Origin of the sequence: Pseudomonas sp. GM25 (assembly GCF_000282255.1) — a bacterium.
GTDB classification, from domain to species: Bacteria; Pseudomonadota; Gammaproteobacteria; order Pseudomonadales; family Pseudomonadaceae; genus Aquipseudomonas; species Aquipseudomonas aphyarum.
Window position 1 is genome coordinate 1 of the sequence record NZ_AKJQ01000009.1, and the last position, 57,671, is coordinate 57,671.

Genomic DNA, 57,671 nt, shown 5'->3' on the forward strand with positions numbered 1-57,671 from the left:
CAGCTGAGCTACGAGTGCATTTGTTGCGCCGCATTATAGCCCGTCTAATCTCTATTCCAACCACTTTTTCTATAAATTTCAACAACTTACAGAAAAAGCCAGATTACAACGTACTAAGCAAATAATGGCGGAGAACGGGGGATTCGAACCCCCGACACCCTTTTGAGGTGTACTCCCTTAGCAGGGGAGCGCCTTCGGCCACTCGGCCAGCTCTCCGCAACACGGGGCGTATATTAACCACCTTCTTCCCCGTTTGCAAACATAAAAATCGATAAAAATTAATGGCTTGGTTCTTCGTCCTTCTCTTTCTTTATACGCAGATAGATTTCTTCACGGTGCACGGCCACCTCTTTCGGGGCGTTGACGCCGATACGCACTTGATTTCCTTTAACGCCGAGCACGGTCACGGTGATTTCGCCATCACCGATAATCAGGCTTTCTGCGCACCGACGAGTCAGAATCAGCATACCTTTCTCCTCACGCGAATCATTTCAGGGACAACAGTCTGCAAAAAAAAGGCACCCGACCTACAACCGGAGCGATCGTAGCCCTACATGCCTGAGTATTGACCAGCGCGAGCAAAAGAACAGTTCAGGGCTCACGCCATTCAAAAAATAAAGGGCGCGGTCAGACCGCGCCCTTCATTGACCAGGATTACTCGCCCTGACGGGCCGGAGCGTCCAGTTCGAAAGCCGTGTGCAGGGCGCGCACGGCCAGTTCCAGGTACTTCTCTTCGATCACCACGGAAACCTTGATTTCCGAGGTCGAGATCATCTGGATGTTGATGCTTTCTTTTGCCAGGGATTCGAACATGCGGCTGGCCACGCCTGCGTGGGAACGCATGCCGACGCCGACGATCGAGACCTTGGCAATCTTGGTGTCGCCAACCACTTCACGGGCACCGATCTCGCGAGCGGTGTTTTCCAGCACGGTTTGCGCGGACTGGTAGTCGTTGCGGTGCACGGTGAAGGTGAAGTCGGTGGTGTTATCGTGCGCGACGTTCTGCACGATCATGTCGACTTCGATGTTCGCGGCACTGATCGGGCCGAGAATCTTGAACGCCACGCCCGGGGTGTCTGGCACGCCACGGATGGTCAGCTTGGCTTCATCGCGGTTGAAAGCGATGCCGGAAATGATCGGCTGTTCCATGGTTTCCTCTTCATCAATAGTAATGAGGGTGCCCGGACCCTCCTTGAAGCTGTGCAGTACGCGCAGCGGAACGTTGTACTTGCCGGCGAACTCCACGGCGCGGATCTGCAGCACCTTGGAACCGAGGCTGGCCATTTCCAGCATCTCTTCGAAGGTGATCTTGTCCAGACGCTGAGCAACCGATACCACACGCGGGTCAGTGGTGTAGACACCATCGACGTCGGTGTAGATCTGGCATTCGTCAGCCTTCAGCGCAGCGGCCAGCGCCACACCGGTGGTGTCGGAACCGCCACGACCCAGGGTCGTGATGTTGCCGTGCTCGTCGACGCCCTGGAAACCGGCGACCACCACCACGCGACCTGCTTTCAGGTCACCGCGAATCTTCTGGTCATCAATTTGCAAGATACGCGCTTTATTGTGCGCGCTGTCCGTCAGGATCCGCACCTGGTTGCCGGTGTACGACACCGCCGGCACACCGCGCTTGATCAGCGCCATGGCCAACAGGGCGATCGTCACCTGCTCACCAGTGGAAACGATCACGTCCAGTTCACGAGGAACCGGTTGATCTTCGCCACTGATTTGCTTGGCCAGATCGATCAGACGGTTGGTTTCGCCGCTCATTGCAGACAGCACAACCACCAGGTCATCGCCGGCATCGCGGAATTTCTTAACCTTGTCGGCGACCTGCTCGATTCTCTCGACAGTGCCGACCGAGGTGCCTCCAAATTTCTGTACGATCAAAGCCATTTCAAAGCCGCCTCTGCCCATGAAGGGCGCCCAATAATCACTCGAACAGCCGCCGGGCCCGCCACTAGACTGCGGGCCCGACGGGCCGTCTTATAAACCCTGCTCGACGAATGGAACGGTCAGCGCCAGTGCGCCATCCAGTGCGCCGGCGTCGACACCGCCGCCCTGCGCCATGTCCGGACGACCACCGCCCTTCCCGCCCACTGCCGCAGCAGCCTGTTTCATCAAATCACCGGCTTTGAGTTGGCCAGTCAGGTCCTTGGTTACGCCTGCAACCAATACGACCTTTTCCTCATGGACACTGCCGAGCAGGATCACTGCGCGGCCGAGTTTGTTTTTCAGCTGATCGACCAGCGCCAGCAGCGCCTTGCCGTCCTGACCATCCAGACGCACGGCCAGCACTTTCACGCCCTTGACGTCCACGGCCGAGACCGACAGATCGTCGCCGGCAGCGGCGGCAGCCTTGGCCTGCAACTGCTCGAGCTGTTTTTCAAGCGCACGGTTGCGCTCCAGCACAGCCGACAGCTTGTCGATCAGGTTGTCGCGGCTGCCCTTGACCAGGCTGGCCGCTTCCTTGAGTTGTTCTTCAGCAGCGTTCAAGTAAGCCAGCGCCGCAGCGCCGGTGACCGCTTCGATACGACGCACGCCCGATGCCACACCGCCTTCGCTGATGATTTTCAGCAGGCCGATGTCGCCGGTACGGTTGGCGTGGATACCGCCGCACAACTCGACGGAGAAATCACCGCCCATGCTCAGCACGCGCACGTTGTCGCCGTACTTCTCGCCGAACAGCGCCATCGCGCCTTTCTGCTTGGCGGTTTCGATGTCGGTTTCTTCGGTTTCAACAGCGGAGTTCTTGCGAATCTCGGCGTTGACGATGTCTTCCAGCGCCTTGATCTGCTCCGGCTTGATCGCTTCAAAGTGGCTGAAGTCGAAACGCAGGCGCTGACTGTCGACCAACGAACCTTTCTGCTGAACGTGCTCGCCCAATACCTGACGCAGCGCAGCGTGCAGCAAGTGGGTGGCCGAGTGATTCAACGAAGTCGCATGACGCACTTCAGCATCGACATGCGTTTCAACCGGTGCAGCGATAGTCAGGCTGCCGGACGCCAGCACGCCGTGGTGCAGGAACGCGCCGCCGGTCTTGGTGGTGTCGCGCACATCAAAACGGCTGTTGCCGGCCTGCAGGTAACCGCAATCGCCCACCTGGCCGCCGGATTCAGCGTAGAACGGCGTCTGATTCAGAACGATCACCGCCTCTTCGCCTTCATTCAAGACGTCGACCGACTGGCCATCTTTATAGATAGCGACAATTTTCGCCGAACCGCTGGTGTCGGTGTAACCGGTGAACTCGGTGGCCACATCAACCTTGACCAGCGTGTTGTAGTCCAGACCGAACGAACTGGCCGAACGTGCACGAACACGCTGGGCTTCCATCTCGCGTTCGAAACCGACTTCGTCGATGGTCAGACTGCGCTCGCGAGCGATGTCCGCGGTCAGGTCCATCGGGAAACCGTAGGTGTCGTAGAGTTTGAACACCACGTCACCCGGCACCACGGTGCCTTTGAGTTCCAGCAGATCCTGCTCGAGGATCTTCAAGCCGTGATCCAGGGTCTTCGAGAACTGCTCTTCTTCGGCCTTTAGCACGCGCTCGATGTTGGATTGCTGCTTCTTCAGTTCCGGGAACGCTTCGCCCATCTCGGCGACCAGTGCCGCAACGATCTTGTAGAAGAAGCTGCCGGTGGCGCCCAGCTTGTTACCGTGACGGCAGGCACGACGGATGATCCGGCGCAGCACGTAGCCACGGCCTTCGTTGGACGGCAGCACGCCGTCGGCGATCAGGAAACCGCACGAACGGATGTGGTCGGAAACAACCTTGAGCGACGACTGATCGCCATTTTCGCAACCGATTGCCTCAGCCGAAGCTTTCAGCAGGTTCTTGAACAGATCGATGTCATAGTTGGAGTTGACGTGCTGCATCACCGCACTGATCCGCTCCAGGCCCATGCCGGTATCCACCGACGGCGCTGGCAACGGATGCAACACGCCGTCGGCGGTGCGGTTGAACTGCATGAACACGTTGTTCCAGATCTCAATGTAACGGTCGCCGTCTTCTTCCGGCGAACCCGGAGGGCCGCCCCAGATGTGGTCGCCGTGATCGTAGAAAATCTCGGTGCATGGGCCGCACGGGCCGGTATCGCCCATGGTCCAGAAGTTGTCGGACGCGTAAGGCGCGCCTTTGTTGTCGCCGATGCGGATCATGCGCTCGACCGGCACACCGACTTGCTGGGTCCAGATGTCATACGCTTCGTCGTCGGAGGCGTAGACGGTGACCCAGAGTTTTTCCTTCGGCAGTTTCAGAACGCCGGTCAGGAATGTCCAGGCGAAGGTAATCGCGTCGTGCTTGAAATAGTCCCCGAAGCTGAAGTTGCCCAGCATTTCGAAGAAAGTGTGGTGACGGGCGGTATAACCGACGTTTTCCAGGTCGCTGTTCTTGCCACCGGCACGCACGCATTTCTGGCTGCTGGTCGCACGGGTATACGCGCGCTTTTCCTGGCCCAGGAAGCAGTCCTTGAACTGGTTCATCCCCGCGTTGGTGAACAGCAGGGTTGGGTCGTTGCCCGGAATCAAAGAGCTGGAGGCTACACGGGTGTGGCCTTGCTCTTCGAAGAAGCGAAGGAAGGCTTCACGGATTTCTGCGCTTTTCATTAGGTTCTTCCACGGAGGCTGCGGCCAAAGGCCTGTACGAAACGTCAACAGACGAAACGACGGCAAAGGGCCGCATTATATCGGCCCTGCGCGCGGGGTACAGCGTGTTTATACGATAGAAACGGTCAATTGGGTGGCTAACGCTGTCACTTGCGCGAAAACTCGACGAATGTCGCGATCACTTGCTCGATTTGCGAGCGATTGACGTCCATGTGCGTGACCATCCGCAACCGCGAGGCGGCACTCAATTTGATCCCGCGCTCGGCAGCGAATGCCTTGATCGCCTCGGCACGGTCGCCCATCTGCACGTAAACCATGTTGGTCTGCACCGGTTCGACGCTGAAACCGGCCTCGCGCAGGCCTTCGGCCAGCAACTGCGCGTTGGCATGGTCATCCGCAAGACGCTCAACGTGGTGATCCAACGCATACAGCCCCGCCGCCGCCAGCAATCCGGCCTGGCGCATACCGCCACCGACCATTTTGCGAAGGCGCCGGGCCTTTGCAATCAACGCCGACGAACCGCACAGCACCGAGCCGACCGGCGCGCCGAGGCCTTTGGACAGGCACACCGAGACCGAATCGAAATATTGGGTGATTTCCCGGGCATCGACCCCTAGCTTGACCGCCGCGTTGTACAGCCGCGCGCCGTCCAGATGCAGCTGCAGGCCATTGTCCTGAGTGAACTGACGGGCCCGGGCCAGATAGTCCAGCGGCAGCACTTTGCCCTGCATGGTGTTTTCCAGCGCCAGCAGGCGGGTGCGGGCGAAGTGGAAGTCATCAGGCTTGATCGCCGCTGCCACCTGATCCAGGTCCAGCGAACCATCGGCCTGCACTTCCAGCGGCTGCGGCTGGATCGAACCGAGCACCGCTGCGCCGCCGCCCTCGTACTTATAGGTGTGCGCCTGTTGACCGACGATGTACTCGTCACCGCGCTCGCAGTGCGCCATCAGGCCCAGCAGGTTGCTCATGGTGCCGGTCGGAACGAACAGCGCGGCGGCGAAACCCAGCCGTTTCGCCAGTTCGCCTTCCAGACGATTGACCGTCGGATCTTCGCCATACACGTCATCGCCGGTGTCGGCGCGGGTCATCGCGTCGAGCATGGCGGGAGTCGGTTGAGTGACGGTGTCGCTGCGAAGATCGATAACGCTCATGAACCTGGCCTCAAGTCAGTAGGGGAAATCCCTTTACGAAGAGGAATTACTGCGGGCATGGCGCGGATTAATCAACCCTTGCGCAAGGAAAAGTCGTTTCCTGCGCTTCGAAAAATCCGATGACAATCATCACAAAGGCGCAATGCACAGTCCGGCAATCTGTGTTAAAAACGCTGCGCCGCCCGATAAAGGGCGGCGAAACGTTCTCAGGGCGGGGTGCAATTCCCCACCGGCGGTAATTGCGCGCAATGCGCATAGCCCGCGAGCGCTTGGTGACGGACACGGCAAAAACCGTGAGCGGCGGCAAGGTCAGCAGACCCGGTGTGATTCCGGGGCCGACGGTCATAGTCCGGATGAAGAGAGAACGGGATTGACGCCAAAGGGCCGTCCGCCGTGTTCGCGCGAGCGTGCGTACCCTTGAATCCCTTTCGATTCATAACGCCCTGTTTTTCACACAAACAGGAGTCAGAACATGCAACCCACCGCTATCGACAGCAAAAGCAAACACACTCACGGCGAGCGCGTCGCGTTCATCCAGGCCTGCTGGCACAAGGAAATCGTCGACCAGAGCCGTAAAGGCTTCCTCGCCGAAATGATCGCTCAGGGTTATCAGGAATCGGACATCGATTTCTTCGAAGTCGGCGGCGCCTTTGAAATGCCTCTGCACGCCAAGCTGCTGGCCAAGACCGGTCGTTATGCCGGTATCGTTGCCGCCGCCCTGGTGGTGGACGGTGGAATCTACCGTCACGAGTTCGTCGCCCAGTCGGTGGTCAGCGGCCTGATGCAGGTTCAGCTGGAAACCGAAGTGCCAGTGTTCTCGGTATCGCTGACCCCGCACCACTTCCATGCCGGCGAAGAACACCTGAAGTTCTTCTTCGAGCATTTCGTGCACAAGGGTCAGGAAGCGGCGAAGACCTGCGCCGATACGCTGCAGAAAGTGCGTGCGTTGCGCCGCACCGAGCCGCGCGCCGTAGCGGTCTGATGCAATAACGATCTCCCCCGCGCGCTGCGCGGGGGAGATTCAGTTTCAGGCAAGATTTTCGTCAGTGGTCGGCACGATCAGAATGCCCGCCCGCAGGCCGTTCTTGACCTTGGGGTTGGGGAAGATGATCCGCGCGCCCTGCTCTTCGATAATCCAGCGGGTATTGGCCAGATCTTCGGCCAGCACATAACCCACATCCAGTTCCGAAAAGTTTTCGATGTCCGCCGGCAGGTTCAGACGGAACGCATCGCTGTGCTTGATGATTTCCCGTGCCACGCTGAACAGTTGCAGACCGTCCAGGCCCTGCTCTGCCATTTCCGGCTCAGTGCCTTCGATGATCTGCTTCAGGCGGGTTTCCAGCAGTGACACATTGACCCCGGCGTTCTGCCCGAACGGCCGCGCCTTGCCCAGTTCCAGCGTGAAGGACTCGGCCCCCAGCTTGTCGTAGGTGTAGGAGCTGAACACGATCGACGGCTTGTTCTGCAACAGCACCGCTTCCATGCCGGCGGCGCGCAGGCGGGCCAGCTCAAGACGGGAATGCTGGCGACCTTCCTTCCACGGATATAAAGCGAACTGCTCGATCTTCGAACCACGAATCGCGGTGTGCAGGTCGTAGTGCAGGCGCTGACGATCAGGAAGACTGAAGAAACTCGCCGCCAGGCGTTCCAGCTCGCAGGCGCGCAGGGCTTCGGAACCGCTGCTTTGTTCGTGACGGCCGTTGAACAGCCGATTGACGTCCTGCTCGACGAAACGCTCGCCCTTGCGAATCGCTTCCGGGTTGCCGAACAGGAACAGAATGCGTGCGCGCGGCTTCAGATCGCCGCGAGCGATGTCATGCAGCAACCGGTCGAGCAATTCGATCGGTGCCGTTTCGTTGCCGTGGATTCCTGCCGACAGCAGCAGGTCCAGGCCATTGTCGCGCGCTTCGGGTGGCCGGACTTCCAGCGCACCTTCGCTCAGCCAGCGCATGCGCACGCCTTCGACAGTCAGTTGAGTCTTCTCCGCCGGTTCGCGGCCGGCGAGGGTCAGTTCAAGCAGTTTGCCGAGGGCGAGCATAGAGCGGTTTCCTTAATGGTCGTGATTGCAATCCGGGCCGTGCACGTGGCCGTCATCGTCGCCGAGATCAGCCGGTTCCATCTCCAGTTGCAGACTTACCAGATTAGTCGCCAATGGGCGCAACAGCAGGTTGGCGTACTCTTCGTCGCCCTCTTCGACATCCACGCCGATCAACAGTTGGCCGCGGGGGTCCTGCTGGATCCACAGCTCTTTGCCTTGCCACTTGACCGCGAAGCGGTTGCAGGAAATGTCCGTTTGCTTGCCGTCAGTGTCTTCAAGGATCAGCTGCATGGAATCGCTCATGTCTTTTTTTACGCTCTGTTGGGGAGACAAGCCGCGCGCCGCGTTCAGGCGGCGCGCCGGCCATCAATTGATCTGGAATGGATAAACCGCGCCCAGTTTAAGGATTTGCGTCAGTTCATCCAGTGCCGTCCGGCATTCAAGCAGCAATTGCGGATCCGCCAGATCACTTTCGGTCAGGCGGTCGCGGTAGTGCTTTTCAACCCATGCGGTCAACGAACCGTACAACGGGGCGGTCATGATAACCCCTGGGTTGACGGCCGCCAGCTCGGTTTCGTTGAGCGCGACGCGCAGACGCAGGCAAGCCGGGCCACCGCCGTTCTGCATGCTTTGCTTGAGATCGAAGACTTTTACTTCGCGGATCAGGCCGCCGGAGCTGGTCAGGCCTTGCAGGTAATTCCACACGCGCTCGTTGCCACGGCACTCTTCCGGCACGATCAGCAGCATCGAACCGTCAGGGCGCGACAGCAGCTGGCTGTTGAACAGATAGGAACGCACCGCGTCGTCCACGGTGACCGCCGAACGCGGTACGCAGACCGACTGGAAGTTGCCGCCGACCTTGGCCAGTTTGGCTTGCAGTTCGGCCAGCATCTGATCGGTGTCGAGGAACGCGTCCTCGTGATAGAACAGCACCTCGCCGTTGCCCACCGCGATCACGTCGTTGTGGAACACGCCCTGATCGATCACCGCAGGATTCTGTTGCGCGTAGACCACGCCGTCGTCACGCAGGCCGTGCAAACGAGCGACTGCTTGCGACGCTTCGAGGGTCTGGCGCGCCGGGTATTTCTGCGGCGCCGGGTAACGGGTGTCGAACGCACTGCGACCGAACACGAAGAACTCGACGCCGGCCTCGCCGTACTCACGGCAGAAACGCGTGTGGTTCGCCGCGCCTTCGTCGCCGAACTGCGCCACTGCCGGCAATGCGGCGTGATGAGCGAAGTGCTGCTGGTTGGCGAACATCGCGCCCAGCACGCGACTGGTGGTCGGGTGCTCGATGCTGCGGTGGTATTTGCAGTTCAGGTTGGCGGCGGTGAAGTGCACGCGACCGTCAGCGGTGTCGGCGCTCGGGCTGACCGTGGCGGCGTTGGCCACCCACATGCTCGACGCCGAGCAGCTGGCAACCAGCAACGGCATCGCTTCTTTGGCGGCGCGCTCGATCACCTGAGCATCGGTGCCGCTGAAACCCAGACGGCGCAGAGCAGTCACGTCCGGACGCTCCTGCGGTGCGAGAACGCCCTGCTGAAAGCCCATTTCCATCAGCGCTTTCATTTTCGCCAGACCTTGCAGCGCCGCTTCCTTCGGGTTCGAAGACTGCTGGCTGTTGCTCTGGGACGCAACGTTGCCGTAGGACAGACCACCGTAGTTATGGGTCGGCCCCACTAGACCGTCAAAATTGACTTCATAGGATTTCATCAGCGAGGCTCCACGAGAATCTGTTGTTATAGGCTTCAGTAACTATTCTTTGAGACCGCGGCGCGGCCATCGCTGGCAAGCCAGCTCCCACAGGAATCTCATCGTCCTTGTGGGAGCTGGCTTGCCAGCGATGGGCATCACGCCATCTTCACGCCAGGCGTCAGGGCCGCCGGCATCACCAGGCTCGGGGTTTCCAGCGAGGCCACCGGGTACGCGCAGTAATCCGCCGCGTAGTAGGCACTGGCGCGGTGGTTGCCCGAAGCGCCGACACCGCCGAACGGCGCGCTGCTCGCAGCACCCGTCAGCTGTTTGTTCCAGTTGACGATACCGGCACGGCTTTCCAGCCAGAACTGCTGGTAGCGCTCTTCGGAATCCGACAGCAGGCCAGCGGCCAGACCAAACGCGGTGTCGTTGGCTTCGGCAATCGCCGCCGCGAAATCGGCGTAGCGGATCACTTGCAGCAACGGGCCGAACAGTTCTTCATCGGAGCGATCGGCAACCGCCGTCACATCAACGATGCCCGGGGTCAGCAGCGCCGACTTCGCCTGTGGTTGAGTCATCGCCAGCAGCGAAACCGCGCCATTGGCCAGCAAATGCGCCTGGGCATCCATCAGCGCTTTTGCCGCGCCGAGGGAAACCACCGAGCCCATGAACGGCGCCGGCTGCTGGTCGAATGCACCGACTTCGATGGTCGAGCTGACTTCCACCAGACGCTTGAGCAGGCTGTCGCCCCACGCGCCTTCCGGCACCAGCAGACGACGGGCGCAGGTGCAACGCTGACCGGCAGAAATGAATGCCGACTGAATAATCGTGTACACCGCCGCATCAAGATCAGCGACCTGATCGACCACCAGCGGGTTGTTGCCGCCCATTTCCAGCGCGAGGATCTTGTCCGGACGACCGGCGAACTGCTGGTGCAGGTGATTGCCGGTACGGCTCGAACCGGTGAAGAACAGACCGTCGATGCCCGGGTTCGCCGCCAGAGCGATCCCGGTTTCACGGGCGCCTTGCAGCAGGTTCAGCACGCCGGCCGGCAGACCGGCTTCGATCCAGCACTTGACCGTCAGCTCGGCGACTTTCGGAGTCAGCTCGCTCGGTTTGAACAGCACGCTGTTACCGGCCAGCAGCGCCGGCACGATGTGGCCGTTCGGCAAATGGCCAGGGAAGTTGTAAGGGCCGAACACCGCGACCACGCCGTGCGGCTTGTGGCGCAATACGGCGGTGGCGTCGCCCAACGGGCCGCTCTTCTCGCCGGTGCGTTCGCGGTAGCTCTGCACCGAGATCGCGATCTTGTTGACCATGCTGGTGACTTCGGTCGCGGCTTCCCACAGCGGTTTGCCGGTTTCCTCACCGATGGTGCGGGCCAGCTCATCAGCGTGGTTTTTCAGCGCGGCGGCGAACGCTTCGAGCACGCTGATGCGATCTTCCAGGGTACGACGGGCCCAGCCCGGGAACGCCTGACGCGCAGCCTGCACGGCCGACTCGACCTGAGCGGCGGTGGCGCCCTCCCCCGACCACAGCACTTGCTGGGTCACCGGGTTCAGCGATTGAAAGGCCTCGCCCTGACCGGCCAGCCACTCACCTGCGATGTATAGCGAATTCATTATTTCGACTCCCGAGCAGCAGACAACGCCACGGCGCGAACCTGATCGCCAGCGTTGAGTTGAAGACGTTTGGCGGTCAGCGGATCGACCACCAGAGTGCCGGCAGCCAGACGGGCCGGCGCAGCCGTGATGCGGCAGTCTTCGCGTTTGCGGTTATGGATGATGAACGGCGTGGCGTCGTCGCCCGGCGTGCCGATGGCCAGCACCAGCGCTTCGCTGTCACGCACCGCGCGGATCTTGCTGGTCTCGCACTCGATGGCTGGACCTGCGTCGAAGATATCGACGTAACCCTGATAGCTGAAGCCTTCGCTCTTGAGCATCGCCAGCGCCGGCTCGGTGTCCGGGTGCACCTGACCGATGACGTTGCGCGCGTCCGGCGACAGGAAGCAGGTGTACAGCGGGAATTTCGGCATCAGTTCAGCGATGAACGCCTTGTTGCCGACACCGGTCAGGTAATCGGCCTGGCTGAATTCCATCTTGAAGAAGTGACGGCCCAGGCTTTCCCAGAACGGCGAACGGCCAGCATCATCCGACACACCGCGCATCTCGGCGATGATCTTGTTGCCGAACAGTTGCGGGAATTCGGCGATGAACAGCATCCGCGCCTTGGACAGCATGCGGCCATTGAGGCCGGTGCGGTAATCGGCGTGCAGGAACAGCGAGCACAGTTCGGAGTTGCCGGTCAGGTCGTTGGCCAGGAACAGCGTCGGGATCTCGCGATAGATGTTCAGTTCCTGCGAGGCGCTGACGGTCAGGCCGACGCGGAAGTTGTACCAAGGCTCGCGCAGACCGACGGCGCCGGCGATGGCGGAAATCCCCACCACGCGACCGTCATCGTCTTCGAGCACGAACAGGTAGTCCGCGTCGCCACGGCCGGCTTCACCGCGAAAGGTCTTCTCGGCCCAGCCGACCCGATGGGTCAGGCGCTCTTCGTTGGCCGGCAAGGTGGTCAGGCCGGTGCCGGTGCTGCGGGCCAGGTCGATCAGAGCGGACAAATCGCTGCTGCGTACGGGACGAACAATCATGCTATCTCCTCAAACGGGCCGCCGTGGCCACCCGTGAAACTCGCTAAGGCGTTAAACCGCCACCAGGCGCACGCTGGCACCTTCACCGACGCCCAGGGCTTCGGCCGCTTCCAGATCCAGGGTCACCGGTTTGCCCGGCGCGTAATCCAGTTCAAGCAATACCGCGCGGTAATCCTGCAACTGGGCATTGGCCACCAGATACTGGCGACCGGCACCTTTGACCGGCTCGCCGATCTTCACCGGCACCACGCGGCTCTGGGCGATCGAACGGATCCCCGAAACGCGCGCGTGCAGGGTCGGGCCACCGTCGAAGATGTCGATGTAGTGATCGGTCTCGAAGCCTTCGCGCATCAGGATGTCGAAGGTGATCTGCGCACGCGGGTGCACCTGGCCCATCGCCTCTTGAGCGGAGTCTGGCAGCAGCGGCACGTAGATCGGGTAATGCGGCATCAGCTCGGCGAGGAATGTACGGCTTTTCAGGCCACACAGACGCTCGGCCTCGGCGTAGTTCAGGTCGAAGAAGTTGCGACCGATGGCGTCCCAGAACGGCGAGTCGCCGTTCTCGTCGCTGTAACCGACGATCTCGGTCACCACCGAATCGGCGAACCGCTCCGGGTGGCTGGCAACGAACAGCAGACGGCCACGGGAGTTGAGTTCAGACCACGGCGAACCCACCAGCTCGCGCTGCACGTAGAAACTGGTCAGCAAGCTGTTGCCGGTCAGGTCGTGGCATTGCGAAAGCACGTGGATCTTGTTGTGGATCTTCAGCTCGCGGGAAGCGTGCACGAAGGTCTCGTTGCGAAAGCTGTAGAACGGCTCGGAATAACCGGCCGACGCAACGATTGCCGAGCAGCCCACCAGTTTGCCGGTGGCAGTGTCTTCGAGGACGAAGAAGTAACTCTCTTCGCCGTTGAAGCTCACTTCGGCGGCAAACGAGGCTTCGCTCGCAGCGATCTTGTCGCTCAGGCGTTCAACGTCATCCGGCAAGGAAGTGACACCAATCGGGCTGTCCGCAGCCAGACGCTGTACCTCGCCCAGATCAGCCATTTGCGCGGGGCGCATCACCAGCATGGTGTCACTCCTTTATCTACTTCAGGTCGGCGAAAGCGCCGACTCGGGAAAAAAATGCCGGGCAGGCCCGGCACAGGAAAATGGTCCCGGCGCCTGTCGATGACGACAGACGCCGGGCGGTCTTGCATGAATCAGGCTTGGGTCAGTTTCGCAGCAGCACGTTCGAAGCGATCCAGACCGGCGTCGATGTCCGCGTCTTCAACCACCAGGCTCGGGGCGAAACGGATCACGTCCGGGCCAGCTTGCAGAATCATCAGGCCTTCTTGTTCAGCGGCGTTGAAGATGTCCTTGGCCTTGCCTTTCCAGGCATCGCTCAGCACGCAACCGATCAGCAGACCGAGACCACGCACCTGGGTGAACAGGCCGTATTTCTCGCCGATCTGTTGGAGGCGGGTCTTGAACTTGTCGTGCTTGGCGTTGACGCCGTTCAGCACCTCAGGGGTGTTGATCACGTCGATCACCGCTTCGGCCACGGCGCACGCCAGCGGGTTGCCGCCGTAAGTGGTGCCGTGAGTGCCGACGACCAGGTGTTTGGCCAGCGCTTCGGTGGTCAGCATCGCGGCGATCGGGAAACCGCCGCCCAGGCTCTTGGCGCTGGTCAGGATGTCCGGAACCACACCGAAATGCTGGTAGGCGAACAGGTTGCCGGTGCGGCCCATGCCGGTCTGCACTTCGTCGAACACCAGCAGCGCGTTGTTTGCGTCGCACAGTTCACGGGCGCCTTGCAGGTAAGCCAGCTCGGCCGGCAGCACGCCGCCTTCGCCCTGGATCGGCTCCAGAACGACCGCGCAGGTCTTGTCCGAAACAGCGGCTTTCAGCGCCGCCAGATCGTTGTACGGCACGTGGGTGATGCCGGTGATTTTCGGGCCGAAACCGTCGGAATACTTCGACTGGCCACCGACGTTCACGGTGAACAGAGTACGGCCGTGGAAGCTGTTGAGCGCAGCGATGATTTCGTACTTCTCGGTGCCGAAACGGTCGAACGCGACACGACGGGCCAGCTTGAAGGCGGCCTCGTTGGCTTCGGCGCCGGAGTTGCAGAAGAACACGCGTTCGGCAAAGGTGGCGTCGATCAGCTTGTGCGCCAGGCGCAGGGCCGGCTCGTTGGTGAACACGTTGGACACGTGCCACAGCTTGTTCGCTTGCTCGGTCAAGGCACCGACCAGCGCCGGATGCGCATGGCCCAATACGTTGACGGCGATGCCGCCGGCGAAGTCGATCAGCTCGCGGCCGGACTGGTCCCAGACGCGGGAACCGGCGCCACGCACAGGAATGAAAGCGGCAGGCGCGTAGTTGGGAACCATAACCTGGTCGAAATCGGCGCGTTGTACCGCAGCGTGCTCAACGGACATCGGAGTCTCCTGATGAGGGCCACCCGCCTGAAACTGGCGAGCGATGGGGGGATTGTAAGGACAGTTTTCAGCCCGGCCTTGTCGCCAAGCGACAACTTCTTATAGCGCAAACCCCGGATTTTCCCGGGTTTACGGCAATGCGACATATAGCGTCGCAAAGGCGCAGTTTAAACTGCCGCCAGCCATTTCAGCAGTCCTGCGAGCCTATCAATTACGAAGGGCTGACCTGTCATACATATGTACCACCTGACGCGGGATGCATTTTGCTCTGCTTGAGCTCTTTTTCGACGCTCAAGGAACCCAACGATGCCTTCCACCACCGGGCAACCGCCCGCCAGTTCGCCCACGCCCGGTGCGACCGCGCAAAACCCCGCTTCCCACTATGAACCGCTGGTGAACGCGATCCCCGAATGGCTGGGCAAGGCGTCACCCGCCCGGCGCGCGGCCTTGAAGAACAGCCATCGCGCCCTCCCCGATCCGATCAGGTCAGCACCCGCAGATCAACATCAAGCGCTCAGAAGCGCTATAACACGGCACATGACCGCGCAGAATGCCGTCGATCAGATGCTCGAACGGGTACAGAACGCCAGCAGCTTCGCCGAGCCGATTCTGACCGAGGCGCTGAAATCGCGTTTCGACCTGGACCTGAACGTCAACGACACCTTTCTGCAGTTGTACATCCCGGTGAAGGCAGCAGGCATCACCACCGGCACCCGGACGTGGACGGTGTCACTGCTGGATGCAGCCCTGCATAACTTCGAGGCTGGCGAAACAGAAGCAGATGCCTACACCAGCGGCTCCTCGTTCATCACCCGGCCGTCGGCGACAGGGCAATTCGAAACGCTGGTACCGCTGAACGCAAAACCCGGTATCCCGGCTTTCTCCCATCTTTGCCGGGAGCTGGATATCGGCGCTCGCTACAAGGTTTATCTCGAAGAAAATCTCGCCATCTCCAGCCCGGTAGCGGCTGCGGTCCTGCGGCACAGAGTCAATACAGCGCAAAAAACCGCATTGCGCGCGGCGCTGAAGATGGCGCGCATGCAGGGCGATATCGGACATGCGAATCGGCATTCGATTGAACGATTGCTGGATGGTGCGTCTACCGTATTGATGAACGGTCAGCCAATGCACTGCCACGACTTGACGATGATGTCGGTCGCCCTGACCGGAGTCGTGATATTTGCACCCGACCTCGAACGCGCAAAAACCGCAGTCACGGTGGTGGCTTACTTTCCGGATGATCCTGAACATCCGATAAAGGAATACCGCTCCACCGCAGACCTTGCCAAGGAACTGACCCGGCAATTGCGCGATACGGAGTACCAACGATTCTTCAGCCGCTTCGTCGCTCACGAACAGCGTGGACAATTTTTCGGCCAGCTCAGGCAACGACTGAGCGAAACCAAATGGCACCCACCACAGGCCGACAGCCAATTGCCGCCCTGGCGCGACACCCCCATCGAAAAGCCTGACCTGCAATTGGTAGTCACGCCCTTCGTCGGCCATTTTTTGGAACACCTTTACCAAGGCAAGTTGAACAAGATTCTCAACGATGCCGCAGTGATCGCAGTTCCCACTGCCATGGTCGATCGCAACGCACGCTGGAAACGCTGGGATTCGTTTGTCAGTGTCGCGGCGTCGGTCCTGGAAACCGCCGCGTTCGTCGTCCTGCCGTTCATCCCGTTTCTGGGTGAAATGATGATGGCGTACATCACTTACCAACTGCTCGACGAGGTTTTCGAATCGGTCGTCGAATGGGCTGAAGGCCAGACAACCGAAGCCAGCGAACATTTCTTCGCTGCGCTCGAATCACTGATCCAGCTCGGCGCTTTCGGCGGTGGCACCGGCATTGCCATGGCCGAGCTGCCCAAGGTGTTGCCGGCCGAAGTCGTGGCGTTCATGGACAGCTTCCGGCCGGTGAAACTGCGCAACGGCAAAACCCTGTACTGGAAGCCGGATCTGCAAAACTATGCCCGCGACACCGTGCCAGGGGCAGATTCCACACCCGACGCACAGGGCCTGCACCGGCACGAAGGTAAAAAACTGCTACCGCTGGATCAGGCGCATTACGTCGTCAGCGATCTCGAAATACCCGGCAAGTGGCGCATCGAACACCCTGCACGCACCGACGCCTATGAACCCGTGGTGTGGCATAACGGCGAGGGGGCGTTTCACACCGAGCTGGAAAACCCGCTGCAGTGGGACAGCACCACTACGTTGCAGCGAATCGGCCACAGCGTGGAGTCGTTTACCCCGACGCAGCGCGAACGCATTCTGAAAGTCAGCGGTTACACCGAAGACGGTTTGCGCAAAATGCACGTGAATCAGGAGCGCATACCGCCGCTGCTGGCCGACACCCTCGAGCGTTTCAGGATCGATCAGGATTTGCAGACGTTCATCGAGCAGATGAGCAGCGACGATCCAGCGACTTATCGAAAGGCCGATCCGCTGATCCAGCTTCAGTTACTCCACGAACAGGACTTGTGGCCGGACTCACGGCGTCTGCGCCTGATCGATGCCGGGGGCAAAAGGGTCTGGCAGTCCTCCGGCGATGCGCAGCCCACACTGACCGAGATTCACGCTGACCGACTGGTAGACGGCGACTTGCTCAAGACCCTGTTGCTGACCCTCGACGAGGGCGAAATCAACACCCTGCTCAATGAAGACTTCGGGCAAAAAATCGCCCTCGATGTGCGCACTCGCCAACTCCGGATCCGGCTCGCGCAGATTGCCGAACAACAGCGACCGGCCCTGTTCGAACAACGTTATGCGTCACGCCAGCCGCGCAATATCCAACTCGAACAACAGGTAGCCAGATACGCACCAGAGCTGCCTGCCCGAATCATCGAAGAACTCGTTCACACCGCCACTGGCACGGAGCTGCTACAACTGGGCGAAGGGCAAATTCCAGAGCGTCAGCAGCAGCTTTGCGAAACCGCCCTGCACGAACTGCGCATCACCCGCGCCTATGAAGGACTGGAAATCGATTCGGTGCGCAACCCGGATTCCGAAACCCTGGCACTGCACAGCCTGCCGCTACTGTCGGGTTGGTCAGATGCTGTGAGTCTGGAAGTACGCGACCAGTCGTTTACAGGGAAAAGAGTCGACACCACCGGCCCCGTGGGTGCGGCCATCGAGAAAATTCTGGTACGCCGGGCCGATGGCACATGGCAGCCGTTTGATCAGACCGGACTGGAATTGCACGGCCCGACGGATTTCTACACCAGCGTGCTGCAAGCCTTGCCTGATGCCCAACGCCAGGCCCTGAACCTGCAGATCGGCGAAGGACCAAAACTCCGGCAACTGATTCGCGACAATCCCCTGCCCCGCGCCAATCTGCGCCTCACTCTGGCAGTCGAAAGCGCTCCCGCCAGTGAGGTCGACACCTTGCGTCTGGTAGGCGCTGAAGGTTACTCACGCAATGTGTCACACGACGATTCTCCGCCCACTCTGGAAGCGCGGGTGCGCGATGTTTTTCCCGGCATCACCGAGGACGGGCAGCGGGCGATGGTGCAGCATCTGCAAAGCCATCTGGAGAACCCGATTGCCGAGCTGTCGCGCCTGCGCCTCGAATACGCACGTCTGGAGATCGACCTTGATCAGTGGCGACTGAGAGACGTGCTGGTCGATCCTGTAACCGGCCAGGAACTGTCTCTAGCCCGGCGAGCAGCGGCCGCACGCGATCGACAGCTTTTCTCCCGAACCCTGCTCAGTTGCTGGCGTCGGGAAACCCCGCAGCGCTTTGGCTACCGCATGCGTTTTATCGAACCGTTGCTGGGCGATCTGCCGGAGCTGACGGCAGACTTCAGTCACGTCGTCAGCCTGGAGCTCTGCGGCAGTGGAACATCGGCGGACATCGAGAACTTTATTGGTCGCTTCCCTCGACTGACCCGTCTGGATCTACAGCACTTCGACCTGCACAACCTGCCGCAAGGCCTCTCGACCATGCCGACCCTGCGCCAATTGCGCCTGCGTCAATGTGGAATCGTTCTGACCCCGGAAAACCAGGCGCTGCTGACGTCACTCGACGAGCTGGTTGAGCTGGATCTCAAGGACAATCCGCTGGGGACGAGCTTTGACGTGACCTTCATGCCATCGCTGACCTACCTCAACCTGTCCCGCACCGGGATTTCCGAAACCCCACCCGGTTTGATCGACCATCCGCAGATCAGAAGCGCCTGGCTGACCGACAACCGGATCAGCACGCTGCCGCCAGCGCTGTTCGAGTTCTCGCCCGCTGCCGGCGCCGGATACGACTTCTCCGGCAATCCACTCTCCGCTGTCACACGCGAGCAAGTGAAGACCTATTTCACAGGCACCGGCGTCAATTTCGGTGTGCGCGCCGAACAAGCCGATATCACCCGCACCAGGGCGCTTTTTCCGGATATCGACGAAGGCCAGGCCAGCAACCTGATTTATCGCTTGCCCGGTTCACTGATCCAGGGTCGCTTGCAACTGACCGCGTGGGAAACCGAGCTGGCCACATTGAACGCGGACCTGAACGTTTGGGCACGGGATACCCCCGACCGCCACCCGGTAAGTGGCGCAATGCTTGAGGCCAACGAGCGCTTCACGGAGCAGGACGCACGCGAGACTTTCGCCGGCAAGTTGCTGCGCCTGTGGCGTCACCGCTCGAAAATCCATCCGCACGCCAGGGCCGATGTCTTCACGGCCGATGCCACGTTCATCGGTGACCTGCCGGAGCTGAGCGCCGACTTCAGCCACATCACCGCACTGACCCTCAACGGCAACAAAGGCCTGCGCGGTGACGCGCCGTTCCTGCGCAGTTTCTCTCGGCTGAAGCGCTTGATTCTGCGTAACGGCGAACTGGATCAACTGACCCGGACGCTCAATAGCCTGCCGATGCTGGAGGTATTGGTGCTGGATAATTGCGGCGTGAGCTTCACTGCCGAATCACTGACAGCACTGGCCGCGATGCCCAGACTCGAATCACTGGAACTGCCGGGCAATCCGCTGAATCTGGTGCCCGACCTGCAAACCCTGATCACCCTGACCTACCTTGATCTGTCACGTACAGGCTTGTTGGAAGTCCCGCCCGGCCTCCTCGACCACCCGAAAATCAAGACCGCCATCCTCAGCGAGAACCAGATCACCGAGTTGCCCGAAGCCCTGTTTGAGCTATCGGCCCAGGCCGGCGATAGCTACGACCTTTCAAACAATCCGCTGAGCACCGGCACTCGCGAGCGGATCAAGCAGTACTGCCGCGAAACCGGCCAGGACTTCGCCGTACTCGCCGACGCGGCGGATATCGAAACCACCCAGCAGCTGTTTCCCGACCTCGACACACAGGACGCCAGCGACGTGTTCTACAGTTTGCCGGGCTCGCTCGAACTCGGCCGCAGCCAACTGCGGCACTGGCAGGCCGAAATCCGTCAGCTGAATGCCGACCTCGCGCAATGGGCTGTTGCCGGGCCCAGTGTTCATCCGACCACGGGGCTATTGCTCAATCCACGACAAATCTTTGTGACGCAAACGAACAGGCGATTGTTCGCTCAGCGGATCGAAGAACTATGGCGCTTCCGGTTTGCCGAAAAGCCCACAGAACGAGGCAACGTCCTGATCGCGGAGCTGCCCTTCATTGGCGAGCTACCCGCGCTGTCGGCAGACTTCAGCCACATCGCCGAACTGACCCTCGATGGCAATCCGACCCTGAGCGGCGTCGACGCTTTCCTATCGTCCTTCACCGGTCTTCGCCATCTGGAACTTCACGAGTTCAAACTGGAGCAACTGCCCGAAGCCTGCGAACGCATGCCGTTGCTGGAGCGTCTGGTACTTGAGTACTGCGAGCTGACCCTGACACCGCCAACCCCGTCCCGCCTGTCCTCCATGACCCGGTTGCAGATGCTCAACCTGAGCCACAACCCGTTGGGCGCCGCACCGGATTTGCAGGCATTGCCGGCACTGACTCACGTGCGCTTGATCGACACCGGTATCACTCACCTGCCCGAAGGCCTGGTCGAACATCCGACTCTGATCATGGCCAACTTCGAGTACAACCGGATCAGCGAATTGCCTGACAGCCTGTTCGACCTGCCCGTGCTCTCGCCCAATCAATTCATTCTCGGGGAAAACCCGCTGTCCCTCGCCACTCGCGAACGGATCAAGTCCAGTTACCAGCGCACCCGACAGAATTTCGGCGTATCGATGCCACAGACCGATATCAGGCGCGTGCTCGCCCTGTTTCCAGAACTGGATGCCGAGCAAGCGAGCCGCCTGTTGTATCTGTTACCGGGAACACTCGATCACGGTCGACTTCAAATCGGCCACTGGGAATCGGAATGGCAACAGCTGGAGACCACGCTCAACCGCTGGGTCGGGGAGATTCCCGAGCGACATCCGTCAACCGGCACCCTGCTCACTGAAGAGGACAACGTCGTCGAACGCTCCGGCCGTGATCAATACCGCCGGGATCTGCAAGCATTCTGGCGTGCACGCTCGACCGCCCAGCCCGAATTGCGGTCAGACAGGCTGGTGCTCAACCTCCCTTTCATGGGTGAGCTGCCAGCACTGGACGCTGACTTCAGCCACGTCACCACCTTGTCCATTACGGGTAACGCCCAACTGCGCGCCGGCGATGATTTCTTCGGCGCGTTTACAGGGCTGAAAACCCTGGAGCTGCGCGATCTCGGTTTGCAGCAAATGCCGGCCTCGCTCAAACGCATGCCCACCCTGGAAAATCTGGTGCTTAGCAATTGCGCGGTGGTGCTGGATTCACAAGGGCGCGCCATTCTCGCTACCCTCACACGCCTGAAGAAACTCGACCTGTACAACAATCCGCTGGGACTGGCGCCAGACATCCGCACCCTGCCGGCACTGGACTTTCTCGACCTGGCCGGCACTGCCATCAGCGAAGTTCCCGACGGCGTCATCAACCATCCGGAGCTGGAAATCGTCATCCTCAACAACAATCGCATAAGCGAAATTCCCGAGGAAATCTTCAACTTGCCGGCGGATATCGGCAATGGCTACGACTTCGGCAACAACCCCCTGAGCCCCGCGATACGCGAGCGGGTCAAGGACTACTTCCGGCGCACCGGCGGTGATCTCGGCGTGCTTGCCGATGAGGCAGATCGGGCAAGGGTACAGACGCTATATCCCGCGATGGACAATGAGCAGGCCAGCACTTTTATCTATCGCCTGAGCGGGACATTGGCCGACGGTCGCAACGAAGTGGCTCGGCGGGAAATGGCGCTGAGCGATCTCACCCGCAGCCTCGCGCAGTGGAGCGGCGACATCCCCGTGAATCCACTCAACGGCCAACCACTGCCCGAAACCGCGCGCCTGCGACAGGAGCAACTGCGCTCACAGTTCGCCGAAGCGCTGCTGACCTGCTGGCGCAAGATTCCGATGGAGGATTCAAGTCTCGACAGCTACGGGTTCAGCCACACTGTGAGCTTCCTCGGCGAACTGCCTACACTCGGCGCCCGGTTCCCCTATGTGCCGGACCTGTTCCTGGTGGGTGACGGCCACTCGTCACGGCTCGGGCGCTTCCTCGAAGCCTTTCCCGGCCTGGACAGCCTGGCCATTCGCGAATGCAATCTGGGCGATATTCCCAAGGACATTTTCACCATGAGTCAACTGACGGCGCTGAGCCTGCCGGACTGCGAAATCAGCCTGACGCCAGAATCGGTAGCAGCACTGGCGGGCATGGACAAACTCGAGGTGCTTAACCTGCGCGACAACCCGCTGGGGCTGACGCCCGACATCAGCAATCTGCACAGCCTCACCGACCTCGACCTGAGCGATACCGAAATCACCGAAATCCCCAAAGGTACACTGGAGAACCTGCACTGGAACGAGCTCGACCTGTCCGGCAATGCGATCACGGACGTGCCGGAAGAAATCATGGATGTGCCCGCGTCAGTCGGCGACCGCTACGACTTGCGCAACAACCCGCTGTCGCCGCAAAGCCTGGCACGCGTCCGGGCCTACTATCAGGAAACGGGCAACAACCTGAACGTCAACGGCATCGACGGCATGCCGCGCCCACCGGAAATGAGGCCTGATCTGGAAATCGAAGACTGACTGGTGCAGCGCCATGGCAGCCAATGCCATGGCATGACTGGCGAAGGATCAACCGCGCTCTGGCGGCACCGACGACAGTTCGAACGGACTGCTGCTGCGCCGCTGGTTGCGGTCTTCTCGCGGCGTGGCGCCGAAGAAGTTGCGATAGGCGCTGGAGAAATGCGGCCCCGAGGAGAAACCGCACGACAGGCCGATCTGGATGATCGACTTGCTGGTCTGCATCAACATCTGCCGGGCCTTGTTCAGGCGCAGTTCCAGGTAGTACTGGCTCGGCACGCGGTTGAGGTATTGCTTGAAGATCCGCTCCAGCTGGCGACGGGACACGCACACGTGCTGGGCGATTTCGTCGGTGGTCAGCGGCTCTTCGATGTTGGCTTCCATCAGCAGCACCGCCTGGGTGAGCTTCGGATGGCTGGAGCCGAGACGATTCTGCAATGGAATGCGCTGACGCTCGCCGCCTTCGCGGATGCGCTCGACCACCAGTTCTTCGGAAACCGCACCGGCCAGTTCCGCACCGTGATCGCGGGCCAGTACGGCCAGCAGCAAATCGAGTACCGACATGCCGCCGCACGCGGTCAGGCGATCGCGATCCCAATCGAACAAATGACTGGTGGCGATGACTTTCGGAAAGCGCTCGGCGAAATCGTCCTGCCAACGCCAGTGCACCGCCGCGCGGTAACCGTCGAGCAGACCGAGTTGCGCCAGCGGATACACACCGGCCGACAGACCGCCGATCACACAACCGGCACGCACCAGTTGTTTCAGCGCGCTGCTGAGTGCCGGCGCCAAATTGGTCGGTGGCTCGTCAGCGAGCAGGAACAGTTTCTGGAAGTTTTCGAGTTTGCCGGCCCAGGGTTCGCCGGGCAGTTGCCATTCACCTTCGGTCGGTGCTTCGGCCTGCAGGAACGACAACTCGTAAACCACGTCCGGATGCACACGCTGGGCAACACGCAAGGCCTCCTCCGCCAGCGCCAAAGTCAGAGCTTTAGTGCTGGGCCAAATCAGGAAACCAATTCGATGGGCAGTCATGGCGGGCGATCCGAAACGTAAACAGAGGGAAAAACCGAAATCGGCTGCAACCAAATTAGACCATCTGGCGCGCTGCGCAGCATGACCTAATTTGGTGCATAACGGGAGCGATTACTTGAGGCTGCCCGAGAGGAATTGTTGCAAACGTTCCGATTGCGGATTGACCAGCACTTCACGCGGGTTGCCGCTTTCTTCGACGACGCCTTTGTGCAGGAACACCAGCTGGTTCGACACTTCACGGGCGAAGCCCATTTCGTGAGTTACCACCACCATGGTCCGGCCTTCCTGAGCGAGGGCCTGCATGACTTTCAGCACGTCGCCGACCAGTTCCGGGTCGAGGGCCGAAGTCGGTTCGTCGAACAGCATCACTTCCGGTTCCATCGCCAGCGCACGGGCGATTGCCACACGCTGCTGCTCACCACCGGACATGTGCCCCGGGAACGCGTCTTTACGATGAGCCACGCCCACCTTGTTCAGGTAGTGCTCGGCTTTCTCGCGGGCTTCGGCCTTGGATACGCCCAGCACGTGAACCGGCGCTTCCATGATGTTTTCCAGCGCGGTCATGTGCGACCACAGGTTGAAGTGCTGGAACACCATCGACAGGCGCGAACGCATGCGTTGCAGCTGTTTCGGATCAGCGGCTTTCAGCGCGCCGTCCTTGTTCGCCACCAGTTTCAGCTCTTCGTTGTTGAGCAGGATCTTGCCCGCGTGCGGCTGCTCGAGCAGGTTGATGCAGCGCAGGAAAGTACTTTTGCCGGAGCCACTGGAGCCGATGATGCTGATCACATCGCCGGCGGCCGCTTTCAGGGAAACGCCCTTGAGCACTTCGTGACTGCCATAGCGTTTATGCAGGTCTTGGACTTCAAGTTTGTACATGCGGTCGGTTCTCACAAAAACAGTCAGTCGTTGAGCAAAGGGCCGTCGCGCAGCGCATCGCGCCCCGCCACTTTGGCCAGCCAGAAACCGGGTTGGGCGTAACGCAGCCGCTCAATGGCAAACAGCACCCCGGACGTACCAGCACACACCGTGCTGACCCGATCCGACAGCGGATCGATCACTTCGAAAATCTTGTCACCGGCTTCAACCCACTCGCCGGGCTTGCGCAGAAAACTCACCACGCCGGGATGCGGCGGCAGGAGCAATTCAGTGCCCTCGAACGGCATGCCTTCGCACGGTTCGTGCGCCGCACTCGGCCATTCGCCACGGATCAGGCCCTGCTCGGCAAGGAACGCCAGAATGCCTGCTGCCCAGGCTTCGGCCTGCGCCGGCGTGGTGTCAGCCTGACCGCCGAGTTCGACGGTGGTCGCCAGGCACGCCAGTGGAATCTGCGCGTCCGGAAACAGGCGCGACAGACGCAGCCACGGCAACGAGCAAGCCTCGTCGAACGAACTGCCGCCGGAGTCTTCCGCCAGCAGACCGACTTTCACATCCAGGTGCGCGGCGAGCGAACGCCACTGCGGCCAGTGCTGCGGCAAGGCGTACATGTGCAGCGCGGCTTCGCAGTCGCAATGCAGATCCAGCACCACATCGGCGGTGGCGGCATGTTGCAGCAGAATGCGCTGCATGCCTTGCAACTGGCTGCTTGCCTCGGGCAATGCGGCCAGGTGATCGGCCATTGCCTGACGGATCAGGCGGATGTTGGCGCGCGGATCATCACCGAGTTGTCCTTCCAGCTTGGCGGCCACCGGGGCGCTGAGCTCGACGAAATCACGGTTGAAATTCTTGCCGCTGCCGGCCTCGAAACGCCCCTGATGGTTGCCTTGCAGCAACTGGCCAAGACCCAGCGGGTTGGCCACGGGCACCAGTTCGATGACGCCGTTGAGCAGGCCCTTGGCTTCGAGTTCGCCGAGGCGTTTTTTCAGTTCCCAGGCGGTGCGCATGCCGGGCAGTTCGTCAGCGTGGAGGCTGGCCTGGATGTAGGCCTTGCGCTCGCCGCTACCGAAGCGAAAGACCGAAATCCGGCGCTCGCTGCCCAGGTGGCTCCACGGCAGAACGTGGTCGATGCGTTCCATATCAGTGCTTCCTCGGGGCCAGGTAGCTCAGCCAGCGACGCTCGGCCAGCTTGAACAGGCGCACCAGAATGAAGGTCAGGCACAGGTAGAACACGCCGGCGGTGATGTACGCCTCGAACGGCAGATAGAACTGCGCGTTGACGGTACGGGCCGCGCCGGTGATGTCGATCAGGGTCACGATGGACGCCAGACTGGTGGTCTGCAGCATCATGATCACTTCGTTGCTGTACTGCGGCAGCGCCCGGCGCAGGGCCGAAGGCAGCAGGATGCGCTTGTACATCTTGAAGCGCGACATGCCCATGGCCTTGGCCGCTTCGATCTCGCCGTTCGGCGTGGCTTTGAGGCTGCCGGCGATGATTTCGGCGGTGTAGGCGCTGGTGTTGATCGCGAACGCCAGGCACGCACAGAACGTTGCGCTGGACAGCCACGGCCAGAGGAAACTTTCACGCACCGCTTCGAACTGCGCCAGACCGTAGTAGATCAGGAACAGCTGAACCAGCATCGGCGTGCCGCGAATCACGTAGGTGTAGAGCCAGGCCGCGCCGTTGACCACGGCGTTCTTGGACACACGCATCAGCCCCAGCGGCAGGGCCGCGAGCAGACCGAAGAACAGCGACAGCGCGAGCAACTTGAGGGTGGTGACCAGACCGCCGAGGTACAGCGGCAGGGCCTCCCAAATGACGTTGTAGTCGAAGATCATAGATCAGCCGCCCTTACGCCTACCGAGTAGCGCTTCTCAAGGTGACGCAGCGCCAGCAACGAGACACTGGTGATCACCAGGTACATCGCCGCCACTGCGAGGAAGAAGGTGAAAGGCTCGCGGGTGGCGTCGGCCGCCTGCTTGGCCTTGAACATCATGTCTTGCAGACCGACCACGGAAATCAACGCGGTGGCCTTGGTCAACACCAGCCAGTTGTTGGTGAAGCCCGGAATCGCCAGACGAATCATCTGCGGCACCAGCACCCGGAAAAAAACCTGGAAGCTGCTCATGCCGTACGCCATGCCGGCTTCGGCCTGACCTTTGGGGATTGCCATGAACGCGCCGCGGAAGGTTTCCGACAGGTACGCACCGAAGATGAAACCGAGGGTGCCGATACCGGCGGCCAGCGGGTTCAGGTCGATGTAGTCGTCATAGCCGAGCATCGGCGCGACGCGGTTGAGCAGGTCCTGACCGCCGTAGAAGATCAGCAGGATCAGCACCAGGTCGGGAATCCCGCGAATCACCGTGGAATACAGATCGCCCAGCCACGCCAGCCAGCGCACCGGCGACAGGCGCAATGCGACGCCGATCAGCCCGAGAACGATGGCCAGGGCCATGGACGACAAGGCGAGCTGAAGCGTCAGCCAAGCGCCATCGAGGATGACAGCCCCGTAGCCTTTCAACATGATTCAGGTCCTCGAAAGTTGGGATGAAAAAATGGCGCAAACCGCAGAGATCCTGTTGCTTGCGCCATTTCGGACGGGTCGAGCGACGTCTTTACTTGCCGTAAATGTCGAAGTCGAAGTACTTGTCCTGGATTGCCTTGTACTTGCCGTTCTCGCGGATGGCCGCGATGGCGGTGTTGATCTTGTCTTTCAGGGCGTCGCCCTTGCGTACCGCGATGCCTACGCCGTCGCCGAAGTATTTGACGTCGGTGAACGCCGGGCCCACGAACGCGAAGCCTTTGCCGGCGTCGGTTTTCAGGAAGCCGTCATTCAACAGCGTAGCGTCCGCCACGGTGCCGTCGAGGCGGCCGGCGGCCACGTCGAGGTAGATTTCGTTCTGCGAGCCGTACGGCTTGATCTCGGCACCCAGCGGGGCCAGGACTTCGCGGGCGAAGCGCTCGTGGATCGAACCACGCTGCACGCCGATGTTCTTGCCTTTCAGCTCGGTCAGGCCTTCGCTGACAGCGGTGCCTTCTTTCATGACCAGGCGAGCCGGGGTGTTGTAGTACTTGTTGGTGAAGTCCACGGACTTCTTGCGGTCGTCAGTGATGGACATGGACGACAGGATCGCGTCGATCTTGCGCACTTTCAGTGCTGGGATCAGACCGTCGAACTCTTGCTCGACCCACTGGCACTTGACCTTCATTTCTTCGCACAGCGCGTTGCCGATGTCGTAGTCGAAACCGACGATGCTGCCGTCCGGCGCTTTGGAGGCGAATGGAGGGTAAGCCGCTTCGATACCGATTTTCAGAGGCTTTTCATCGGCGAATGTCGGCAGGGACAGCACGGACAGTGCCAGGGCGCCAAGCAGCACAAGTTTCTTCATCTTGGGACTCCATCGGTAAAGGGCAAAAACGGCAGAGTGAGCGACAGCCCAATATGCGAATGGGTGAAACAGAAAAGCGATGCTGCATCCGTGGGAAATTTCCCATTGAAACCGTCAGCGATTTCAACACGAGCCACGACGAGCGAGTGATCGGCATTCTAACGACAGGCCCGAAGCCGATATTTCTTCAATGCGACAACTAATTACAGATGCACCGAGAAACCCGCTTGAGCACATTGACAGCCCTGCAATTTCATGCAAGAGCGAAAGGCAGTGAACCGATCTATGCTGCAAATTGCGGGCCTATTATTCGCAAACCCTTCTAATCCGGCAAGCGCGGGGTTGTGTCTTATTTTTCACCGTGGGTTTTGAGGCCCGAAAACGGGGCAATGCGTTTCCGGATGCCCCGTTGCGGAGCAGGCGGTTACACATTCAGTTACTTGAAGGCGAACGGGTAACAGTGGGAATTGCCTGACGGAGCAATTCGATAATTATTGGAAAACAAAAAGCCCCGCCCGGCGCAATGCCGGACGGGGCTTTTCAGCCTTCAGACCCGCCGCTTACGCGACGTTCATGGTCTTGTGCGTATCGATCAGATGCTGCACCACACCCGGATCGGCCAGAGTGGAGATGTCGCCCAGGCCTTCGTATTCGGCCGTGGCGATCTTGCGCAGGATGCGGCGCATGATCTTGCCCGAACGGGTCTTCGGCAGCCCCGGCGCCCACTGGATCACGTCCGGCGAAGCGATTGGCCCAATCTCTTTGCGCACCCAGTTCTTCAGCTCCAGACGCAGTTGCTCGCTCGGTTCTTCGCCGTTTTTCAGGGTGACGTAGACATAAATGCCCTGCCCCTTGATGTCGTGCGGCACACCGACCACCGCCGCTTCGGCGACTTTCGGGTGAGCGACCATTGCGCTTTCGATCTCGGCGGTGCCCATGCGGTGGCCGGACACGTTGAGCACGTCGTCCACGCGACCGGTGATCCAGTAGTAACCATCGGCATCGCGACGGGCGCCGTCACCGGTGAAGTACATGCCACGGAAGGTCTTGAAGTAAGTGTCGACGAAACGGTCGTGGTCGCCGTACAGAGTGCGCGCCTGACCCGGCCACGAATCGAGAATCACCAGATTCCCCTCGGCCTCGCCCTCGATGATGTTGCCGAGGTTGTCCACCAGCGCCGGCACCACACCGAAGAACGGACGTGCGGCCGAACCCGGTTTCAGCGCATGGGCGCCCGGCAGCGGGCTCATCATGTTGCCGCCGGTTTCGGTCTGCCACCAGGTGTCGACGATCGGGCAACGGGACTTGCCGACATTCTTGTAGTACCAGTCCCAGGCTTCCGGGTTGATCGGCTCGCCGACCGAACCGAGCAGACGCAGACTGCTGCCGTCCGCGCCTTCAACAGCGGCGGTGCCGGAGGCCATCATCGCGCGGATCGCGGTCGGCGCGGTGTAGAGGATGTTGACCTTGTGCTTGTCGACGATCTTCGCCACCCGGGTGATGTCCGGATAGTTCGGCACGCCTTCGAACAGCAGCGTGGTCGCGCCATTGGCCAGCGGGCCGTAGACGATGTAGGAGTGACCAGTGACCCAGCCGACGTCGGCGGTGCACCAGTAGATTTCGCCCGGGCGGTAGTCGAACACGCGCTCGTGAGTCATCGCCGCATACAACAGATAACCGCCAGTGGTGTGCTGCACGCCCTTCGGCTTGCCGGTGGAACCGGAGGTATAAAGGATGAACAGCGCTTCTTCGGCGCCCATCTCTTTCGGCGCGCAGACAGTGCCCGCCACTTTCATCAGGTCTTCGTACCAGATGTCGCGATGCTGGTTCCACTTGATGTCGCCGCCGGTGCGCTTGCACACGATGACTTTCTGGATGCTGCTGGTTTCCGGGTTGGTCAGGGCGTCGTCGACGTTGGCCTTGAGGGAAATCTTCTTGCCGGCACGGATGCCTTCGTCAGCGGTGATCACCACTTTCGAGCGGCAGTCGATGATGCGACCGGCCAGGGCTTCCGGCGAGAAACCGCCAAACACCACCGAGTGAATCGCGCCGATCCGGGTGCAGGCCAGCATGGCGACCACGGCTTCGGGAATCATCGGCATATAAATGGTCACCACGTCGCCGCGGTGTACGTCCTGGCCACGCAGGGCGTTGGCGAGTTTGCACACTTGTTCGTGCAGTTCGCGGTAGGTGATGTTGCGGCTTTCGGAAGGATCGTCGCCTTCCCAGATGATGGCGACCTGATCGCCGCGCTCGGCCAGATGGCGGTCGAGGCAGTTGTAGGAAACGTTCAGGGTGCCGTCGGCAAACCACTTGATGTCGACATGGTGATCGTCGAACGAAGTCTGTTTCACCGTGGTGAAAGGCTTGATCCAGTCGAGGCGCTTGGCTTGTTCGCGCCAGAAGCCGTCAGGGTTGACGACCGACTGTTGGTACATGGCTTTGTAGGTCGCCTCGTCGGTCAGCGTATTGGCCAGAACCTCGGGACGAACGGGATACAGGGAAGCCGCACTCATCTTTCCTACCTCGGTGTAATAGTTGTTTTTGTATGACCCTGTTGTAGCCGGGGCGCCCGTATAGAACCATTCGACGATGGTAGTAACAAGCCCCTACAAAATGTGGCGATTGCCCCGAGCCCCGTTGGCCACGGCCTTTTAGCCATTGGCCCGGGCCGGGATATTTTGGTTTTTGGGGGATTGTTACCAAATCTGCCAAAGGTGTTTATCAAAACCGGGTCTGTTTACCCCTACCCCGCCTCCCTAAAATTCACCTCGCCGACAAGGCAAAGCGATTAACAACGTTACAGCCCCCACGAAGGCCGTTAATCCAGCTCTGAAGTAACAAACCCAAACGATGAAGTTCCACACGCAACCCCAAAAAGGTTGCGTGACCCCACTCGACCTCAAGAAGGTAAATTTCAAATGAAAGCTTTATTGGTTCTGGCCCTCAGCAGTCTGTGCGCAACCGCCATGGCAGACGAGGTCCCGACTGATGTCGCACAGCAACAACCGGCCATCGAGGAATACACTTACTCCACTCACCTGGACATCGCCAAAGTTGTATCGATGAGCGAAGTTCCGAATGTCTGCGAAGTAGTACCGATGAAAATGGAGTACGACGACTCCACCGGCCAGCGCCACATCCTGCGTTACAGCATCATGGGTAACGGCTGCACCAATTGATGGTTTGAGACTGCACCGAATCGGATCACTCAGCGCAACATCGAGGGTCGATTCCAGCCCGGCTTCGGTCGGGCTCAGTTGTGTTTGAAGTGACGTAAAAGGGTTGCAAAACACAAGATATAGTGAAAAACGCGGTTTTTTGCTCGTTTTTTGAGCAATCAATCACACACCAAAAAATTAATGAAAAAATTTTCTCCCGGGCCAATCCCGGCGAAAGCCCTGTAAACCCTCGCTCCGATCGAAATCATCCCCGCGCTCGACCGCCCTGCGCTGTTTCGCCCTCCCCCACGCCCGTGTTTTTTCCCTATAATGCCGCCCAATCGGGTCAGCAATATTCCCTTACAGGGATCAAAGCCATTCTGAAGCCCCGCAGCAGCGACAACGCTGACCTGCGCCCGTCAGAGGCTCTCGGAAACCCGTAAAAATTTTCTGTTTATTGCCTGCGTAGCACCGCTGCAAAAAACGACATCCAACGCGGCCTGTACGGCCGTGTGAAAAACCAACCAATCAGTTTTCACACGGGCACAGGCCCTCACGCAGGAGACGACACGTCATGCTGAGCTGGGACGAATTCGACAAAGAAGACAGTGAAGTAGCAGCAGTGAAAGGCGCCAACGCCGGCCACGCTAGCGAAGCCAACATGGACCGCCTCGACAGCGCCGGCGGTGCCGCCGCCCTCGAAGCCCGTGCCGTGACCGCCGAAGACTCGGCCGCCGTGGCCCGCGCCAAGGCTGCACTGGATTCCCTCGACGTCGCCGAAGGCCTCGCCGAACTCGAAGGCTCCGCCGCCCGTGTCGCCGTTGACGAAAAGCGCATGATCAACTGCCGCGCCGACCTCAACCAGCTCGTGCCATTCAAGTACGACTGGGCCTGGCAGAAATACCTGGACGGCTGCGCAAACCACTGGATGCCGCAAGAAGTCAACATGACCGCCGACATCGCCCTCTGGAAAAACCCGGAAGGCCTGACCGACGACGAGCGCCGCATCGTGATGCGCAACCTCGGCTTCTTCTCCACCGCCGACTCCCTGGTTGCCAACAACCTGGCCCTGGCCGTGTACCGCCTGATCACCAACCCGGAATGCCGCCAGTACATCCTGCGCCAGGCCTTCGAAGAGGCGATCCACACCCACGCCTACCAGTACTGCATCGAATCGCTGGGCATGGATGAAGGCGAGATCTTCAACATGTACCACGAGATCCCGTCGGTCGCGAAAAAAGCCGCCTGGGGCCTGAAATACACCCGGGCCATCTCCGACCCGGAATTCAACACCGGCACCGTAGAGACCGACAAAGAACTGCTGCGCAACCTGATCGCCTACTACTGCGTTCTGGAAGGCATCTTCTTCTACTGCGGCTTCACCCAGATCCTCTCCATGGGCCGCCGCAACAAAATGACCGGCGTCGCCGAGCAGTTCCAGTACATCCTGCGCGACGAATCCATGCACCTGAACTTCGGCATCGACGTGATCAACCAGATCAAAATCGAAAACCCACACCTGTGGGACGCCGAAATGAAGGAAGAAGCTTCGCAGATGATTCTGCAGGGCACCCAGCTGGAAATCGAATACGCCCGCGACACCATGCCTCGCGGCGTGCTGGGCATGAACGCGGCGATGATGGAGGACTACCTGAAGTTCATCGCTAACCGTCGCCTGTCGCAGATCGGTTTGAAGGAAGAGTACCCAGGGACGACTAACCCGTTCCCTTGGATGAGCGAGATCATGGACTTGAAGAAAGAGAAAAATTTCTTTGAGACTCGGGTTATTGAGTATCAGACTGGTGGTGCTCTGAGCTGGGACTAAATTTTTTCCGATATGCTCGAACAGTAGTCATTAGAAAGCCCCGCAATCGCGGGGCTTTTTTCGAATGAAAGGGAGAAAATGCAATATGGAAAGCAACACACCCGGATACTTCGAATTAGCACTCTCTTTCGCAGACAAGAATATCTGGCCTCTGATCATATTAGTCATTGTCATAATTACAAGAAAAAGCGTGGCAAGCGCTCTTGAACGGCTGATTAAATTAAATTTCTCATTTGCCGGTGCCACAGGAGCAATGGAAGCTGCATCACCTGTAATCATAATTGAGGAACCTCGCCAACCTCATACTGATACTAAAGAAACGATAGAGCGCCCTCAAGAACAACCGCCACAAGATAAACCTAAAGAAGAAGCAGATTTTTGGGTGGCTAGGCTATTCGACGCATTTGAGGCCAACGACCAAAAACTAGCCAAGCAAATATTCGAAGACAATCAGCACAACGAAGCTGATGAAGAAAAACAACATGACAACGAAGCTCTTTACCTGTATGTATGCTTCATCAAAGGGAAAGATCAACAAGCGTTAGAAAAACTTGAAAAAATCTACAATCTCAGCACTTCAGACACTGCAATAAAGAACATTTCATTATGGCTCTCATTGATATACAACGAAACGAACGACCCAAAAAGAGACAAAGAACTCCTTGAAAATGCCATCAGCCGTATTAAAAGTGAATCCGCAATAACAGAGCTCACTCTAAAACTTTCGCTTGCGCATAAAAATCTTGGCAACATCAATACAGGCCTAAAAACCCTTGAAGACAGACTATTAGTAGCTCACTCAGACGAACAGAAGTCATCCATATATGAATCGATCGCCAGCTTACTAAAAGAGCAGGGCAACTTTAGCGCCCAAGCAATTGCATTAGAAAAGTCTGTCGAATATGCTCCCGGCAATAGAGAGCGTTTGTTCGATGCTGCTTACGTACAAAGCAATAACGACCTCAACGGTCTCGCTATAAAAAACTATTCAACGTTACTGAATTTAGATCCTCAGCATTCAGTAGCACTCAATAATATTGGAGTCAGCGCCGGAGCTCTCAATATACGAGGAAAACAAATAGAATTTTTCAAGCGCTCACGAGACTGCGGCTCTACCCTAGCCATGTCTAATCTCGCAAATATTTATATTGAGAATGGCCTGTATGATGAGGCACAGCAAATTCTTGACGAGGCGAGAAAAACAGACGATCCACATGAAAACATTGGAACATCCCTATTTAATCTCAAAACCAAAACAACCCATGACAACGAAACATGGTCAACCACCATCAAAGAAGCAGAAGACTTCCAAAGAAATATAAGACTTTATGGTGAAGCCTACTTTGAGCCTCACACCAGTGCCATCTGGAGCGGGAACTGGAGCACTGAAAACGGCGAACAAGTAATTTTTACTATTGAGAATGAAAGAATCTCAGCAGAATGGACAATTACCGAGCTTCGCTTTAGCCAAACCCAGAATTTTCTATGCAAACTTTCTGGCACGTTTCAGAATCGTAGCGCAAAATTTACTTACACAAAAAACATGACCCCTGCAAAACCATCTTCTTTACTTGGATTATCAGGCAATGAAAGCATCTCTTTTCTCGCCTACATATCCACAGAAAACGCCACCCTCGTTTTTTTCTCAGCAACAGAGAATAGCAAAACAAAAATTGTATTAAATAAAAATTAAAATCTCGATTCCCCCCCCCCAAAAAAAAAACAACACACGCGTCACGACATCAAATCAAAAAAATAGCTCTTTACTATAAAGAGCTATTTTGCGCCCTCCTACGCCATAGAAATAAATTTCCTACGCCGTCTGTAGCTATTACCGCATTGTCGTCCTTGAAAACTCATCTACACTTTAAAATAGGTGCCTAAGAAACACCCAACGTGGAAAACTTGGTCAGTGACACAGACGTATATTCGTCAGTGGCAACTGCTCTGTTCGTTGGAGTTTCTTAAGTCCACTCTACGTTGGGGTCAGGCCCCTCCAAAGAATCTAAACGTAGAGGTAATGGATATGCCCAATCCTTTTTCTGTAACAGTCTTCTCGCGTCACAACCTCGCACTACACGCCCTTCTGCTCGAAAACCAACCGTGGTTCTGCGCCCGCGATGTCGGCCGTTTGATGGGTTTCCATCTGTGCGAACGCATGGTCAACAAGCTAGATAAGGATCAACGTCGCGTTTTGTGGATTGAGTATTTTCGGCAACCCGAAAAGCAGTTGATGCTCAGTGAATCCGGCGTGTATGCGCTGCTGGTATATCACTACGTTCCGGGGAACCGGTTGTTGCGGGAGTGGTTAACTCAGCAGGTGGTGCCGGCCTTGCGTGATGCAGAACACTCGGGGCATTCAGATCGGCCGATATTGAGCTTGTTGGATTGGCCGGAGATGTCGTTGAGCTTGCTGCATTGGCAGGATGAAGGCTGGATTCGACTGCGGGATATGCCTTATCTGCTGAACGATCAGACGCAACGACGGACACCGGGGAAGCCTTGGTGGCGAAAGGTTGCGCAGGTTTTTCAGTCTTCGGGGCACTCCATGGGGTAGTAATGGTGGTTGTAGGACTTTACGAGATCCGTCTTTATTTTCTGTAGGAATTTTCGTAGACATCAGTGATGGCCACTCAGTATCGTCCGAGGGTTTTCAACCCTCGGCGATTTTATGAGCGACAAGAAAAAAGACACTGACTGGACTGTTGCTGAGATTGAGGCAGCGGTTGACGCCTATCTGAAGATGTTTGAGCTAGAGCGAATCGGCCAAAAATTTAACAAAGCACATGAGAATCGCCTGTTGCGTGCATCTGCGCTGCACAACCGCACTGAAGGCTCAGTTGAATTCCGCATGCAGAACATCTCTGCCGTTTTATTGAGAATGCATAGGGAATACATCAAAGGGTACAAGCCAGCTAGAAACGTTGGGTCCAACGTTGAGCCAGCCATACGGGCAGTACTGATTGCAAAAGGGGTCACGCTTGGGGATCCAACGATTGCGACTGCGGATGAAGAAGCACTAGAACAGAGAGCTCTGGCGCTAGAAAAACTGCCTCTTGAAGACGAACCTGAGGGGATTGTGAAACCGAAGCGCGCTCCCGCCCAAAGCACTGTATTTATACGTGATCCGAAAGTTAGAGCCTGGGTCCGTCAAAAAGCCAAAGGAATATGTGAAGGGTGCGGTGAACCGGCTCCGTTCACTAAAAATGACTCGCCCTACCTTGAAGTTCATCACGTGAGGCATTTGGCGAATAAGGGTTCTGATCGAATCAGCAACGCTGTAGCACTTTGTCCGAACTGCCATCGGCGCTGCCATCACTCGAATGACAGCAAAGAGTTCACCGAGTCGCTTTATGACAGGGTTAAACGGTTGAAGCGTGAGCACCCGAACCGCAAAACTATCTAATGAGTGAGCTTGCTCCCTCGCTAAAGGTGATGAGTGGCCGGCAGTGGCGGTACGAGGATTGAGCCTGGGATCGCCAACAAGCCGGCTCCCACTGATTCCGTATCATTCTGAAAACAATCAGTGCAACCCACCCCACCACCCGCTATTAATACCCCTCCCACTCAAGGACCCGAGCCCCGCCATGAAATTCGATCTCGCCTACTGCCTCAGCCTCGACGACAAACTGTCGATCTATGACGTTCGCGATCTCAATTTCGATGAGACGGTGGCGTTCGACTCCGCCAAGGAACACTTCCTGTGCCCCAACGACGCCTGTCGTGCGGCGTTCGATGCCTCCAACGAGTTGGGCACGTTCAACGCCAAAAACGTGAATTACGTGCGCACGCCGCACTTCAAGAATCTGCCCGGTACGCAGCATGTGGCGGGTTGTCCGTATGTGAGTTTGAAGACGTCGGCGTCGGGTATTGAGGCGGCGGATGGGGAATCGGATGACGGTCGGGAGGAGCATTTCCCGTCGGAGTTGTTGCTGACGCGCCGTGAGTATGTGCGCAAGCCTGCCACGCCAGCAGGGGCGGCGGATGTGTTGCGGGATGATCCGGTGCGGGTGGCGGCTACCCCCTCAAAAGAGTCGCCGAGTCGTGAAACGGCGCCGGACAAGACCAGTGTTTTCGCTCACCCCGTGGAGTGTTTTGTGTCGAACTTCGCGGACAAGGATTTGCTCAAGCGCATGCCGTTGAAGATTGGCGAGCATACGGCGCCGTACAGTTCGTTCTTCAAGAAGATCGAGTATTTAATGGACAACAAGGGGCTGATTTACTGGGGCCGGATCAAGAAGATCGAGGACTTCCACAGCGCCAGTTTCCGGATCGATTTCGAGGATAAGGTCTGGTTCAAGAAGCCGGATGACCGCAAGAAGAAGCCTTATCCAGTCAGTGTCTATCTCAACAAAAAGCTGATCGACAACTACCGCAAGCGCAAGGCGTTTCTGGAAGAAATCAAACACGCTATTGATAGCGACAAGGAGTTGTTTTGCTTCTTCTATGGTGTGACGCCGGAGTTGAAGCAGGTGCCGGGCAAGAAGAACCCCGAAAAGCCTTTCGAGGTCTTCAATGCCAATATCGAGAACCTGGATCACTTCATTATTCGTGAAGCGCCGGGTCTGGCGTGAGGGTCAGCCCTGGGGCAGTTGCAGTTTGACGGCGCCGGGGTGTTGTTTGACGAGGGAGTACGGCAGGATCGACCACTCCGGTGCATCGCAGGCGCGGGCGACGCGTGCGAAGTAGGCGCCCAGGTAGAGGCCTTTCGGGGTGAAGTGCCAGGACGGATAACCCCAGATGCTTTCATCGGTGTAGTCGCAGCTGTCCTCATCGCCCTCCGCCGGTTTCTTCATTTCCTCGGGGTACAGCGCGGTGAGTTGTTTGATCAGCCACGGCACCAGCACTTCGCGCTGATAAGTCGAGCGCGCTGCACTTTCTTTTTCGTTCAGCGGCTGATCGCCCAAGCTGTCGCGCTCGGCGTGCAGCAGTGGTTTGCCCTCGCCTACCCACAACACATCTTCCAGCGACAACGGATGGCCGGTGTTCACGTCGATGTTGAGCGGCGAATCGCCGAAGTCCGGATGTGCGCCGCCGCAGTAATAACTGGTCGAGATGTTCAGGCTGACCACAGCCGGCGAGATCAGTTGCGGTTGGGCTTGCTGCATGAACTCGACGTTCTCCCCGCCCTGCAACTGGCATCCGTGATAGCTGATGACCTCGCTCCACAAGCGCCCGAGCAACTGTTGGTTGACCCGCTGCAGGTCATCTTTCGGCAGGCCGGATTCCACGGTAAACAAAGCAATCTTCGACTCAGGCTCCGTCCACCATTGCAGGGTGTAGCCCATGAAATCTTCTTTTTTCGTGGCTTTGAGCTTGAGCCCCTGTAGCCGCAGATATTCGTAAGGTTCGCTGGCGGGCAGCGTGGCGATGAAGGGCAACGTGGTAGAGGTCGGCGCCGCGAGTTTGGCTTCGGAGAGTTGCACGGCAAGTTTTTTACCCTGAGGGCTTTGCCATTCGCCGTGCCAGCCGTCGGCGGTTTCTTCCAGCTTGAGGGTCGGCAGCGGCTTGTCATCGCCGTAACGATTGTTGCCTTCGACCAGCGTCAAAGTGGTGTCCTGCAATGCGCCGCTGAGGGGCAAGTCGCGGTGGTACTTCTCGTAGAAGTAGCGGCCGGTCACCTCATCCTGCTGCTGGGTATTGAGCTCGACCACAATCGGCGTCTTGCCCAGCGTGCCGGTGAACACACGTCTGCCGTCGTCAGCCTGAGCAGTGGAAAGCAGTGAAAACAGCACGGCGGCGTATGGCGCCAGGCGCAATAGTCCCTTGAGCATGGATCGATCCCTGAGTGAATAAGGCTGCGGAGTATGAAGAGGATGCGCGCAGGAATCGAGGTGCTACTTCAGTGTCATGCCCAGCATCACGATGATGAGTAGCGCGATATACACCCACGCATGCACCCGATCCGGTATCCGCCCGATCCACAGCGTGGCCAGTCGAATCCCCAGCATCGAGCCCAGCGTCAGCACCGCGAACGCCAGCAGATCCACATACCCGATAAACCATGGCCCGAGGTCTGTCCCGCTGAACCCCGCCATCAGCATGTACGTCAGCGTTCCCGCCAGCGCCACTGGCACGCTCAATGGATTGGCCATCGACGTCGCCTGCGACATGCTCAACCCGCAACGCCGCAACAGCGGCACGGTCATGACGCTTCCTCCTACGCCGAGGAAGGTTGCGATGGCGCCAATACCTACACCGCCGCCGGTCGTTTCCAGTGTTCTCAATCGACGTGGGATGGTGCCTTCGGACTGTGTGAGAAATCCGCGTCGTAGCAGGCAGTCGACAATCGTCACGCCAAGGTAAGCAATGAAGGCATACCGAATAACTTCGCCGCTGACCAACACCGCTGCGATTACACCGACGACCGCGCCCAATCCGATGAACCCGCCCAAGGGCCACAGGTAATCACGGATAAGGTTGCCGGCGCGGCGATGTTTGCCGGTGGCGATCAGGGCGTTGACGATCATCACGCAGGTCGAGGTGGCGACGGCGATGTGCATGGCGGATTGGCTGATCGGGTCGTCGGCGCCGTGGCTCGCGGTGAGCATGCGGTACAGCAGCGGCACGACGACGAAGCCGCCGCCGAAGCCAAAGAGCACGGCGGTGACGCCGGTCAGGCAGCCGAAGAGTGTCAGCAGGAGGTAGAACATGGCGCGTCGTCCGTTGTTTGGGAGCGGTCGACGATAGAGCGGCAGCGCTTGGCCTGCTTCAGCAAGTCAGCCAATAATGTTTGCGATTACGCCAACCGCTGGGTGCCGCTCGATGCGCAATGTTTCGATCAATCTGCTGGATGACACGCCGCGCCCGGTGTTGGCGATCGGTACGGATTATTCCCACGGCTATCTGTTGCCACGTCATACGCATCGGCGGGCGCAATTGTTGTACGGCGCAACCGGGGTGATGCAGGTCAGCACGCATGACGGCAACTGGGTGGTGCCGCCGCAGCGAGCGGTATGGATTCCGCCGGGGGTAGCGCATGAGGTGTTGATGCTGGGGGTCAGCACTCGCAGTTTGTATATCGAGCCGGGGGCGGTGGATCTGGGTGAGCGTTGCCAGGTGATCAGTGTGTCGCCGTTGATGCGGCACTTGCTGATGGAAGCCGTGGAGTTGCCGCTGACCTATGACCTGGCCGGGCGCGACGGCGTGCTGATCGATTTGTTACTGCATGAATTGGTGCGCAGTGCACCACTTCCGTTGCATATCCCGCTGCCGTCTGACGGAAGACTGCTCGAACTGTGTCAGACCTTTCTGCATCAGCCGAATGCCCACCAATCGCCCCAGCATTGGGCCGATCAGCTGCACGTAAGCTTACGCACCTTCAACAGACTGTTTCGTCAGCAGACCGGCCTGAGCTTCAGTCAATGGCGCCAGCGCGCCTGCGTGGTATTGGCGCTGGCACGCCTGGCGGCGGGTGAAGCGGTGACGCGGATTGCCCTGGATTTCGGCTATGACAGCCCGGCGGCGTTCTCGACGATGTTCCGCCGGATCCTCGGTCAGGCACCGTCCGTCTGGTTGGAGGCGGCGAACTAGGGCAAATCAAAAAATGCGTTTGATCCCGGCCGAAAACAACTGTACAAAAACACAGTACATTTTCCATCAGCACTCTCGAGCCCGGAGCACACCATGGCCTCTTCAGCGATGAACCTCATCCTCGAACGTATCGCCCTTTTCCAGTTCACCCCGACGCATTGCGCCCAGGCCCGAGGGATGTTGGGCTGGAGCATTGAACAGTTGGCGCGAGAGGCCAAGATTTCAGTAGACGACATTCAGCGGTTCGAAGCGCAACAGGACGTGGCGGATGAGGTGCGGCTGGCGTTGACCTATCGGTTTGAGGCGCAGGGGTTGGTGTTCTTTCCGGGGTTTGCGCCGGGGCGTGGGGGGAATATGAGGGAGTCGGGCTCTGTAGAAATACGCGGTGAATTGGCAATGGTCGAGTAATTCACCGCATAGGGTTGCCGGAATGTGGTTGCGGCTGTGGATTGAGTTCGAAGGCTCCACTGCTCTTAGCAAGGAGCCTTCGTGACCTGATTACTCCTTGAACCCCGGATGCCGCAATTCCATCGAAGCCTGTTCGTAGCTGTATGCCATGGCAAACAACTGTGGCTCGCTCCACTGCTGGCCGTAAAAGAACACGGAGGTCGGCGTGTCGTCATCGCTCATGCCCGAGGGCAAGGTGATTGCCGGGTAGCCTGCGGTGGCGGCGGAGAACTGGGAAAAGCCGTCCGATTCGGCGAACAGGGCATCCAGATTGTGCTCACGCACCTGCTCATCGATAGCGTCTTTGAAGTTCTGACTGATGGTGGTAATCAGTGCGGTCGCCTCCTGATGGGAAAGCGCCGATGCGTTGATGGCCTCCAGCGTCTGCTGGCCGTGTTGCTCCTCACCGGGGTTGGCCTGGTTGAAGTCGATCAGCATCTGTAATGAATTGATCGGCAGTCCCTGGCGGCTGGCGAGATATTCGGGCAGTTCGTGCTTCATGCCACCCATCAGGCCGTTAACGTAGTCATCGATGTCCGGAAGACGCACAGTCAGCGGGACCAGCGTAGCGCCCTGCTCTTCCAGGGTGGCCATGGCGGCAAGCATCTCCAGACTCGGGTTCAGTACCGTATCGTGGGACCCGGTGTACGCAATCGGATAACCGATCCGTTTGCCTTGCAAGGCTTCACTGGAAAGCAGTGCGGTGTAGTCAACGCCAGTTGGGGCATCGACAGTCGCGCTGTCCGAGGCGTCAATGCCTTGCATGACGTTGAACAGCAGCGCGGCATCCCGCACGGTGCGGGTCAGCGTGCCCGGCGTGTCTTGCAGGCGGGTAATCGGCACGATGCCGGAACGACTGAACAACCCCAGCGTCGGTTTGACGCCAACCACACCGGTGGCCGACGCCGGGCAACTGATCGAACCATTGGTTTCAGTCCCCAACGCCAGCGGAGTGAAACCGGCGGCGACCGCTGCCGCCGGGCCGGAACTGGAACCACAGGTGCTTTCACTCAGCACATGAGGATTTCTCCCTTGGCCGCCGCGCCCGCTCCACCCCAAGGGCACGGCCATATCACGCATCCCTGACCACTCGCTCATGTTGGCCTTGCCCAAAAGAATGGCGCCGGCATCGCGCAGTTGTTTAACCGTAAATGCATCTTGAGCTGCCGGTTGCCCGACCATGGCCAACGAGCCGGCACTGGTTTGCATGCTGTCGGCAGTATCGAAGTTGTCCTTCAACAGAACAGGAATGCCATGCAGCGGACCACGGAGTTTGCCTTGCGCACGCTCTTCATCCATCGCGGTCGCGATGTCTAGAGCCTGAGGATTCATTTCGATGATGGCGTTGAGTGTCGGGCCTTGCTTGTCCAGATCCGCAATGCGCGTGATCAGATGTTGAACCAGTGCGACCGAGGTCAGTTCGTTGCTGACCATCATTGCACTCAGCTCGCTGGCGCTGGCGTATTCAAGTGTTGCACTGGAGGGCGCCGCGAAAGCGGCGCTGCTGGTCAGCGAAAGCAGGATGGCCTGCGCCAGCGTGTTCGCGCTGCGTTTAAAGCGAATTTTCATTTTCTAGTCCTTGTTTAAGCCAATCACGAGTGAGTCATTTCACTCGCGACCAAGCCTACCGAAGCCGCAGGAAACGGCTGTCAGCAACAAGAACCAGTGCTGGTAGGAAAACTCACCCAGCCTTGTAGCCGCTACAAGCAACGCGCCCTTTTTCTGACATCTCTTGTTCCATTTCCAACCACCACGCGTCCCCTCGTTGCGGTTGCATCAGGTTGAATGCCTCGCCCATTTTCGGCGTGGTGATCGACACGCTGCGCTCCCAGGCCAAAGCAAGAATGCGGTCGAAGGGCTCATGCCAGGCGTGCATTGCCAGGTCGAACGTGCCGTTGTGGATCGGGAACAGCCAGCGGCCCTTGAGGTCGATGTGGGCCTGCAACGTTTCTTCCGGTTGCATGTGCACGTAAGGCCACTCGACGTTGTAGGCCCCCGTCTCCATCAGGGTCAGATCGAAGGGACCGAACTGTTCACCAATGCGTTTAAAACCGTCGAAGTAGCCGCTGTCACCGCTGAAGAAAATTCGCGTGTCGCCATCGATGATCACCCACGACGCCCACAGGGTCTGGTTGCCATCGAACAGGCCACGTCCGGAGAAGTGTTGTGACGGGGTGGCGATGAAGCGGATGCCGGCGACTTCGGTGCCCTGCCACCAGTCGAACTGGCGGATTTTGCTGGCATCGATGCCCCATTTGACCAGCGTGTCGCCGACACCCAGCGGGGTCAGGAACACGTTGACCTTGTCCGCCAGTTTCAACACCGCTTCGTAGTCGAGGTGGTCGTAGTGGTTATGCGACAGGATCACAGCTTCGATCGGCGGCAATTCGTCGATGCTGATCGGTGGCTGGTGAAAGCGTTTCGGCCCGGCCCATTGCACCGGCGAAGCGCGCTCGGCAAACACCGGGTCGGTGATCCAGAACTTGTCCTGCAGCTTGAGCAGCAAGGTCGAGTGACCGAGGCGATAGACGCTGTGATTGGGCGCCGCGATCAGGTCCGCGCGGGTCAGTGACTGCACCGGAATGGCCGCCGCCGGCCGGGTGTTGCGCGGTTTGTGGAAGATCATGTTCCACATGATGCGCAGCATCTTGCGCACACCTTCGCGCTGCACCGGCGCGTGGTTGCGGAATACGCCTTGGGCCTGACGCGAAGGTTCAGGGGTTTGACTGCCCGCAGAAGCAATGGATTTGGCCATGACTGAATGACTCCGGAAACACCGCGCAATTCACGGCTTTCCACGGTGGGACGATAAATGGCCAAGGCACGCACGCATCAGCCGGACATCTGGTTTTAGGGTGCACCGATTAACGCAACATTACACTGATCGGTGTAGTTTCTAGGTTGCATCAAACCTGATGACAAGTAAACTGCCGAGTGTAATTTCACCCTTTTCCTGCCGAATCGAATTTATGACAGCTCCCCAGCGCCTCACCGACCGTAAACGCGAAGCCATCATCCAGGCCGCGATCGCCGAATTCCGTACCAACGGTTTCGAGGTCACCAGCATGGACAAGATCGCGGCCACTGCCGGGGTGTCGAAGCGCACGGTGTACAACCATTTTCCGAGCAAGGAAGAGCTGTTCGCCGAAATTCTCAATCAGTTGTGGGCACGAATCAGCACCGAGCAAGCCGTGTCGTATCAGCCTGATCAGCCCTTGCGCGATCAATTGCGAACGATGCTGCTGGCCAAACTGCAGATGATGGCGGACGACAATTTCATGAACCTGGCCCGTGTCGCTATCGCGGCTGCGATCCACTCGCCGGAGCGTGCGCAGAACATGGTGGCGCGTATGGGCGAACGTGAGGAAAGCGTGACCGTGTGGATTCGCGCGGCCCAGGCGGACGGTCGGCTGAAACCGGTCGATCCGGAATTCGCCGCGCATCAGGTGCAGGGGCTGTTGAAGACGTTTGCCTTCTGGCCGCAGATCTCCATGGGCCAGCCCTCGCTCGACAGCACCACGCAAAATGCCGTGGTCGATTCTGCACTGGATATGTTTCTGGCCTGCTATCAGCTCTAGACAAGGCCTGCGCCACGGTAAATGGCTCACAAGGACACTGAATTTTCCCGCTGGAATAAATGACAATGTCTGTCATTGGCCGATGAACGGTCTGTCTGAAGTATTACACTGCAAAGTGTTTCAGAATGAATCTGGCGCAGAACATCATGGAAAACCAACGCGGCAAAGGCTTGTCATTCGCCAGGCGCATTTATTTGCCACGGGCCATTGGATTGGGCATCGGTTTTTTCAGTGTCGGGGCCGCGCTGTATCCGTTGAACATGCCGGGCTGGCTCTGGGCGTTGTTGCTGTTCAACGGTTTTCTCTGGCCGCACGTGGCCTATCAATGCTCGACCCGCTCGGCTTTCCCCTATCGTGCCGAACGCCGCAACCTGCTCTATGACTCGGTGTGCGGCGGTTTCTGGACCGCGTGTTTCCAGTTCAATCCGCTGACCACCGTGACCATCCTGTCGATGATGACCATGAACAACGTGGCCGCCGGCGGCCAGCGTCTGTTCCTGCTCGGCGCTCTCGCGCAGGTAATCGGCGTGCTGCTGGGCTGGTCGGTGTTCGGCGTCAATTTCACCCTGACGGCTACGCAAACTCAGGTCTGGGCCTGCCTGCCGATGCTGACCCTTTATCCGCTGGCACTGGGCATGGTCTGTTATCGGCTGGCGATCAAACTCGCCGAACACAAGCGCACCCTGAGCGCCCTGAGCCGTACCGACAGCCTGACCGGCCTGCTCAACCACGGCGCCTGGAAAGACCTGCTGCACCTCAAGTTTCAGCAGTGCCGGCAGCACAATTCCCAAGCCATTCTGGCGCTGATCGACATCGATCATTTCAAGTCGATCAACGACAGTTACGGGCACATTGTCGGCGATGCGGTGCTGCGACAATTGAGTCGCGAGCTGAAATTCGTGCTCGACGAAAGCGAGCTGGCCGGGCGTTATGGCGGCGACGAATTCTGCGTGATCCTGCCCAACCTGCCACTGAACAAGGCCGAAGCGCTGATGGAGCAATTGCGTGAAGGAATGGATCGATACCGTCATCCCGACGTCCCCGAGCTACGCGTCAGCCTGAGTATCGGCCTCGCCCGTTATCAGTCCGTCTACGCCGACGCCCTCGAGTGGTTCGACGATTCCGACAAGGCGCTGTACAGCGCAAAACACGCGGGACGCAACACGATCAGCGTCGCGTTGAGTCGCTCAACCGCCTGAAAAAACTTGTACAAACTGGAGAAATATCGATTTCTTGTACAACTTTATAAAGTTTTGTATAAGTGAATCCGTCAGCCTGGATGCTGGCACACTGCTGCTAATCATCAGCACGTCCGGCTAGCCGGCGCGGGAACAGGGAACCAACCTTCAGCCCTATTTCCAGAGTGCCGCCAGCATGTTTTTCAACCGCCACAAGTCCACCCTCGACGCTCTCCAGAACACCATTACCGAACAGACCGGCCTGCTGGAAGCGATCAACCGCTCCATGGCTGTGATCGAGTTCGATCTCGACGGCGTCGTGCTACGCGCCAACGACAACTTCCTGAACACCATGGGCTACGAGGCCGAACAAGTAATCGGTCAGCCCCATCGCCGCTTCTGCCCGCCCGAGATTGCCCGCAGCAGCCAGTACACCGAATTGTGGTCGAAGCTGAAAAACGGCCAGTTCCAGTCCGGCACTTTTGAACGGCTCGATAGCCAGGGCCGACCAGTCTGGCTGGAAGCCAGTTATAACCCGATCAAGGATGCGTCTGGACGCGTGGTAAAAGTGGTCAAGTACGCCATGGACGTCACCGCCAAAGTTCAGCAGGAAAGTGAAGCCAACGCCAAGTTGCAGGCCATCGACCGCGCCATGGCAGTGATCGAATTCGACCTCGACGGCAGCATTCTCACGGCCAATCAGAATTTTCTGACGCGCATGGGTTACACAATCGCCGAGCTGAAGGGCAAACATCATCGGCTGTTCTGCCCTGCCGATCTGGTCAACAGCAGCGACTATCAGGACTTCTGGCGCCGATTGAATCAGGGCGAGTTTTTCCAGGGTCAATTCGAACGCATCGACAAACGCGGTCAGACCGTGTGGCTCGAAGCCAACTACAACCCTGTCTATGACGCTGCTGGCCGATTGTGCAAAGTGGTGAAGTTCGCCTCGGACGTCACCGCCCGCGTCGAGCAGCACGAGCAGGATGCACGCAGCGCCAGCGCCGCCTATCACATCTCCGTCGCCACCCGAAAAGTCGCCGAGCAAGGTACGCAAGTGATCCAGCAAGCGGCCAGTGAAATGCGCGACATCGCCGACGACATTGCCGAATCCTCGACCTTGATCGCACAACTGGGCGAGCGCTCCGAACAGATCACCGCCATCGTCAACACCATCCGCGCGATTGCCGATCAGACCAACCTTTTGGCCCTGAACGCTGCCATCGAAGCCGCCCGTGCCGGCGAGCAGGGTCGCGGCTTTGCCGTGGTGGCCGATGAAGTGCGGCAGCTGGCGGCGCGCACCTCCGGCTCGACGGCAGAGATTTCCAACATGATCGGCCTGATCCAGAGCGAAACCCGTCAGGCGATCAAGAGCATGGACAGCACCCGTGGTCGCGCGGCGCAGGGTGTCGAACTGGCGGATCAGGCCGGCACGGTGATTCTGCAGATCCGGGACGGCGCCAGCGAAGCGGTGGAAGCCGTGAGCATGTTCGCCAATGACCGGGCGCCCGGTTAAACACGACTACGGCAAACGCAGCGCCCGCCCCAGTTCATCGAACAGCGTGACCACCGAGCGCAACGCGCGGCAGTCCGGGCGGGTCAGCAGCCACAGCGCGGTGTCGTAACTGTGCAAGGGCTCGCTCAGGGCTTGCAGCCCTTCGTTGATGAGAAAGTCCGGCAACGCCGCCACGCCCAGCCCCGCGCGGACCAGTTCGGTCACGGACAGCATGCTGTTGCAGCGATAGCTCGGTGTCACACCCGGCAACTGCTGACGACGCCAGGCGACGGTCGGGTGATCGGGCAGAAAGTCGTCCGGGGCGATCCAGGTCAGCGCTGCCAGATCGGCCGCTTCAACCTTTTGTAGATAACGCTGACTGGCGCAGACCCGGTAGGAAATCTTCGCCAGCTCCCGTCCGACCAGATGCTCCGGCGGTGTACGCGTCAGGCGCAGGGCGATGTCGGCATCGCGGCGGCTGAGGTTGGCGAAATCATTGGAAGTGCTCAGCTCGATGGTCAGCGCCGGATAGTTCGGCATGAACTGCGCCAGCGCCGGCAACAACAGACCCTGCAACACCGAGTCGGTGCAGGTCAGGCGCACCGTGCCGCTGACCACTTCGCCGCCCTGCTCCACTCCGATTCGCGCTGCTTCCAGTGCCTGTTCGGCGCGTTCGGCCTGCTCGGCCAGGGTTTGAGCGAGGCTGGTGGGCAAGTAACCGGAGCGGCCTTTTTCGAACAGTTGCTGACCGAGTGCGGCTTCCAGTCGGCGTACGGCGCGAAACACCGTCGATACATCGACCTTCAACAGCTGCGCGGCCCGGGCCAGAGAGCCTCCGCGCACTAAGGCGAGGATCAGGGCCAGATCCGGGAAATCCAGTTGGTATTGCGTGGCTGCATTGATCACTTGGGCAAACGCCAATTTAGAGTGCGTGAACGCCAATCTATAGTGAGCGTCATCCCTCAACAAGCACAGCGAGTACTCATGGAATCCAGAGCCCTGCGCATCGCCCTGATCGGTGATTTCGATCCGCAAGTCACCGCCCACCAAGCCATCCCGGTCGCCCTCGGACTGGCGGCGGAACACCTTCGCCGTCCGGTCGAATTCGAATGGTTGGCCACCGACCGAATCCTGCCCGAGACGCCGCTGGAACATTTCGACGGCTTCTGGTGTGTCCCGGCCAGCCCCTACAAAAGCGAAGACGGCGCCCTGCGGGCCATCCGTTTTGCCCGCGAGCAGCAGCGCCCTTTCCTCGGCACCTGCGGCGGTTTTCAACATACGGTGCTGGAGTTTTCCCGCCACGTGCTGGGCTGGGCCGATGCCGAGCATGGCGAAACCTCGCCCGACTCGAGCCGCGCAGTGCTCACACCGCTGACGTGTTCACTGGTGGAAGCGGTGGACAGCATTCATCTGGTGCCCGGCTCGTTGATCGCCAGGGCGTACGAAACGTCGGAGATTAGTGAAGGCTATCGCTGCCGCTACGGTGTGAATCCGCAGTTCGAACGGGAGTTGCTGACCCATGAACTACACGCCGTGGGGCACGATTCGGCAGGCGATCTGCGCGCCATCGAACTGAAAAACCATGTGTTCTTTGTCGCCACGCTGTTCCAGCCGGAACGCGCAGCGCTCAAGGGGCAATTGCCGCCGCTGGTGCGGGCATTTGTTGAAGCGTGCTCGGAGCAATGTCGATGAAACCGAACACTGAGTGTTTCGCCGTGATCTTCACTTCGACCCGCACCGAAGGTGACAACGGCTACACCGAAGCGTCCGAGCGCATGATGCAACTGGTTGCCGAGCAACCGGGGTTTCTCGGCATTGATTCGATCCGGGGCGCGGACGGGGTGGGGATTACGGTTTCGTACTGGGAGAGTGAGGCGGCGATTCTGGCCTGGCGCGAGCATCCGGAACACCGGGTGATTCAGGCGCGCGGGCGGGCTGAGTGGTATTCGGCGTTTCAGACGCGGGTGTGTCGGGTGGAGCGGGAGTATCGGTTTGGCCAGTGAGTATTGGGTGTACTCACTGGCCTCATCGCGAGCAAGCTCGCTCCCACGGGTAGTGCGCTGTTCTCAAGATCACGCGGTACCTGTGGGAGCGGGCTTGCCCGCGAAGAGGCCGGAACAGTCGCAGCAGAACCTCAGCCCTTCACCAGACTACGCACCGCCTCAATCTCCGGCACTTCGCGTTTATTCATATAAACGCGCAACGGCTCGGTAATGTTGATCCGGTCATCAATATTCTGATCCAGCAATAACTGGATCAGCTCACGCTTGAGAGTCATGGTCTGTTCGGTGGTCGGTGCCCAGACGAATTCGCTGCACGGAATGATGCCGTCATCGGCCACGTCCATTCCGAACGAATCCTCACTGAAGCGCACGATGTACTGGCCGGTCTTGCGGTTGAGGCCGACGAAGCCCTTGAGGTCGTCGGCCGCCTGGCAGATGAGTTGGGATGTGATGCGCATGGTAAACCTCACGAAAAGGATCGATGGTCTACACGCAGGGCAATGAGTGGCGCGCCCTCTGCCGGGGCGGTTGTCGTGGCCAAGCGTACTGCAAACAAACGCACAAAAGTGCGGAAATTTTCGCTTTCAGTACGTTTATGTCGGTCTTGCGATAGCACGTTTTCGTTTGAGTTGCTAAAAGGGACATCTTCGAAAATACCTGCGAAAGGACCTCGACATGCCCGCCACGTTCACCAAAAGCGCTCTGCTGCTGAGCCTGATGCTCGGCCTCGGCCAGGCCCACGCCGCCAGCCAGCCAAACCCTGTTGCGCTCGCTGCCTCCGAGGGCATTTCGCACCCGGCGGTGATCGCCCACCGTGGCGCGTCCTTCGATGCCCCTGAATCCACCGCCGCCTCCTACAAACTGGCGCGCGACCTGGGCGCCGATTACCTGGAAATGGACTTGCAGCGCAGCAAGGACGGCGTGCTGTTCGCCCTGCACGACGACAACCTGCAGCGCACCACCGACGTTGCCACCAAGTTCCCGGAGCGCAAGGACAGCCCGGCCAATGCCTTCACCATGGCCGAACTGAAAACCCTCGACGCCGGCAGCTGGTACAACGCCAAGTACCCGGATCGCGCGCGGCCGTCCTACGTCGGTCTGAAGATTCTGACCCTCGACGAAATCATCGACATCGCCCAGGCCAATCCGAAGCACAAGCCGGGCCTGTACATCGAAACCAAGGAGCCGAAGCTGTTCCCGGGGATCGAGCATGACCTGAAGGAAAAACTCCAGGCCCGCGGCTGGCTGATCCCGGCCGGCGCCAAACCGGCTAAAAACGTCGCCAGCGTCGGCGAGAGTAATGGCAAGGTGATCCTGCAAACCTTCGAGAAGAGCAGCCTTGAAATGCTGCAAAAGGAAATGCCGCAGGTGCCGAAGATCCTGTTGCTGTGGGTGGGCGAAGGCAGCATCGAGCCGAAATCCAAAGTGACCTTTACCGAATCCGGCGAGAAGGACAAGAACGCGTTCTACGGCAAGCAAGAGCCGAAATCCGAAGCTGAATTCAAGCAATGGATCGACTACGCCAAGGCTCAGGGCGCCATCGGCACCGGCCCTTCGGCGAAGCTGACCCACGGCGGCGATCAGAGCTATTCGGATCTGGTGCAGCCATGGATGAACAAATACACCCACGATCAGGGCCTGCTGGTGCACGTCTACACCGTGGATGAGCCAGTGGACTTCGAAAAAGTCATGGCTTCTGGTGTCGACGGCATCTTCACCAACCGCGCCAGCGAGCTGCTGAAGTTCTACAAACGCCCGGCCGCCGCCAGTGTGGATCAGGTGTTGAAGAACAACGGCTTCTGATGCAACCGGACACCCCGTGGACAGGCCGCCTCTGGCTGGGGTACGACCATGGCCTGATCCACGGGATGTCGGGGCGCACTGCGCCCCACTCCCACTACGCCCACCAACTGATTCTTGCCCCTGACCGCCCGGTGACTGTGCTGGTCGAGGACAACCCCGTCACCACTTCCCGCCTGCTGATTGCCTCGCAGACTCGGCATGCGATTGTCGAGGCGCCGGATCCCGTGTTCACCGTGTACGCCGAACCGTTGCGGTTTGATGCCGAGACATTGCGCGATGCGCTGTTCGACATCGAGTGGTCGCTGCCGGCTCTGGATCACGCCATCGGCCAATGCCCGCGTCGCCCTCTGAATGACCCGCGAATCGAACGGGCTCTCGCCAATGTCGATGCTTCGCTGTCGAGTAAAGTCGCGGCCAGCGCCGTGGCCGATTCCGCCCATGTGTCGCTGAGCCAGTTGCAGCGGTTGTTCGTCAGTCAGGTCGGTTTGCCGGTGCGTCGGCTGGTGCTGTGGCGCCGGTTGCGGCTGGCGATGGCTGCGATTCTGGCGGGTAGCCCGGTGACCGATGCTGCTCACGCGGCCGGATTTGCCGATTCGGCGCACTTCTCCCGCAGCCTGAAAAAACTCTTCGGCGTGACGGCGCGTCAGGCGTTGCAGCACATCGAATTGCGCCTGCTGGATTGATTCAACGTCTCAAGCCATCCGGCACTTTCGGTTCGTTGCGCAGCGTTATTAACTCAAACGGATCGAGCAACTGCGCCACGTAATCACGGGGAAAATCCGGACGACTGCCGATGCCCAGATCGCCCTCGCCGATCCGGTATTTCTCGGTGTAAAAACCTGTCCCCAACAGCCAGTCCCACAGCGTGAAGAACAGCCCGAAATTGACGTCACCGGCGCACCCGTACTTCATGTGATGGAACCGGTGCAGCGGCGCCCAGGCGAAGATCCAGCGCAATGGGCCGACGCGCATGTCGACGTTCGAATGCTGCAACAACAGCTGGATCGCAATGGCGAACGCCAGCAACACCGCAACCTCGGACGGAATGCCGAGCACCAGCAACGGCAACAGCCCCGCCGTCGCCTCCAGCAGTTGATGCAGTGGATGCTTCATCAAACCGTTGAACCCGTAGAGCCGCTCGACGCTGTGATGAATCGCGTGCAGCCGCCACATCCACGGCACGCGATGGCTGGCGTAATGCATCAGGCTCACGCCCGCATCGGCAATGAAAATTGCCAGCGCCACTTGCAGCCACAGCGGCCAGTTCGACGGCCACGCGCCATCAATCGCCAGCAGCGCCACCAGCCCCGGCAATGCCAGCAGGCCAACAGCATTCAGCGCTTCGTTGACCAGCGCGTGCAGGATGTCGCGCCGACGGTCACCGGCGGGTCGGTTCCAGTTCACTTCATACGGCAACAGCCATTCACCCGCGAACGACACCGCCAGCGCTAAAACAAAAAGCGGCAACAACCACAGCAGCGAATACCCCGCCAACCCTATTGCGCCGCCAATAAATCCAACCCAGAACAACGGCGCGTACAGCCACGAAAAGATGCGTTTCATGCTCACCTCCATTTATCGAAGGCTAAGCATGAAAGTTTGCGCAGAACCGCAATTGAACAAACGACGCAAACCGGCCGGGTGTTTTTAAGGGTGAGTTAAGTTGCGGCGATTAACCTGAACTCACTTAAACGAATCACCCAAAGGAATAACCGATGAAAACCCTGACTGCCCTGTTTACCGCTGCCGCCCTGACCCTCACCGCCGGCCTCGCCCAGGCTGACGTTCGCGTTGACCAGATCCCGCAACTGGTCAAGGAGGGCAAGATCAAGTCGTTGGAGTCGATGAACGAACAAGCGCTGAAACTGCATCCGGGCGCGACCATTACCGATACCGACCTGGATAATCACTTCAATGGTTATGAGTATGAAGTTGAGTTGCGTACTGCGGATGGCAAGGAGTTCGATGTGGACTTCGATGCGACGACTGGCAAGGTGCTGACCAACAAGCAAGACACTTGATTGGCTGATAAAACAAAGCCGCACGACTTTTGGGTTGTGCGGCTTTTTTGTGTCTGCAATTTATGCGGAGGTACTGACCAGCGAGCCCGACGTACTCGAATCCGAATCCTGCAACGCCGCCAACAACGCCGCCGTCGCCGTCTGCAACGAAGCCGACGTCGTCGCGATCTGCGACTGCGCAGCCGCGACATCCGCCGCCTTGGCATCCTGACTTTCCTGCTTCGCCTGAGCCGCTTGCAGCGCCTTTTGCTCTTCCTGCAACTGCTTCTGCAACTCGGCAATCTGCTTGCGCAGTTCTTTCACGGTATCCGATTCATCGCTGCTGGAACTGCTGTCCCCCGCCGGCGCCGCCCCACCGCCCGCCGCGACTTTGCTGGTGTCGGCCTTCACGTCGGTGCTGGCCGCCGCGGTGGTTGAGGTGTCGTCGCCCGAGTCGGCAATCGAGGTTTTGCTGGTGGGCGTGGTGACGGTCTGATTGATCGAAACAGACGTGATGCTGACCATGGGAAATCTCCAATGCCGGTTATAGATAACCGGGCATCGGCGGCGGTCTGCGCGAATTGAGATCGACTGTGTACCGACTCGGTAACCAAACCGGTACACAGTCACTGGCCGGTCAGACGCTCAGGCGAGCGGTGACGTCGTTCAGTTGGCCGGACAGGCCGTGCAGGTTCTGGCTGGCGCTTTCGGTGCGCTGCACGTTGTCGAGGTTGGTGCTGGCGATCGAGGTGATCTCGGTCAGGTTGCGCGAGATGTCTTCGGCCACCGAGGTCTGTTCCTCGGCGGCGGTGGCGATCTGGCGGTTCATGTCGCGGATCGCTTCCACCGCGTGGGTGATGCGCTCGAGCATGGCGCCGGCCTGGGTCACTTGCTCGACGCTTTCATCGCTGCGGGTCTGGCCGCTGTCGATGGCCTGGGCCGCGTCCACCGCGCCGGTCTGCACGCTGTGGATGATCTGGTTGATCTCGATGATCGACTCCGCCGTACGCTGCGCGAGGTTGCGAACTTCGTCGGCGACCACGGCAAAACCACGCCCGGCTTCACCGGCACGGGCCGCTTCGATGGCGGCGTTGAGCGCCAGCAGGTTGGTCTGCTCGGCGATCCCGCGAATCACTTCCAGCACCTTGCCGATGCGACCGCTGTCGGCTTCCAGACGACGGATGACCGTGGCGGTGTTGGCGATTTCGCCACGCATCTGGGTGATGCTGTGGATGGTGCTCTGCATGACCTTCTCGCCCTGCTGGGCAGACTGGTCGGCATCGTCGGCCGCACGCGCCGCGTCGGCTGCATGACGGGCGACTTCCTGGGCAGTGGCGGACATTTCGTTCATCGCCGTGGCCACCTGATCAGTGCGGTTGAACTGCTCGTTGGTGCCGCCGGCCATCAGCGTGGCGATGGCGTTCAACTCGCCGCTGGCGCTGTCCAGATCCTTGGCGCTGCGTTGCAGATGATTGAAGGTTTCGGCGAGGAAATCGCGCAGGGTGTTGGCGGCCGCCGCCAGGTTCCCCAACTCGTCCTGACGGTCGCTGGCCACGCGCTCGACCAAGCGGCCCTTGCTCAACTGGGTGACGTAGTCGATGAGTTTGCGGATCGGCTCGACCAGGTTGCGGTTGACCAGCCACAGGCTGAGCAGACCGATCAACAGACCGGACGCGAGCATCACCAGCAGCCCCAACCACACAGTGCGATCGGCACTGGCGCTGATCTGCGCCGATTGCTCGGTGCCCTGCTTGCGCAGCTCGGCTACCAATTCGCTCATCTGATCGCTGGCAGCTCGGTCGACGCCTTTGACAGCAGCGTCGCCCGCAGTCGGATCGGCACCGGCGGCGACGTAGGCATCACGGCCCTTCTGGTACGCAGCGCCGAGCAGACGATGTTCTTCGCGCAGACGTTCGATGCGGGTTTTCAGCGCAGGCTCGAGGCCTTTCTGATTGGCCAGCTCACCGAGGATGCCCTGCACATCGCGCTGACGGTCTTCGAACTGGCCCCAGTACTTGGCCAGATCCGCCGGCTGCTTGCCGCGCAGCAGAACGTTTTTCCACTCCTGGACCTGCACCTTGAATTGCAGGTTGGCTTCGTCGATCAGTTGCGAAGTGTGCAAGGGGCCGGCGATCAACTGGCTGTAACTCTGCACGCCGTTGGACAGGAAGTGAAAGCAGGCCAGCGCGATCAACAGCATCGCCAGCAGGCTGCCGCTCAGCAGGGCGAGAATTTGCGCTCTCAGGGATTTTTGCAGCATCGCAGGTACTCGGGACAGGGATGAGGCACGTCCGGTAAGACGTGATTTTTTGGCCGGACATCCGTGTCGGCGGACCTTGGCTCTTGGCCGAAGGCGCGCAACCTAACTCATGCGTGATCGGCGTGCCAGAGCCCTTCTTGAGAAAAATCCGACCGCCGGTAACGCGTTGATTTGACGTCATTTTACTGTCACACAAACGTCATGTGACATTGCGATGATGCGGCTCAGGTGAATCTGCAAATCCCGCGACAGACGCCTCCTCGCAGCGAGCCTTCATGAACCACAGCCTCGATATCAGTCATCGTGATCCTGACCTGTTCGGCCTGCTTTACGGCTTTCGGTTTCGCCCCGGCGAACGCGGGCGCGAGGTGGATTCGGCGACCGCCCTGCGCTGCCTGCAAGACGACAGCGAGGGCGATGAATTTCTCTGGCTGCACCTGAACCTGGCGCACGCCGCGTGCGAGCGCTGGATGAAAAGCCACCTGCAACTGCCCGAAGAGTTTTTCGAAGCGCTGCACGAAGGCTCGCGCTCGACCCGCATCGAGCATGTCGATTCGGCGTTGCTGGCGGTGGTCAACGACGTGGTGTTCAACCTCAGCAGCATGGTGTCGTCGGACGTGTCGACGCTGTGGGTCTGTGTGCGCAGCAAACTGATCGTCAGTGCGCGTCTGCAACCGCTGCACTCGGTGGACAAGTTGCGTTCGTCGGTGAAGTCCGGCGAGTGCTTCCGTTCGCCGCTGGAACTGCTGGTGCATCTGCTGCGCGATCAGGGCGAAGTGCTGACCCAGATCGTGCGCAAGACCAGCATAAGCGTCGATCAGGTCGAGGACGAATTGCTGTCCTCGCGACTGTCGACCAACCGCGCCGAACTCGGTGCCAACCGACGAGTGCTGGTGCGCCTGCAACGGCTGCTGGCACTGGAGCCGGGTTCGCTGCTGCGCCTGCTCAACCGGCCGCCGCCGTGGTTGCAGAAGGAAGACGTGAAGGAGCTGCGCAAATCCACCGAGGAGTTCGCACTGATCATCAACGACCTGACCGCCCTCGGTGAGCGGATCAAGCTGTTGCAGGAAGAGATCGCCGCCAACCTCAACGAACAGAGCAACCGCACGCTGTTCACCCTCACCGTGGTCACGGTGCTGGCGCTGCCGATCAACATCATTGCCGGTTTCTTCGGCATGAACGTCGGCGGTGTGCCGCTGGCCACTGATCCCGAAGGGTTCTGGATTCTGGTGGCGCTGGTGGTGACGTTCACCGTGATTGCCGGGCGCTGGGCGTTTCGCAAGCGGCGGGATTATTAAGACCTCGTTCGGTGGGAACGATCTTCAGTCAGAAGACCAACGGTGTGGCTAATCCGCCAAACACTGATCTGTCGCAGCCTCTCTGTAATATTTAGCAACGATCATGGGCGACACTCCTTCCCCCGCTCAGGATTGTCCTCCCATGGCTACTCCCTCCCTGACCGCCAGCCCGGCCCCCGCTGCCAGTGGCAGGCCGGCCCTCGACAAGAAAACCGGCCCGTTCACCTACGTGGTGTTTTTCGCGGTGCTGGCGATGGGGCTGCTGTTCACCGCCTACAGCCTGATGCACGACATGCACGAACTCGGCACGGTGGTCACCACCTGGACGCCGTTTCTGCTGCTCGGCGTGGCGCTGTTGATTGCGCTGGGCTTCGAGTTCGTCAACGGTTTCCACGACACCGCCAACGCCGTGGCCACGGTGATTTACACCCATTCGCTGCCACCACATTTCGCGGTGGTCTGGTCGGGGTTCTTCAACTTCCTCGGGGTGCTGCTGTCGAGCGGCGCGGTGGCGTTCGGCATCATCGCGCTGCTGCCGGTGGAGCTGATTCTGCAAGTCGGTTCGTCCGCCGGTTTCGCGATGATCTTCGCCCTGTTGATCGCGGCGATCCTGTGGAACCTCGGCACCTGGTGGCTGGGCCTGCCGGCCTCGTCGTCGCACACGCTGATCGGTTCGATCATCGGCGTCGGCGTGGCGAATGCCTTGATGCACGGCCGCGACGGCACCAGCGGTGTGGACTGGGCCCAAGCGACCAAGATCGGTTACGCGCTGCTGCTGTCGCCGCTGGTGGGCTTCGGTTGTGCGGCGCTGTTGCTGCTGGCGCTGCGCGCGTTCGTGAAGAACCGTTCGCTGTACAAGGCACCGGAAGGCAACACCCCGCCGCCGTGGTGGATTCGCGGTCTGCTGATCCTGACCTGCACCGGCGTGTCGTTCGCTCACGGTTCCAACGACGGCCAGAAAGGCATGGGCCTGATCATGTTGATTCTGGTCGGCACCCTGCCGATGGCTTATGCGCTGAACCGCACCATGCCGGAAGAACAGTCGCTGCAATTTGCCGCTGTCGCCCAAGTGACCCAGCAAGCACTGGTGAAAAGTGCGCCACTGCCGGCACCGGCCGATCCGCGCGCAGTGCTCTCCGACTACGTGCGCAGCAAGGAAGCCACGCCGCAACTGATCCCCGCCCTCGCCTCCC

At 59.4% G+C, this 57,671-nt stretch carries 46 protein-coding genes, 1 tRNA gene, 3 pseudogenes and 1 riboswitch (1 of these 51 running past the window's edge); of the genes and pseudogenes, 21 read left to right on the top strand and 29 right to left on the bottom strand.

Annotation, left to right across the window (positions count from 1 at the left end):
• Positions 1 to 125: 125 nt before the first annotated feature.
• The 5 genes from PMI24_RS02590 to ltaE all read right to left on the bottom strand — a co-directional run bounded on the left by PMI24_RS02590 (position 126) and on the right by ltaE (position 5,756).
• Positions 126 to 216, bottom strand: a tRNA-Ser gene (locus PMI24_RS02590).
• Positions 217 to 278: 62 nt separating this feature from the next.
• Positions 279 to 467 (bottom strand): carbon storage regulator CsrA, encoded by a 189-nt coding sequence (gene csrA / locus PMI24_RS02595; RefSeq protein ID WP_002554426.1) that lies wholly within the window; start codon positions 465 to 467, stop codon positions 279 to 281.
• A gap of 187 nt (positions 468 to 654) precedes the next feature.
• Positions 655 to 1,896 carry an aspartate kinase gene (locus PMI24_RS02600; RefSeq protein WP_007951048.1) on the bottom strand — a complete coding sequence of 414 codons (1,242 nt, stop codon included), beginning with the start codon at positions 1,894 to 1,896 and terminating at the stop codon, positions 655 to 657.
• 90 nt (positions 1,897 to 1,986) lie between these two features.
• On the bottom strand, positions 1,987 to 4,605 hold the full coding sequence (gene alaS, locus PMI24_RS02605) for an alanine--tRNA ligase (protein ID WP_007951049.1): 2,619 nt from the start codon (positions 4,603 to 4,605) through the stop codon (positions 1,987 to 1,989).
• Between the two features lie 146 nt (positions 4,606 to 4,751).
• Entirely contained in the window at positions 4,752 to 5,756 is a 1,005-nt protein-coding gene (gene ltaE, locus PMI24_RS02610; protein ID WP_007951050.1) for a low-specificity L-threonine aldolase, read from the bottom strand.
• A 198-nt stretch (positions 5,757 to 5,954) separates the two neighbouring features.
• Positions 5,955 to 6,126: riboswitch (FMN riboswitch) on the top strand.
• A 102-nt stretch (positions 6,127 to 6,228) separates the two neighbouring features.
• Here ltaE and PMI24_RS02615 point away from each other — a divergent pair.
• Positions 6,229 to 6,738 carry a 6,7-dimethyl-8-ribityllumazine synthase gene (locus PMI24_RS02615; protein ID WP_007951051.1) on the top strand — a complete coding sequence of 170 codons (510 nt, stop codon included), beginning with the start codon at positions 6,229 to 6,231 and terminating at the stop codon, positions 6,736 to 6,738.
• Positions 6,739 to 6,783: 45 nt separating this feature from the next.
• Here the strand turns inward: PMI24_RS02615 and astE are convergent, their stop codons facing one another.
• The 7 genes from astE to PMI24_RS02650 all read right to left on the bottom strand — a co-directional run bounded on the left by astE (position 6,784) and on the right by PMI24_RS02650 (position 14,559).
• Positions 6,784 to 7,794: a succinylglutamate desuccinylase gene (gene astE, locus PMI24_RS02620; protein ID WP_007951052.1), complete on the bottom strand. Its 1,011-nt coding sequence runs from the start codon at positions 7,792 to 7,794 to the stop codon at positions 6,784 to 6,786.
• Positions 7,795 to 7,806: 12 nt separating this feature from the next.
• Positions 7,807 to 8,097: a hypothetical protein gene (locus PMI24_RS02625; RefSeq protein WP_045121633.1), complete on the bottom strand. Its 291-nt coding sequence runs from the start codon at positions 8,095 to 8,097 to the stop codon at positions 7,807 to 7,809.
• Positions 8,098 to 8,160: 63 nt separating this feature from the next.
• Positions 8,161 to 9,507 (bottom strand): N-succinylarginine dihydrolase, encoded by a 1,347-nt coding sequence (astB, locus tag PMI24_RS02630; protein WP_007951054.1) that lies wholly within the window; start codon positions 9,505 to 9,507, stop codon positions 8,161 to 8,163.
• Positions 9,508 to 9,644: 137 nt separating this feature from the next.
• Positions 9,645 to 11,114: a succinylglutamate-semialdehyde dehydrogenase gene (gene astD / locus PMI24_RS02635; protein WP_162831781.1), complete on the bottom strand. Its 1,470-nt coding sequence runs from the start codon at positions 11,112 to 11,114 to the stop codon at positions 9,645 to 9,647.
• Positions 11,111 to 12,136, bottom strand: a complete 1,026-nt coding sequence (gene astA / locus PMI24_RS02640; protein WP_007951056.1) for an arginine N-succinyltransferase — start codon at positions 12,134 to 12,136, stop codon at positions 11,111 to 11,113. Before astA ends, astD begins: the two co-directional genes overlap by 4 nt.
• Before the next feature lie 51 nt (positions 12,137 to 12,187).
• Positions 12,188 to 13,207, bottom strand: a complete 1,020-nt coding sequence (aruF, locus tag PMI24_RS02645) for an arginine/ornithine succinyltransferase subunit alpha (RefSeq protein WP_007951057.1) — start codon at positions 13,205 to 13,207, stop codon at positions 12,188 to 12,190.
• A 131-nt stretch (positions 13,208 to 13,338) separates the two neighbouring features.
• Complete coding sequence (locus PMI24_RS02650; RefSeq protein ID WP_007951058.1) at positions 13,339 to 14,559, bottom strand: aspartate aminotransferase family protein; 1,221 nt, start codon at positions 14,557 to 14,559, stop codon at positions 13,339 to 13,341.
• A 306-nt stretch (positions 14,560 to 14,865) separates the two neighbouring features.
• Here PMI24_RS02650 and PMI24_RS02655 point away from each other — a divergent pair, with 306 nt between their 5' ends.
• Positions 14,866 to 22,605 carry a dermonecrotic toxin domain-containing protein gene (locus tag PMI24_RS02655; RefSeq protein WP_007951059.1) on the top strand — a complete coding sequence of 2,580 codons (7,740 nt, stop codon included), beginning with the start codon at positions 14,866 to 14,868 and terminating at the stop codon, positions 22,603 to 22,605.
• Positions 22,606 to 22,653: 48 nt separating this feature from the next.
• On the opposite strand, the gene argR is transcribed toward PMI24_RS02655, so the two are convergent.
• The 7 genes from argR to acs form a co-directional block, all read right to left on the bottom strand.
• Positions 22,654 to 23,634 (bottom strand): transcriptional regulator ArgR, encoded by a 981-nt coding sequence (gene argR / locus PMI24_RS02660; RefSeq protein ID WP_007951060.1) that lies wholly within the window; start codon positions 23,632 to 23,634, stop codon positions 22,654 to 22,656.
• A gap of 111 nt (positions 23,635 to 23,745) precedes the next feature.
• Entirely contained in the window at positions 23,746 to 24,510 is a 765-nt protein-coding gene (locus PMI24_RS02665; RefSeq protein ID WP_003227281.1) for an ABC transporter ATP-binding protein, read from the bottom strand.
• Between the two features lie 23 nt (positions 24,511 to 24,533).
• The gene (locus tag PMI24_RS02670) at positions 24,534 to 25,646 is read right to left on the bottom strand and encodes a succinylglutamate desuccinylase/aspartoacylase family protein (RefSeq protein ID WP_007951061.1); all 1,113 of its coding nucleotides are present in this window, start codon (positions 25,644 to 25,646) and stop codon (positions 24,534 to 24,536) included.
• Position 25,647: 1 nt separating this feature from the next.
• Positions 25,648 to 26,346, bottom strand: coding sequence for an ABC transporter permease (locus PMI24_RS02675; RefSeq protein ID WP_007951062.1), 699 nt, complete (start codon positions 26,344 to 26,346; stop codon positions 25,648 to 25,650).
• Complete coding sequence (locus PMI24_RS02680; protein ID WP_007951063.1) at positions 26,343 to 27,032, bottom strand: ABC transporter permease; 690 nt, start codon at positions 27,030 to 27,032, stop codon at positions 26,343 to 26,345. The genes PMI24_RS02675 and PMI24_RS02680 overlap by 4 nt, the downstream gene beginning before the upstream one ends.
• Positions 27,033 to 27,123: 91 nt before the next feature.
• Positions 27,124 to 27,897 carry an ABC transporter substrate-binding protein gene (locus PMI24_RS02685; protein ID WP_007951064.1) on the bottom strand — a complete coding sequence of 258 codons (774 nt, stop codon included), beginning with the start codon at positions 27,895 to 27,897 and terminating at the stop codon, positions 27,124 to 27,126.
• Between the two features lie 560 nt (positions 27,898 to 28,457).
• Positions 28,458 to 30,413 carry an acetate--CoA ligase gene (acs, locus tag PMI24_RS02690; protein ID WP_007951065.1) on the bottom strand — a complete coding sequence of 652 codons (1,956 nt, stop codon included), beginning with the start codon at positions 30,411 to 30,413 and terminating at the stop codon, positions 28,458 to 28,460.
• 405 nt (positions 30,414 to 30,818) lie between these two features.
• Between acs and PMI24_RS02695 the strand changes: the two genes are divergently transcribed.
• The 6 genes from PMI24_RS02695 (at position 30,819) to PMI24_RS02720 (ending at position 37,457) form a co-directional block, all read left to right on the top strand.
• Positions 30,819 to 31,079, top strand: a complete 261-nt coding sequence (locus tag PMI24_RS02695) for a DUF2790 domain-containing protein (protein ID WP_007951066.1) — start codon at positions 30,819 to 30,821, stop codon at positions 31,077 to 31,079.
• A 553-nt stretch (positions 31,080 to 31,632) separates the two neighbouring features.
• Positions 31,633 to 32,883 (top strand): ribonucleotide-diphosphate reductase subunit beta, encoded by a 1,251-nt coding sequence (locus PMI24_RS02700; protein WP_007951068.1) that lies wholly within the window; start codon positions 31,633 to 31,635, stop codon positions 32,881 to 32,883.
• 85 nt (positions 32,884 to 32,968) lie between these two features.
• Complete coding sequence (locus PMI24_RS02705; RefSeq protein WP_007951069.1) at positions 32,969 to 34,576, top strand: tetratricopeptide repeat protein; 1,608 nt, start codon at positions 32,969 to 32,971, stop codon at positions 34,574 to 34,576.
• A 333-nt stretch (positions 34,577 to 34,909) separates the two neighbouring features.
• On the top strand, positions 34,910 to 35,440 hold the full coding sequence (locus tag PMI24_RS02710) for a BRO-N domain-containing protein (RefSeq protein WP_007951070.1): 531 nt from the start codon (positions 34,910 to 34,912) through the stop codon (positions 35,438 to 35,440).
• A 114-nt stretch (positions 35,441 to 35,554) separates the two neighbouring features.
• Positions 35,555 to 36,289 carry an HNH endonuclease gene (locus PMI24_RS28670; protein WP_007951071.1) on the top strand — a complete coding sequence of 245 codons (735 nt, stop codon included), beginning with the start codon at positions 35,555 to 35,557 and terminating at the stop codon, positions 36,287 to 36,289.
• 181 nt (positions 36,290 to 36,470) lie between these two features.
• Positions 36,471 to 37,457: a hypothetical protein gene (locus PMI24_RS02720; RefSeq protein WP_007951072.1), complete on the top strand. Its 987-nt coding sequence runs from the start codon at positions 36,471 to 36,473 to the stop codon at positions 37,455 to 37,457.
• Positions 37,458 to 37,460: 3 nt separating this feature from the next.
• Here PMI24_RS02720 and PMI24_RS02725 read toward each other — a convergent pair whose 3' ends face one another.
• Both PMI24_RS02725 and PMI24_RS02730 read right to left on the bottom strand, forming a co-directional pair.
• On the bottom strand, positions 37,461 to 38,657 hold the full coding sequence (locus PMI24_RS02725) for a hypothetical protein (protein WP_007951073.1): 1,197 nt from the start codon (positions 38,655 to 38,657) through the stop codon (positions 37,461 to 37,463).
• Positions 38,658 to 38,720: 63 nt separating this feature from the next.
• Complete coding sequence (locus tag PMI24_RS02730; protein ID WP_007951074.1) at positions 38,721 to 39,536, bottom strand: sulfite exporter TauE/SafE family protein; 816 nt, start codon at positions 39,534 to 39,536, stop codon at positions 38,721 to 38,723.
• A 112-nt stretch (positions 39,537 to 39,648) separates the two neighbouring features.
• Here PMI24_RS02730 and PMI24_RS02735 point away from each other — a divergent pair, with 112 nt between their 5' ends.
• Positions 39,649 to 40,416, top strand: a complete 768-nt coding sequence (locus PMI24_RS02735) for an AraC family transcriptional regulator (RefSeq protein ID WP_007951075.1) — start codon at positions 39,649 to 39,651, stop codon at positions 40,414 to 40,416.
• A gap of 93 nt (positions 40,417 to 40,509) precedes the next feature.
• Positions 40,510 to 40,824 carry a hypothetical protein gene (locus PMI24_RS02740; RefSeq protein ID WP_007951076.1) on the top strand — a complete coding sequence of 105 codons (315 nt, stop codon included), beginning with the start codon at positions 40,510 to 40,512 and terminating at the stop codon, positions 40,822 to 40,824.
• Between the two features lie 90 nt (positions 40,825 to 40,914).
• Here PMI24_RS02740 and PMI24_RS02745 read toward each other — a convergent pair whose 3' ends face one another.
• Positions 40,915 to 42,432, bottom strand: coding sequence for an amidase family protein (locus PMI24_RS02745; RefSeq protein ID WP_007951077.1), 1,518 nt, complete (start codon positions 42,430 to 42,432; stop codon positions 40,915 to 40,917).
• A 112-nt stretch (positions 42,433 to 42,544) separates the two neighbouring features.
• Positions 42,545 to 43,618: an MBL fold metallo-hydrolase gene (locus PMI24_RS02750; RefSeq protein WP_007951078.1), complete on the bottom strand. Its 1,074-nt coding sequence runs from the start codon at positions 43,616 to 43,618 to the stop codon at positions 42,545 to 42,547.
• A gap of 214 nt (positions 43,619 to 43,832) precedes the next feature.
• Here PMI24_RS02750 and PMI24_RS02755 point away from each other — a divergent pair, with 214 nt between their 5' ends.
• From PMI24_RS02755 to PMI24_RS29680, 4 genes and pseudogenes are all read left to right on the top strand, one after another.
• Entirely contained in the window at positions 43,833 to 44,441 is a 609-nt protein-coding gene (locus tag PMI24_RS02755; RefSeq protein ID WP_007951079.1) for a TetR/AcrR family transcriptional regulator, read from the top strand.
• A gap of 146 nt (positions 44,442 to 44,587) precedes the next feature.
• Complete coding sequence (locus PMI24_RS02760) at positions 44,588 to 45,640, top strand: diguanylate cyclase (protein WP_045121640.1); 1,053 nt, start codon at positions 44,588 to 44,590, stop codon at positions 45,638 to 45,640.
• A 265-nt stretch (positions 45,641 to 45,905) separates the two neighbouring features.
• Positions 45,906 to 46,589, top strand: a pseudogene (locus PMI24_RS29675) (PAS domain-containing protein); the annotation flags it as partial.
• A gap of 108 nt (positions 46,590 to 46,697) precedes the next feature.
• Positions 46,698 to 47,135: pseudogene (locus tag PMI24_RS29680) on the top strand (methyl-accepting chemotaxis protein); the annotation flags it as partial.
• Positions 47,136 to 47,141: 6 nt separating this feature from the next.
• Here PMI24_RS29680 and PMI24_RS02770 read toward each other — a convergent pair.
• Entirely contained in the window at positions 47,142 to 48,083 is a 942-nt protein-coding gene (locus PMI24_RS02770; RefSeq protein WP_007951082.1) for a LysR family transcriptional regulator, read from the bottom strand.
• Positions 48,084 to 48,098: 15 nt separating this feature from the next.
• Between PMI24_RS02770 and PMI24_RS02775 the strand changes: the two genes are divergently transcribed.
• A complete protein-coding gene (locus PMI24_RS02775) occupies positions 48,099 to 48,806 on the top strand; it encodes a CTP synthase C-terminal region-related (seleno)protein (RefSeq protein WP_007951083.1) in 708 nt (235 codons plus the stop codon).
• Positions 48,803 to 49,117 (top strand): antibiotic biosynthesis monooxygenase family protein, encoded by a 315-nt coding sequence (locus PMI24_RS02780; protein ID WP_007951084.1) that lies wholly within the window; start codon positions 48,803 to 48,805, stop codon positions 49,115 to 49,117. Before PMI24_RS02775 ends, PMI24_RS02780 begins: the two co-directional genes overlap by 4 nt.
• Before the next feature lie 131 nt (positions 49,118 to 49,248).
• On the opposite strand, the gene PMI24_RS02785 is transcribed toward PMI24_RS02780, so the two are convergent.
• Positions 49,249 to 49,575 carry a DUF2025 family protein gene (locus tag PMI24_RS02785; RefSeq protein ID WP_007951085.1) on the bottom strand — a complete coding sequence of 109 codons (327 nt, stop codon included), beginning with the start codon at positions 49,573 to 49,575 and terminating at the stop codon, positions 49,249 to 49,251.
• 217 nt (positions 49,576 to 49,792) lie between these two features.
• Here PMI24_RS02785 and PMI24_RS02790 point away from each other — a divergent pair, with 217 nt between their 5' ends.
• A complete protein-coding gene (locus PMI24_RS02790) occupies positions 49,793 to 50,920 on the top strand; it encodes a glycerophosphodiester phosphodiesterase (RefSeq protein WP_007951086.1) in 1,128 nt (375 codons plus the stop codon).
• Positions 50,920 to 51,603 (top strand): helix-turn-helix transcriptional regulator, encoded by a 684-nt coding sequence (locus PMI24_RS02795; protein ID WP_007951087.1) that lies wholly within the window; start codon positions 50,920 to 50,922, stop codon positions 51,601 to 51,603. The genes PMI24_RS02790 and PMI24_RS02795 overlap by 1 nt, the downstream gene beginning before the upstream one ends.
• Position 51,604: 1 nt before the next feature.
• Here the strand turns inward: PMI24_RS02795 and PMI24_RS02800 are convergent, their stop codons facing one another.
• On the bottom strand, positions 51,605 to 52,483 hold the full coding sequence (locus tag PMI24_RS02800) for a sterol desaturase family protein (protein ID WP_007951088.1): 879 nt from the start codon (positions 52,481 to 52,483) through the stop codon (positions 51,605 to 51,607).
• 152 nt (positions 52,484 to 52,635) lie between these two features.
• Between PMI24_RS02800 and PMI24_RS02805 the strand changes: the two genes are divergently transcribed.
• On the top strand, positions 52,636 to 52,941 hold the full coding sequence (locus PMI24_RS02805; protein WP_007951089.1) for a PepSY domain-containing protein: 306 nt from the start codon (positions 52,636 to 52,638) through the stop codon (positions 52,939 to 52,941).
• 60 nt (positions 52,942 to 53,001) lie between these two features.
• Here the strand turns inward: PMI24_RS02805 and PMI24_RS02810 are convergent, their stop codons facing one another.
• The 3 genes and pseudogenes from PMI24_RS02810 to PMI24_RS29690 form a co-directional block, all read right to left on the bottom strand.
• Positions 53,002 to 53,445: a hypothetical protein gene (locus PMI24_RS02810; RefSeq protein WP_007951090.1), complete on the bottom strand. Its 444-nt coding sequence runs from the start codon at positions 53,443 to 53,445 to the stop codon at positions 53,002 to 53,004.
• A gap of 112 nt (positions 53,446 to 53,557) precedes the next feature.
• Positions 53,558 to 54,325, bottom strand: coding sequence for a methyl-accepting chemotaxis protein (locus PMI24_RS29685; RefSeq protein ID WP_371924007.1), 768 nt, complete (start codon positions 54,323 to 54,325; stop codon positions 53,558 to 53,560).
• Between the two features lie 165 nt (positions 54,326 to 54,490).
• Positions 54,491 to 55,180, bottom strand: a pseudogene (locus PMI24_RS29690) (methyl-accepting chemotaxis protein); the annotation flags it as partial.
• A gap of 275 nt (positions 55,181 to 55,455) precedes the next feature.
• Between PMI24_RS29690 and PMI24_RS02820 the strand changes: the two are divergent.
• Together PMI24_RS02820 and PMI24_RS02825 are read left to right on the top strand one after the other, a co-directional pair.
• Positions 55,456 to 56,478, top strand: a complete 1,023-nt coding sequence (locus PMI24_RS02820; RefSeq protein ID WP_007951092.1) for a transporter — start codon at positions 55,456 to 55,458, stop codon at positions 56,476 to 56,478.
• A 142-nt stretch (positions 56,479 to 56,620) separates the two neighbouring features.
• Positions 56,621 to 57,671, top strand: the 5' portion of a protein-coding gene (locus tag PMI24_RS02825) for an inorganic phosphate transporter (RefSeq protein ID WP_007951093.1). Its footprint extends 563 nt past the window's final position; only the first 1,051 of its 1,614 coding nucleotides appear in the window; the start codon lies at positions 56,621 to 56,623; its stop codon lies beyond the right edge, outside the window.

Bases quoted from the DNA above. Each gene is read 5' to 3' on its own strand.
- csrA (WP_002554426.1), bottom strand. From the start codon at position 467: ATGCTGATTCTGACTCGTCGGTGCGCAGAAAGCCTGATTATCGGTGAT.
- PMI24_RS02600 (WP_007951048.1), bottom strand. From the start codon at position 1,896: ATGGCTTTGATCGTACAGAAATTTGGAGGCACCTCGGTCGGCACTGTC.
- alaS (WP_007951049.1), bottom strand. From the start codon at position 4,605: ATGAAAAGCGCAGAAATCCGTGAAGCCTTCCTTCGCTTCTTCGAAGAG.
- ltaE (WP_007951050.1), bottom strand. From the start codon at position 5,756: ATGAGCGTTATCGATCTTCGCAGCGACACCGTCACTCAACCGACTCCC.
- PMI24_RS02615 (WP_007951051.1), top strand. From the start codon at position 6,229: ATGCAACCCACCGCTATCGACAGCAAAAGCAAACACACTCACGGCGAG.
- astE (WP_007951052.1), bottom strand. From the start codon at position 7,794: ATGCTCGCCCTCGGCAAACTGCTTGAACTGACCCTCGCCGGCCGCGAA.
- PMI24_RS02625 (WP_045121633.1), bottom strand. From the start codon at position 8,097: ATGAGCGATTCCATGCAGCTGATCCTTGAAGACACTGACGGCAAGCAA.
- astB (WP_007951054.1), bottom strand. From the start codon at position 9,507: ATGAAATCCTATGAAGTCAATTTTGACGGTCTAGTGGGGCCGACCCAT.
- astA (WP_007951056.1), bottom strand. From the start codon at position 12,136: ATGATTGTTCGTCCCGTACGCAGCAGCGATTTGTCCGCTCTGATCGAC.
- aruF (WP_007951057.1), bottom strand. From the start codon at position 13,207: ATGCTGGTGATGCGCCCCGCGCAAATGGCTGATCTGGGCGAGGTACAG.
- PMI24_RS02650 (WP_007951058.1), bottom strand. From the start codon at position 14,559: ATGTCCGTTGAGCACGCTGCGGTACAACGCGCCGATTTCGACCAGGTT.
- PMI24_RS02655 (WP_007951059.1), top strand. From the start codon at position 14,866: ATGCCTTCCACCACCGGGCAACCGCCCGCCAGTTCGCCCACGCCCGGT.
- argR (WP_007951060.1), bottom strand. From the start codon at position 23,634: ATGACTGCCCATCGAATTGGTTTCCTGATTTGGCCCAGCACTAAAGCT.
- PMI24_RS02665 (WP_003227281.1), bottom strand. From the start codon at position 24,510: ATGTACAAACTTGAAGTCCAAGACCTGCATAAACGCTATGGCAGTCAC.
- PMI24_RS02670 (WP_007951061.1), bottom strand. From the start codon at position 25,646: ATGGAACGCATCGACCACGTTCTGCCGTGGAGCCACCTGGGCAGCGAG.
- PMI24_RS02675 (WP_007951062.1), bottom strand. From the start codon at position 26,346: ATGATCTTCGACTACAACGTCATTTGGGAGGCCCTGCCGCTGTACCTC.
- PMI24_RS02680 (WP_007951063.1), bottom strand. From the start codon at position 27,032: ATGTTGAAAGGCTACGGGGCTGTCATCCTCGATGGCGCTTGGCTGACG.
- PMI24_RS02685 (WP_007951064.1), bottom strand. From the start codon at position 27,897: ATGAAGAAACTTGTGCTGCTTGGCGCCCTGGCACTGTCCGTGCTGTCC.
- acs (WP_007951065.1), bottom strand. From the start codon at position 30,413: ATGAGTGCGGCTTCCCTGTATCCCGTTCGTCCCGAGGTTCTGGCCAAT.
- PMI24_RS02695 (WP_007951066.1), top strand. From the start codon at position 30,819: ATGAAAGCTTTATTGGTTCTGGCCCTCAGCAGTCTGTGCGCAACCGCC.
- PMI24_RS02700 (WP_007951068.1), top strand. From the start codon at position 31,633: ATGCTGAGCTGGGACGAATTCGACAAAGAAGACAGTGAAGTAGCAGCA.
- PMI24_RS02705 (WP_007951069.1), top strand. From the start codon at position 32,969: ATGGAAAGCAACACACCCGGATACTTCGAATTAGCACTCTCTTTCGCA.
- PMI24_RS02710 (WP_007951070.1), top strand. From the start codon at position 34,910: ATGCCCAATCCTTTTTCTGTAACAGTCTTCTCGCGTCACAACCTCGCA.
- PMI24_RS28670 (WP_007951071.1), top strand. From the start codon at position 35,555: ATGAGCGACAAGAAAAAAGACACTGACTGGACTGTTGCTGAGATTGAG.
- PMI24_RS02720 (WP_007951072.1), top strand. From the start codon at position 36,471: ATGAAATTCGATCTCGCCTACTGCCTCAGCCTCGACGACAAACTGTCG.
- PMI24_RS02725 (WP_007951073.1), bottom strand. From the start codon at position 38,657: ATGCTCAAGGGACTATTGCGCCTGGCGCCATACGCCGCCGTGCTGTTT.
- PMI24_RS02730 (WP_007951074.1), bottom strand. From the start codon at position 39,536: ATGTTCTACCTCCTGCTGACACTCTTCGGCTGCCTGACCGGCGTCACC.
- PMI24_RS02735 (WP_007951075.1), top strand. From the start codon at position 39,649: ATGCGCAATGTTTCGATCAATCTGCTGGATGACACGCCGCGCCCGGTG.
- PMI24_RS02740 (WP_007951076.1), top strand. From the start codon at position 40,510: ATGGCCTCTTCAGCGATGAACCTCATCCTCGAACGTATCGCCCTTTTC.
- PMI24_RS02745 (WP_007951077.1), bottom strand. From the start codon at position 42,432: ATGAAAATTCGCTTTAAACGCAGCGCGAACACGCTGGCGCAGGCCATC.
- PMI24_RS02750 (WP_007951078.1), bottom strand. From the start codon at position 43,618: ATGGCCAAATCCATTGCTTCTGCGGGCAGTCAAACCCCTGAACCTTCG.
- PMI24_RS02755 (WP_007951079.1), top strand. From the start codon at position 43,833: ATGACAGCTCCCCAGCGCCTCACCGACCGTAAACGCGAAGCCATCATC.
- PMI24_RS02760 (WP_045121640.1), top strand. From the start codon at position 44,588: ATGGAAAACCAACGCGGCAAAGGCTTGTCATTCGCCAGGCGCATTTAT.
- PMI24_RS02775 (WP_007951083.1), top strand. From the start codon at position 48,099: ATGGAATCCAGAGCCCTGCGCATCGCCCTGATCGGTGATTTCGATCCG.
- PMI24_RS02780 (WP_007951084.1), top strand. From the start codon at position 48,803: ATGAAACCGAACACTGAGTGTTTCGCCGTGATCTTCACTTCGACCCGC.
- PMI24_RS02785 (WP_007951085.1), bottom strand. From the start codon at position 49,575: ATGCGCATCACATCCCAACTCATCTGCCAGGCGGCCGACGACCTCAAG.
- PMI24_RS02790 (WP_007951086.1), top strand. From the start codon at position 49,793: ATGCCCGCCACGTTCACCAAAAGCGCTCTGCTGCTGAGCCTGATGCTC.
- PMI24_RS02795 (WP_007951087.1), top strand. From the start codon at position 50,920: ATGCAACCGGACACCCCGTGGACAGGCCGCCTCTGGCTGGGGTACGAC.
- PMI24_RS02800 (WP_007951088.1), bottom strand. From the start codon at position 52,483: ATGAAACGCATCTTTTCGTGGCTGTACGCGCCGTTGTTCTGGGTTGGA.
- PMI24_RS02805 (WP_007951089.1), top strand. From the start codon at position 52,636: ATGAAAACCCTGACTGCCCTGTTTACCGCTGCCGCCCTGACCCTCACC.
- PMI24_RS02810 (WP_007951090.1), bottom strand. From the start codon at position 53,445: ATGGTCAGCATCACGTCTGTTTCGATCAATCAGACCGTCACCACGCCC.
- PMI24_RS29685 (WP_371924007.1), bottom strand. From the start codon at position 54,325: ATGGCCGGCGGCACCAACGAGCAGTTCAACCGCACTGATCAGGTGGCC.
- PMI24_RS02820 (WP_007951092.1), top strand. From the start codon at position 55,456: ATGAACCACAGCCTCGATATCAGTCATCGTGATCCTGACCTGTTCGGC.